This window comes from Pseudomonas sp. 8 R 14 (genome assembly GCF_900005955.1).
GTDB lineage: Bacteria > Pseudomonadota > Gammaproteobacteria > Pseudomonadales > Pseudomonadaceae > Aquipseudomonas > Aquipseudomonas marginalis.
In genome coordinates this window covers 1-48,229 of sequence record NZ_CVTH01000049.1, presented here as the reverse complement: position 1 = coordinate 48,229, position 48,229 = coordinate 1, and the positions used below count along the sequence as shown (strand labels likewise).

General features: G+C 62.4%; 45 protein-coding genes. 19 read left to right on the top strand and 26 right to left on the bottom strand.

Annotated features, from left to right (window positions below; all coding sequences use genetic code 11):
• Positions 1–490 precede the first annotated feature (490 nt).
• Entirely contained in the window at positions 491–1,399 is a 909-nt protein-coding gene (locus tag BFQ01_RS10240) for a LysR family transcriptional regulator (RefSeq protein WP_027608660.1), read from the bottom strand.
• A 204-nt stretch (positions 1,400–1,603) separates the two neighbouring features.
• On the opposite strand from BFQ01_RS10240, the gene BFQ01_RS10235 reads away from it, so the two are divergent.
• Together BFQ01_RS10235 and BFQ01_RS10230 are read left to right on the top strand one after the other, a co-directional pair.
• Complete coding sequence (locus tag BFQ01_RS10235) at positions 1,604–2,002, top strand: helix-turn-helix domain-containing protein (RefSeq protein ID WP_065925179.1); 399 nt, start codon at positions 1,604–1,606, stop codon at positions 2,000–2,002.
• Positions 2,003–2,060: 58 nt separating this feature from the next.
• A complete protein-coding gene (locus BFQ01_RS10230; RefSeq protein ID WP_065925178.1) occupies positions 2,061–4,823 on the top strand; it encodes an ATP-binding protein in 2,763 nt (920 codons plus the stop codon).
• Here BFQ01_RS10230 and BFQ01_RS10225 read toward each other — a convergent pair.
• Together BFQ01_RS10225 and BFQ01_RS10220 are read right to left on the bottom strand one after the other, a co-directional pair.
• Positions 4,770–6,293, bottom strand: a complete 1,524-nt coding sequence (locus BFQ01_RS10225) for a winged helix-turn-helix domain-containing protein (protein WP_065925177.1) — start codon at positions 6,291–6,293, stop codon at positions 4,770–4,772. The two genes, BFQ01_RS10230 and BFQ01_RS10225, sit on opposite strands and share 54 nt — an antisense overlap.
• A 95-nt stretch (positions 6,294–6,388) precedes the next feature.
• On the bottom strand, positions 6,389–7,339 hold the full coding sequence (locus BFQ01_RS10220) for a GlxA family transcriptional regulator (protein ID WP_065925176.1): 951 nt from the start codon (positions 7,337–7,339) through the stop codon (positions 6,389–6,391).
• 181 nt (positions 7,340–7,520) lie between these two features.
• Here BFQ01_RS10220 and BFQ01_RS10215 point away from each other — a divergent pair, with 181 nt between their 5' ends.
• Together BFQ01_RS10215 and BFQ01_RS31355 are read left to right on the top strand one after the other, a co-directional pair.
• On the top strand, positions 7,521–8,243 hold the full coding sequence (locus tag BFQ01_RS10215; protein ID WP_027608665.1) for a pirin family protein: 723 nt from the start codon (positions 7,521–7,523) through the stop codon (positions 8,241–8,243).
• 145 nt (positions 8,244–8,388) lie between these two features.
• Entirely contained in the window at positions 8,389–8,892 is a 504-nt protein-coding gene (locus BFQ01_RS31355; protein ID WP_083244865.1) for a phage infection protein, read from the top strand.
• Between the two features lie 62 nt (positions 8,893–8,954).
• Here BFQ01_RS31355 and BFQ01_RS10205 read toward each other — a convergent pair whose 3' ends face one another.
• Positions 8,955–9,959, bottom strand: coding sequence for a quinone oxidoreductase family protein (locus BFQ01_RS10205; RefSeq protein ID WP_065925175.1), 1,005 nt, complete (start codon positions 9,957–9,959; stop codon positions 8,955–8,957).
• Between the two features lie 101 nt (positions 9,960–10,060).
• Between BFQ01_RS10205 and BFQ01_RS10200 the strand changes: the two genes are divergently transcribed.
• From BFQ01_RS10200 to BFQ01_RS10180, 5 genes are all read left to right on the top strand, one after another.
• Positions 10,061–10,924, top strand: coding sequence for a LysR family transcriptional regulator (locus BFQ01_RS10200; RefSeq protein WP_065925174.1), 864 nt, complete (start codon positions 10,061–10,063; stop codon positions 10,922–10,924).
• A 320-nt stretch (positions 10,925–11,244) separates the two neighbouring features.
• Complete coding sequence (locus tag BFQ01_RS10195) at positions 11,245–11,973, top strand: winged helix-turn-helix domain-containing protein (protein ID WP_065925173.1); 729 nt, start codon at positions 11,245–11,247, stop codon at positions 11,971–11,973.
• The gene (locus BFQ01_RS10190; protein WP_065925172.1) at positions 11,966–12,670 is read left to right on the top strand and encodes a hypothetical protein; all 705 of its coding nucleotides are present in this window, start codon (positions 11,966–11,968) and stop codon (positions 12,668–12,670) included. The genes BFQ01_RS10195 and BFQ01_RS10190 overlap by 8 nt, the downstream gene beginning before the upstream one ends.
• 31 nt (positions 12,671–12,701) lie before the next feature.
• A complete protein-coding gene (locus BFQ01_RS10185; RefSeq protein ID WP_065925171.1) occupies positions 12,702–13,349 on the top strand; it encodes a winged helix-turn-helix domain-containing protein in 648 nt (215 codons plus the stop codon).
• Positions 13,350–13,591: 242 nt separating this feature from the next.
• Positions 13,592–14,983 carry an undecaprenyl-phosphate glucose phosphotransferase gene (locus BFQ01_RS10180; RefSeq protein WP_065925170.1) on the top strand — a complete coding sequence of 464 codons (1,392 nt, stop codon included), beginning with the start codon at positions 13,592–13,594 and terminating at the stop codon, positions 14,981–14,983.
• Between the two features lie 582 nt (positions 14,984–15,565).
• On the opposite strand, the gene BFQ01_RS10175 is transcribed toward BFQ01_RS10180, so the two are convergent.
• The 18 genes from BFQ01_RS10175 to BFQ01_RS10090 all read right to left on the bottom strand — a co-directional run bounded on the left by BFQ01_RS10175 (position 15,566) and on the right by BFQ01_RS10090 (position 34,773).
• Positions 15,566–17,641, bottom strand: a complete 2,076-nt coding sequence (locus tag BFQ01_RS10175) for a YjbH domain-containing protein (RefSeq protein ID WP_065925169.1) — start codon at positions 17,639–17,641, stop codon at positions 15,566–15,568.
• The gene (locus BFQ01_RS10170; RefSeq protein WP_065925168.1) at positions 17,638–18,405 is read right to left on the bottom strand and encodes a capsule biosynthesis GfcC family protein; all 768 of its coding nucleotides are present in this window, start codon (positions 18,403–18,405) and stop codon (positions 17,638–17,640) included. Before BFQ01_RS10170 ends, BFQ01_RS10175 begins: the two co-directional genes overlap by 4 nt.
• Positions 18,402–19,055 (bottom strand): YjbF family lipoprotein, encoded by a 654-nt coding sequence (locus BFQ01_RS10165; RefSeq protein ID WP_370671251.1) that lies wholly within the window; start codon positions 19,053–19,055, stop codon positions 18,402–18,404. Before BFQ01_RS10165 ends, BFQ01_RS10170 begins: the two co-directional genes overlap by 4 nt.
• A 12-nt stretch (positions 19,056–19,067) precedes the next feature.
• A complete protein-coding gene (locus BFQ01_RS10160; protein ID WP_065925167.1) occupies positions 19,068–20,180 on the bottom strand; it encodes a polysaccharide biosynthesis/export family protein in 1,113 nt (370 codons plus the stop codon).
• An 87-nt stretch (positions 20,181–20,267) separates the two neighbouring features.
• Positions 20,268–20,507, bottom strand: coding sequence for a hypothetical protein (locus tag BFQ01_RS10155; RefSeq protein WP_027608676.1), 240 nt, complete (start codon positions 20,505–20,507; stop codon positions 20,268–20,270).
• Between the two features lie 178 nt (positions 20,508–20,685).
• The gene (locus BFQ01_RS10150; RefSeq protein WP_065925166.1) at positions 20,686–22,095 is read right to left on the bottom strand and encodes a mannose-1-phosphate guanylyltransferase/mannose-6-phosphate isomerase; all 1,410 of its coding nucleotides are present in this window, start codon (positions 22,093–22,095) and stop codon (positions 20,686–20,688) included.
• A gap of 23 nt (positions 22,096–22,118) precedes the next feature.
• Positions 22,119–22,577, bottom strand: a complete 459-nt coding sequence (locus BFQ01_RS10145; protein WP_065925180.1) for a GDP-mannose mannosyl hydrolase — start codon at positions 22,575–22,577, stop codon at positions 22,119–22,121.
• A gap of 5 nt (positions 22,578–22,582) precedes the next feature.
• Complete coding sequence (locus BFQ01_RS10140; protein WP_065925165.1) at positions 22,583–23,791, bottom strand: glycosyltransferase WbuB; 1,209 nt, start codon at positions 23,789–23,791, stop codon at positions 22,583–22,585.
• Positions 23,791–24,768 carry a GDP-L-fucose synthase gene (locus BFQ01_RS10135; RefSeq protein WP_065925164.1) on the bottom strand — a complete coding sequence of 326 codons (978 nt, stop codon included), beginning with the start codon at positions 24,766–24,768 and terminating at the stop codon, positions 23,791–23,793. Before BFQ01_RS10135 ends, BFQ01_RS10140 begins: the two co-directional genes overlap by 1 nt.
• A 2-nt stretch (positions 24,769–24,770) precedes the next feature.
• Complete coding sequence (gene gmd, locus BFQ01_RS10130; RefSeq protein WP_065925163.1) at positions 24,771–25,892, bottom strand: GDP-mannose 4,6-dehydratase; 1,122 nt, start codon at positions 25,890–25,892, stop codon at positions 24,771–24,773.
• Between the two features lie 69 nt (positions 25,893–25,961).
• Positions 25,962–26,897: a glycosyltransferase family 2 protein gene (locus BFQ01_RS10125; RefSeq protein ID WP_065925162.1), complete on the bottom strand. Its 936-nt coding sequence runs from the start codon at positions 26,895–26,897 to the stop codon at positions 25,962–25,964.
• A gap of 1 nt (position 26,898) precedes the next feature.
• Positions 26,899–27,858, bottom strand: a complete 960-nt coding sequence (locus BFQ01_RS10120) for a nitroreductase family protein (protein ID WP_159440249.1) — start codon at positions 27,856–27,858, stop codon at positions 26,899–26,901.
• A gap of 14 nt (positions 27,859–27,872) precedes the next feature.
• Positions 27,873–28,424 carry an acetyltransferase gene (locus BFQ01_RS10115; protein ID WP_065925161.1) on the bottom strand — a complete coding sequence of 184 codons (552 nt, stop codon included), beginning with the start codon at positions 28,422–28,424 and terminating at the stop codon, positions 27,873–27,875.
• Positions 28,421–29,584, bottom strand: coding sequence for a polysaccharide pyruvyl transferase family protein (locus tag BFQ01_RS10110; RefSeq protein ID WP_065925160.1), 1,164 nt, complete (start codon positions 29,582–29,584; stop codon positions 28,421–28,423). Before BFQ01_RS10110 ends, BFQ01_RS10115 begins: the two co-directional genes overlap by 4 nt.
• On the bottom strand, positions 29,581–30,756 hold the full coding sequence (locus tag BFQ01_RS10105) for an O-antigen ligase family protein (RefSeq protein WP_065925159.1): 1,176 nt from the start codon (positions 30,754–30,756) through the stop codon (positions 29,581–29,583). The genes BFQ01_RS10110 and BFQ01_RS10105 overlap by 4 nt, the downstream gene beginning before the upstream one ends.
• On the bottom strand, positions 30,753–32,066 hold the full coding sequence (locus BFQ01_RS10100) for a lipopolysaccharide biosynthesis protein (RefSeq protein ID WP_065925158.1): 1,314 nt from the start codon (positions 32,064–32,066) through the stop codon (positions 30,753–30,755). The genes BFQ01_RS10105 and BFQ01_RS10100 overlap by 4 nt, the downstream gene beginning before the upstream one ends.
• Before the next feature lie 5 nt (positions 32,067–32,071).
• Entirely contained in the window at positions 32,072–34,291 is a 2,220-nt protein-coding gene (locus BFQ01_RS10095) for a polysaccharide biosynthesis tyrosine autokinase (RefSeq protein WP_065925157.1), read from the bottom strand.
• A gap of 41 nt (positions 34,292–34,332) precedes the next feature.
• Positions 34,333–34,773, bottom strand: a complete 441-nt coding sequence (locus BFQ01_RS10090) for a low molecular weight protein-tyrosine-phosphatase (RefSeq protein WP_065925156.1) — start codon at positions 34,771–34,773, stop codon at positions 34,333–34,335.
• A gap of 230 nt (positions 34,774–35,003) precedes the next feature.
• On the opposite strand from BFQ01_RS10090, the gene BFQ01_RS32860 reads away from it, so the two are divergent.
• Entirely contained in the window at positions 35,004–35,312 is a 309-nt protein-coding gene (locus BFQ01_RS32860; RefSeq protein ID WP_235865593.1) for a phosphomannomutase, read from the top strand.
• On the top strand, positions 35,309–35,641 hold the full coding sequence (locus BFQ01_RS10080; protein WP_065925155.1) for a hypothetical protein: 333 nt from the start codon (positions 35,309–35,311) through the stop codon (positions 35,639–35,641). The genes BFQ01_RS32860 and BFQ01_RS10080 overlap by 4 nt, the downstream gene beginning before the upstream one ends.
• Here BFQ01_RS10080 and BFQ01_RS10075 read toward each other — a convergent pair.
• Positions 35,593–36,216, bottom strand: a complete 624-nt coding sequence (locus tag BFQ01_RS10075; protein ID WP_065925154.1) for a hypothetical protein — start codon at positions 36,214–36,216, stop codon at positions 35,593–35,595. The two genes, BFQ01_RS10080 and BFQ01_RS10075, sit on opposite strands and share 49 nt — an antisense overlap.
• A 255-nt stretch (positions 36,217–36,471) precedes the next feature.
• On the opposite strand from BFQ01_RS10075, the gene BFQ01_RS10070 reads away from it, so the two are divergent.
• Positions 36,472–37,548 carry an LLM class flavin-dependent oxidoreductase gene (locus BFQ01_RS10070; protein WP_065925153.1) on the top strand — a complete coding sequence of 359 codons (1,077 nt, stop codon included), beginning with the start codon at positions 36,472–36,474 and terminating at the stop codon, positions 37,546–37,548.
• Between the two features lie 299 nt (positions 37,549–37,847).
• Here BFQ01_RS10070 and BFQ01_RS10065 read toward each other — a convergent pair whose 3' ends face one another.
• Entirely contained in the window at positions 37,848–38,642 is a 795-nt protein-coding gene (locus tag BFQ01_RS10065; protein ID WP_065925152.1) for a class II aldolase/adducin family protein, read from the bottom strand.
• A 164-nt stretch (positions 38,643–38,806) separates the two neighbouring features.
• Positions 38,807–39,712, bottom strand: a complete 906-nt coding sequence (locus tag BFQ01_RS10060; RefSeq protein ID WP_027608694.1) for a LysR family transcriptional regulator — start codon at positions 39,710–39,712, stop codon at positions 38,807–38,809.
• Positions 39,713–39,928: 216 nt separating this feature from the next.
• Between BFQ01_RS10060 and BFQ01_RS10055 the strand changes: the two genes are divergently transcribed.
• The gene (locus BFQ01_RS10055) at positions 39,929–40,540 is read left to right on the top strand and encodes a cysteine dioxygenase family protein (protein WP_065925151.1); all 612 of its coding nucleotides are present in this window, start codon (positions 39,929–39,931) and stop codon (positions 40,538–40,540) included.
• Complete coding sequence (locus BFQ01_RS10050; protein ID WP_065925150.1) at positions 40,537–42,120, top strand: rhodanese-related sulfurtransferase; 1,584 nt, start codon at positions 40,537–40,539, stop codon at positions 42,118–42,120. The genes BFQ01_RS10055 and BFQ01_RS10050 overlap by 4 nt, the downstream gene beginning before the upstream one ends.
• Before the next feature lie 66 nt (positions 42,121–42,186).
• Here the strand turns inward: BFQ01_RS10050 and BFQ01_RS32555 are convergent, their stop codons facing one another.
• Positions 42,187–42,348, bottom strand: a complete 162-nt coding sequence (locus tag BFQ01_RS32555; RefSeq protein WP_176718743.1) for a hypothetical protein — start codon at positions 42,346–42,348, stop codon at positions 42,187–42,189.
• Between the two features lie 398 nt (positions 42,349–42,746).
• On the opposite strand from BFQ01_RS32555, the gene BFQ01_RS10045 reads away from it, so the two are divergent.
• From BFQ01_RS10045 to BFQ01_RS10025, 5 genes are all read left to right on the top strand, one after another.
• Positions 42,747–43,721: an ABC transporter substrate-binding protein gene (locus BFQ01_RS10045; RefSeq protein WP_065925149.1), complete on the top strand. Its 975-nt coding sequence runs from the start codon at positions 42,747–42,749 to the stop codon at positions 43,719–43,721.
• A gap of 11 nt (positions 43,722–43,732) precedes the next feature.
• On the top strand, positions 43,733–45,097 hold the full coding sequence (locus BFQ01_RS10040; protein WP_065925148.1) for an LLM class flavin-dependent oxidoreductase: 1,365 nt from the start codon (positions 43,733–43,735) through the stop codon (positions 45,095–45,097).
• Positions 45,094–45,777 (top strand): peroxiredoxin-like family protein, encoded by a 684-nt coding sequence (locus tag BFQ01_RS10035; RefSeq protein WP_065925147.1) that lies wholly within the window; start codon positions 45,094–45,096, stop codon positions 45,775–45,777. Before BFQ01_RS10040 ends, BFQ01_RS10035 begins: the two co-directional genes overlap by 4 nt.
• A 61-nt stretch (positions 45,778–45,838) precedes the next feature.
• Positions 45,839–47,008 (top strand): acyl-CoA dehydrogenase family protein, encoded by a 1,170-nt coding sequence (locus tag BFQ01_RS10030; protein ID WP_065925146.1) that lies wholly within the window; start codon positions 45,839–45,841, stop codon positions 47,006–47,008.
• Complete coding sequence (locus BFQ01_RS10025) at positions 47,005–47,949, top strand: D-isomer specific 2-hydroxyacid dehydrogenase family protein (RefSeq protein ID WP_065925145.1); 945 nt, start codon at positions 47,005–47,007, stop codon at positions 47,947–47,949. The genes BFQ01_RS10030 and BFQ01_RS10025 overlap by 4 nt, the downstream gene beginning before the upstream one ends.
• The last annotated feature ends 280 nt before the right edge of the window (positions 47,950–48,229 follow it).

Here is a 48,229-nt window from a genome sequence, read left to right as displayed (position 1 = left end):
ACCCGGCAGGACGCCGGGTTAGCCGCGCTGGGCCATGGATGGCCCATCGCGGCGGCCCACGCTCCAAAGCCGGAGTGAGGGCACACCGAGCCTAAGCGAGGTGCCGAGTGTTGGGGCGAAGCGTTTTTGGTTACTTTTGGCGCTCTTCCAAAAGTGACCCGCTGTAAGAGCGGAACCCTAAGCAGCCGTTACCGCAGCAACGGATATGTACTCGCTAAAACTCCAAAAAAAGGTCGGCCCGAAGGCCGCCACGGGAGCAAGCTCTTATAGAACAAAATTTATCTCATTAATTTTAAAAATAAATTATTTGCCGATTTATCGGCATGTTCTCTGCGCGAAAGCGCAGCCTGTTTACAGGCTGGGCGGCCTCCCTCGCCACAGACCGCTGAAAGAAGTTGTGTAGATACTGATGCTCATCGGGGGCAAGCCCCTTCCACATTTCTACCGAGTACACCCGGAACAACTCCGGTCGGTCCAGAGGCCACCAAGCTCACCCCCCTCCCGCCATATGCTGCGCAATCCTGCCCCTCAACCACCGCTCCGCCGGGTCATTGTCATGCACCCCACTCCACACCATCGACAACTCCGCCGCATCGATCGCAAACGGCGGATCCTCTGCCCGCAGCGCCGTGCCCTCGGTCAACGCACACGCCGCATAGTCCGGCACCGTGGCAATAATCTGCGTACCGGCCAGCAGCGCCCGCAAGCCACTGAACTGCGGTACCGCCAGCACCACCCGCCGGGCACGGCCGATACGGGCCAGGTCCAGGTCGATATTGCCGCTCAAGTCCCCCGAGAACGACACCATCGCATGGGGCCGTGCGCAATAATCGTCGAGGGTCAGCGGTTCGACGCCGTCATCCCCGCGCAGCACCTTGCAGGGAATGTCCCGCAGTTTCCTGCGCTTGGCATTCGCCGGCAGTTCAGTGGTGTAGCTCACGCCCACCGAGATCTCGCCACTGGCCAGTAATGCGGACATCAGCAGGTAATTGGCGCGGCGTACCACCACGATAATGCCCGGCGCTTCTTCGCGCAGTTGGCTGAGCAACGGCGGGAACAGGCCGAACTCGGCGTCGTCGGACAGGCCGATGCGGAACACCGCACAGCTGGTGGAAGGGTCGAAATCCTTGGCGCGGCTGACTGCGCCTGAAATGGTGTCCATGGCCGGTTGCAGCTCCTTGAGTATCGCCACGGCGCGTGGCGTGGGCTCCATGCCCCGGCCGTTGCGCAGCAGCAACGGGTCGTCGAACAAATCTCGCAGCCGGCCCAATGCCGCACTCACCGCCGGTTGGCCCATGAAGAGCTTTTCGGCGACCCGAGTCAGGTTCTTCTCGAACATCAGCGCTTCGAAAATCACCAACAGGTTCATGTCGACGCGGCGCAGGTCGTTGCGGTTCATGGCGGTATCCAAACGGTTAGCAGGCTGCCAGCTAAGCAGGAAAAACACTGCCTGGATTGCATGCCTGTGCTGTCTTTTTCGTGACCGAACCTGGCGAAATTAACAACGATTAACTCGCCAGCCAGACGGTGGGGCGCCAAAAATGAGCCGGTCTACACTGCATCCATTCACCGGGAACGCTCCCATCGACTGCGGATATTCGTCATGGCCCGACCTGCGTACTGTACTCCTCGCTTATCCGCCACCGGCGGCCTGTGCCCCCGGCGCGAGCGGATCGCCAAGCAATTGATCCTCGCCAACCTCGGGGAAAGCCTGGCGATTGCCGACCTGGCCCAGGCCTGCGCCCTGTCGCGCAGCCATTTTTCCCGCGCATTCAAGTGCACCACCGGGCTGTCGCCCCAGGAATGGATACGCCAGCAACGCATCCAGCGGGCCAAGGAACTGATCACCGGCTCCTCCTTGAGCCTCACGCAAATCAGCCTGGAGTGCGGGTTTTGCGACCAGGCGCATTTCTGCCATATGTTCACGCGCAGCGAGGGCGTCAACCCGATGACCTGGCGAAATCACCAACTGCGTCACAAGCCTCAAGAGATCGCTGCCTAGTGGTCTGCATGCACCTGGAATATGCTGGCCGCTTACTTTTCCCAGAGCATGGCCACCCATGAGTGCCCCACGCGACCAGGCCGTGCATTTCGGCCCTTACCGTATCCACCCGCACCAGCGCCTGGTGCTGGAGGCCGGTCGCCCATTGCGCTTGGGACGGCGGGCCGTGGACATCCTGCTGATCCTGCTGGAGCAGGCCGGCACGGTGGTGAGCAAGCAGGAACTGATCGCCCGGGTCTGGCCCAAAAGCGTGGTGGAAGACGGCAACCTGCGGGTGCACATGGCGGCGCTGCGCAAGGCCCTGGGCGATGGCCAGGCCGGGCAGCGCTATATCGTTACGGTGGCCCAACGTGGCTACAGTTTTGTGGCGCCACTGAGCATCGAGCCGATGAGCCTACCGACCGAAGGCGCCCCCCAACGCCCGAGCCACAACCTGCCGCTGCGACGCACGCGCATGCTTGGCCGCCAGGCCCTGATCGACAGCCTGGTACAGCAGCTGCCCGAGCAGCGCTTTATCACCCTGACCGGCGCCGGCGGCATCGGCAAGACCACCGTCGCCTTGCGCGTGGCGGAATTGTTGATCGGCCATTACCGCGACGGTATTCGCCTGCTGGACCTGGCGCCTCTCAGCGCGCCGTCGATGATCCTGCCCAATCTCGCCGCGCTCCTCGACCTCACCCACACCGAGCACGAACCGTTGCCCGTGTTTGCACGCCGCCTGCAGGAGCACCAGTTGCTGCTGGTGATCGACAACTGCGAACACCTGCTGGACGACATCGCGCTGATCAGCGAGGCCCTGCTGCGCCACGCGCCCCAATTGCACATCCTCGCCACCAGCCGCGAGGCCTTGCGCGCCGAGGGCGAGTCGGTGCAGCGCCTGGAACCCCTGGCCTGCCCGCCCGCCACCGGTAACCGCGCTCAGGCCCTGGGTTATCCAGCCCTGCAACTGCTGATCGAGCGGGCCATGTCCCATCAGGACAGCTTTGAACTGAGCGAAGCCGAACTGCCCCTGGCCATTGATATCTGCCAACGCCTGGACGGCATTCCCCTGGCAATCGAGTTGGTGGCCGCGCAGATCGAGCGCTTCGGCCTGCCCGGCCTGCTGGTGCAGATGGAAGACAACTTTCGCCTGCTCACCCGTGGCCGACGCAGCGCCCTGCCCCGCCATCAAACCTTGCGTGCCACCCTGGACTGGAGCTTCGAATTGCTCACCGGCTGCGAGCAGATCTGTCTGCGTCGCCTCGCGGTGTTCCGCGGTGGTTTCAGCCTGGCCAGTGCGGCGGCGGTAATCGCCGGGCAACAGGTTGCACCGGCCGAGGTGCTGGGTTCGATCACCCAGCTGGTGGCGAAATCCTTGCTCAATGTGGAGGCCGGGGATGACGAGGTGATCTATCGCCTGCTGGACATCACCCGCACCTATGCCCTGGAAAAACTCAGCGTTGCCAATGAACTCGACGCCACCCGTGAACACCACGCCAGGCGCTGCCTGGTGCTGATGAACCAGGCGCAGGACGATTGGGAACAGACCGCCACCCAAACCTGGATCGACCGCTATGCGCCGCTGCGCGAAGACATTCGTGCCGCCCTCGACTGGGGCCTGGGCGACCAGGGCGTGCACCTGCTGGGCATTCGTCTCACCGTCAGCGCCATGCCGTTGTGGCAGGAGCTGTCGCTGCTGCGCGAACACGGCCTGTATGTGGGCAAGGCACTGGCGCGGCTGGGGCAATCGAGCACACCGAGCCCGCACTTGAACATGGCCCTGCAGTTGGCCTTCGGCAGTTTTTCCTACCACACCCAGGGCGGTACGCCGCAGACCATCGAAGCCTTTGCCCATGCACGGCGCCTGGCCGAAGCCGACAGCAACCTGGTCGGCCAACTGCGCGCGGTGTCGGGGCAAATGGCGGTCAGCCTGTGTGGCGGCAACTACCGCGAGGCCCTGGAACAAAGCCTGCATTTCGACCGGTTGGGACCTCAGGCCGAGCCGTTGCTGGCCCTCAGCGCCCAACGCCTGAGGGTGCTGGCGCAGCACTTCGCCGGCAATCAGATACTGGCGCAGCAGAATGCCGAACAGGTGATCCAGCGCATGGCCCAGAGCGGCCATCTCAACCGGTTTACCCACGGCTTTGGCGTGCAGTACGACCAGAGCGTGGCCTCGTTGACCATCCTCGCGCGCATCCTGTGGCTGCGCGGTTTTCCCGAACGTGCGTGGCGCACCGCCAGCCAGGCGCTGGAGCTGGCGTTGCAGATCAACCACGGCACGTCGATTTGCTACACCCTGGCCCTGGCCGGGGTGGTCATCGCCCATTGCAACGGCGACACCCTTGCAGCCCGCGACCGCTTGGACCTCCTCCTGCAACAGGCGCAAAAGCATTCAGTGCAGTTGTTCCACACCTGGGCGCAATGCTACGAAGGCACGGCGCAGATCGCCGATATGCAGGGATTGGGGCTGGTCGCAGACATCCTGGTGACCTTCAACACCCGTGCAGTGGATGAGGCCTTGTTCGAACGCGCCCGGAGCGGTGCCGCCGGCTGGTGCAGCCCGGAAATCCTGCGCGTGCGCGCCGAGGCCATGGCCGATCCCCACGGGGCCGAGGCGCTGCTGCTCGAAGCCCTGGGCCTGGCACACCAGCAAGGCGCGTTGGCCTGGGAACTGCGCTGTGCGGACTCCTTGGCGCGGCTGTGGCAACAGCAGGGTCGTGTGCAGGCTGCTCGCGACCTGCTGGGTTCGGTCTACGCGCGATTCAGCGAAGGCTTCGCCACCCAGGACCTAGTCCGCGTACGCCGCCTGCTCGACGAGTTGCAGGACAAACGGCCGGCCTGAAAACGCTCCCAGGTAATGCCCATAACCCTGCTGCAAACGCGCCACCTGCTGCGGGTTACGCAGGAGTGCCAGGCCATAGCTGCGCACGCTGTTGAGCAGACGATAGCGCGGATAACCCGGACCGGGTTCGAGGCTCAGCAGCGAGGTGCCGACCAGCCGCCCGAGCAGGTACGACAAATCGGCGTGTTCCAGCTCGGTGCCGGCCACCAGCTTACCCAGGGTGGGCAAGGTCACAGCCATCTTGAACAGGCTCAGTTGCAGGAACAGCCAGCGCTCCGGCAGGCTCAGGCGCTCGTAGGTCCAGTCCAGGGCGGCGGTCAGGGATTGGTGGCGCTCCACCGCTGTGCGGCGGCCCCGGGTCAGTACCTGCAATCCACTGTGCAACTGCGCCTGTAGACCGCGCACGCCCAGCGCATCCACTTGGGCGGCCGCCAGTTCAAGGGCCAGGGGAATACCGTCGAGGCGCCGGCAGATGTCCCGCAATGGCGCCAGGTCCTGTCGGCGCAACACAAAGCCCTGTTGGCCGGCACACGCCCGGGCGACGAACAGTTGCACGGCGGGGAACGCCATCGCCTGTTCAACACTGCCCAGCGCCGACGGCGCCGGCACGCCCAGCGGGGGCACGCGCAGCACCCATTCGCCTGGGGCCTGCAACGCTTCGCGACTGCTGACCAGCACGCTGACCTGGGGCGCATTTTCGCGCAGCGCCCGCAAAAGATGTCGACAGGCACCGAGCAGCAGGTCGGCGCCGTCGAGTACCAGCAGCAATTGCCGGGAGACCAACTGGCGGCACAACTGCGTGACACTGCCGCCGGGTTCCAGGTGCAGGATCGTGGCCAGGTGGCGCAGCATCATCAGCGGCGCCTCCACCGTGGCCAGGTCGACCCACCACACACCGTCGCGGTAGCGCGGCAACACGCGCTCGGCCAGGGCCAGGGCCAAGGTGCTCTTGCCCACGCCGGCGCACCCGGTCAGGGTCATCAGGCGCTGCCCGGACACCCGCCGCACCAGCACGCCCAGCAGTTCATCGCGACCGATCAGCGGGCTTAGCCGGGGGGCAAGGTTATGCCGGGGCAGCACCGCGGCAGCCGCGACCCGCACGGGGGCGGCGAAGCAGTAACCGCGCTGGGGGTCGTTGATAATCAAGCGTTGCCCGTCAAGGGCACGGCGCAGTGCGGCGATGTGCACCCGCAGGTTGTTCTCTTCCACCACGCTGCACGGCCAGACCCGCTCGATCAGGGTGGCCTTGCTGATAAATTGCCCTGGCGACTCCAGCAGCACCGCCAGAATATCCAAAGCCCGCCCGCCCAACGGCACCGGCCAACCCGCCTTGCTCACCAGCCGCTGCTGCCGATGAAAGGCATAGTCACCGAAGCGCACCGTGCTATCCGCGTCAATCGCCTGAGGCATATTCATGTCTGCAATCGCGCTGAAACGCCCGATCTTGGGCTTCCGCGCATCCTTTTCCATGGGCTCGACCTTATCTTGCCAGCTACCTGTAACAGGGCAATGCTGGCACAGGGAGCGATACGGACAATCGGGTGCGCGAGACGGACATCCTGTCGTTAACTGAACTGCTGGCGATATTGGGTCGGGTTGAGGCCGAGTTTTTCACTGAATAGAAAGCGCATGTGCCGCACGCTGCCGAAGCCTGCGTGGAACGCCACGGTCTTGAGCGGCAGGTCGGTGGTTTCCAGCAGTTGCCGGGCGCGGTCGATGCGCGCGCCCTGCAGGAAGGCCATGGGCGTCATCTGCACGTCCTTGGCGAACAACCGGGCAAAGTGGCGCGGGCTCATGCCGGCCAGCTCGGCCATGGACTCGATGGTAAAGGGCTGGTCCAGATGGGCGAGCACATGGTTCTGCACCCGGGTGATCGCGGTTTCCTGGGGTGCCACGGACGCGGTCATCGGGCTGAACTGGGCCTGGCCGCCCTGGCGCTTCATCACCACCAGCAGCACCTTGGCCACATCCACCGCCACTTGCTTGCCATGGTCCTGGGCGATGATCGACAGCGCCAGGTCGATACCGGCGGTGACCCCGCCCGAGGTAATCAACCGCCCGTCCTGCAGGTAGATGCGATCCGTCTCGACGATGGCCTTGGGGAAGGCCTTGATCAGGCGCTCGGTGTAGTGCCAGTGGGTGGTCACGCGGCGTTCGTCGAGCAGCCCGGCGTGGCCCAGCACAAAGGCGCCGGTGCAGATCGAGCCGAAGCGCCGCGCCCGTGGCGCCGCCGCCTTGAGCCAGGGCAGCAGCGCCGGATGGCATTCGTTATAGGCACCCGGGCCGCCGGGCACCAGCAGCAGGTCATAAGCCGCCTGGGCCTGGTCCAGCAGCAGGTCAGTCTGGACCAGCACCCCATTGGAGGCGCGCAACGGACCGGGCTCGGTACCCAGGGTGAGGATCTGGTAATGCTCCGCCGCCGGCAGGTAGCGGTTGGCAATGGAAAACACTTCGAGCGGCCCGGCCATGTCAAGCAGGAGGAAGTCAGGGAACAGCGCCATGGCCACGGTTTTCATACGGGAAGCATCCATCGAGGGGAAGAAAGCGAAAGGCATTATGGCATGGCTTTTACTGTCAATCTCAAGGAGACAGTTATTCAAATTTCAGCTTCTTAATGAATTTTCAGGTTGCCAGTAACCTTCTTCTCAACGCAAGCGCCCTGCATCTCGCAGCCCGCGCTCACTTGAGGACAAGACCATGCTGACCCTTCGCAAAGCTTCCGAACGCGGCGCCGCCAATCACGGTTGGTTGAAGTCGTTCCACACCTTCTCGTTCGCCAACTATTGGAACCCCGATGAACAGGGTTTTTCCGACCTGCTGGTGATCAACGACGACCGCGTCGCGGCCGGCAAAGGCTTCGGCCAACACCCGCACCGCGACATGGAGATTTTCTCCTATGTGCTTGAAGGCGCCCTGGAACACAAGGACACCCTGGGCACCGGCTCGGTGATTCGCCCCGGCGATGTGCAACTGATGAGCGCCGGCAGCGGCGTGGCCCACAGCGAGTTCAACCACAGCCAGACCCGTGGCGTGCACTTCCTGCAAATCTGGATCGTGCCCGCCGTGGCCGGTGCCGAGCCGCGCTATCAACAGGAGCACTTCAGCGCGGCGCAGAAACAAGGGCGCCTGCAACTGATCATCTCGCCGGACGGCAGCGACGGCTCCCTGACCGTGCGCCAGGACGCCAGGGTGTACGCCGGGCTGTTCAACGGCGACGAAGCCGCGACCCTCGACCTGCCGCCGGATCGCCACGTGTACATCCATGTGGCTCGGGGCAGCGTGGACATCAACGGCCAGCGCTTGCAGGAAGGCGACGGTGCCCGAGTGCGCGATGAGCGGCAAATCCGCCTGAGCCAGGGCCAGGATGCCGAGGTGCTGGTGTTCGACCTGCGCCCCCAGGAACGGCCACAGATGCCGTGACCGGCTCGGCGATGGCCCTTTGAAACGGGCCATCGCTGGCATCGATAGTCACCATCAGCCCAATGAAGTTCTCTTAAAAAATGCAACGCGTAACATCAAACCCATACCAGGCAACACCCAACTAAAACACTCGGAGCACACCATCATGAAACGCCAAATCTTGCTTAGCCTCGCTTTCTCGGTACTCGCTGCAAACGCATTTGCCCACCCTGTTGTTGCTGAAGGCGGCGCGGATCGCCTGATCGAAAGCCGTGTTGCTGAAGGTGGCTCGGATCGCCTGCTGGAACGTCGTGTTGCCGAAGGTGGCTCGGATCGCTTGCTGGAACGTCGTGTTGCCGAAGGTGGTGCTGATCGCTTGCAGCAACGCGGTATTGTTGAAGATGGCGCCGATCGCCTGCAAGGCAACCGCTTCGCCGAAGATGGCGCCGATCGCCTGCAAGGCAACCGCGTCGCCGAAGATGGCGCCGACCGCCTGCAAGGCAACCGCGTTGCCGAAGGTGGCGCTGATCGCTTGCAGGAACGTGGCCTGGCCGAAGGCGGTGCCGATCGTTTGCAGCAACGCGGTATTGTTGAAGGCGGTGCCGATCGTTTGCAGCAACGCGGTATTGTTGAAGGCGGTGCCGATCGCCTGCTGGACAACCACGCTTAATCCCGCACTGTTCGCGGGGCACCCCAAACCGGCCTGATCAGCCGGTTTTTTTTCGTCTTCGATTAATGCAGGTCGCGGTCCACCCACACCACAGCCTTGCCGATCTGTTGCCGCGCTTCGATGCGCTCATGTACCTGATGCAGCGTTTCCAGCGTGTAATGCCCTTCGATAGCCACCGTCAACGTACCTTCGAGCATCGCCGCAAATACCGCGTTGGCACGCCGTTGTACGGTCGCGCCGTCGGCCATATGGTCGGCCAGCCGGGGGCGCGTCAAAAACAGCGAGCCCGCCTCCCCCAGTTCCATCGGGTCGAGATCGGTCAACGAACCCGAGACATTGCCGTAGTTCACGATCAGGCCGCGCGTGCGGCAGGCGCGGAAGCTGTTACGCAGGGTGCTTTTGCCGAGCGAATCGAAGACCACATCCACCCCCTCCCCGCCTGTGGCCTCCAACACCCGCTCGGCAAATCGGCCGCCGTCATAGACCCAGGCCTGGTGGGCCCCGCGCTCGTGAGCAATGGCGCATCGTTCAGCGGTGCTGCCGGTGGCGAACACCGTGGCGCCTGAGCGCCGGGCCATCTGTACCAGCAACTGGCCGATGCTGCCGCACGCAGCGTGGACCAGGCAGGTGCTGCCGGCCTGCAACCTGGCGACATCCTCGATCAAGTAGTGGGCGGTACAGCCTTGAAACATCGCCGCAGCCGCCTGATCGAAGGCGATGGCACCGGGAATCTGCGCCACCCTGGCCGCGGGCACCAGGGCGTACTCGGCGAAGGCGCCCCAGGCAATGCACCACGCCACCCGGTCGCCGACGGCCAAATGGCTGATGCCTGCGCCGACTTCCACCACCACGCCGGCGCCCTCCATACCCAAGGTGCAGGGCAGGCGCACCGGATAGGTCGACGACTGCGCATATTTGCCCTGGCGGGTATGGATATCCATGAAGTTGATCCCGGCGCACGCCACCTTGACCAGCACATGCCCGGCCAACACCTGGGGTTTGGGGAAGTCATGGCGCAATTGGGCGACTTCAGGGCCGCCGTAGGTTTGCAAGGTAATGGCTTTCATCGGGGACAACTCCGTGTGCACTGGGAAGCGGCCATGGTAAAAGGACGCTCTCAGTAGGAAAATTCCCCAAAGCTTCCCAACCTCCGTGCGGAAATAACCCGATGTTCGATTGGCAGGACCTGTATTACTTCACGGTACTGGCACGTAGCCAGTCGTTGTCGGCGGCCGCCCGCGAGTTGCAGGTGGAGCACGCCACCGTCGGGCGCCGCGTCGATGCGCTGGAAAAAGCCCTCGGCGTCAAACTGGTGGACCGCCTGCCGCGCAGCCGCCCGCTGACCGCGCAAGGCCTGGCATTGGCGGAGTTGGCGGCGGGCATGGACGAAATGGCGACGCAGGTGATGCGCCTGTCGCGGGTCGCGTCGATCGAAATGGCCGGCACGGTGCGGGTCAGTTGCCCGCCGTCTATCGCCCACTATTGCATTGCGCCCCATATAGCGCGGCTGCGCGCCCAATACCCGCAGTTGAACCTGGTGCTGATGCCGTCGACCCAACTGGCCGCGCTGGACAAAGGTGAAGCGGATATTGCCCTGCGCACGGTGCGTCCCGATGAGGAAGCCCTGGTACGCAGGAAAGTCGGCGTGGTGCGCTTCGGGCTGTATGGCCCGCCGACGTTCCAGCAATTGCCGGCTGCGCAGTGGACGTTCATCGCCTACGACAGCAGCCGTGACCACCTGCCCCAGCAAGCCTGGATGCACCAACTGCGCGGCGGCCGTGAGATCGCGTTTGCCGCAAGCGACCTGGCCACCCAGCAAATGGCGGCCAGGGCCCAGGTCGGCGCGGTGGTGTTGCCGACCCTGGTGGGCGATCACGACCCGCTGCTGGTCAGGCTGCCCACTGCGGTCGAAGGCCCTTTACGTGATATCTGGCTCACGGTGTACCCCGACATGCGCCGCTCGCCGTCCGTGAAGGTGGTCATGGAGTTTCTGGTGGCGTGCATCGAGGCCGAAGTGCAGTTGCGCCGTTGAGCCCATCCGAGGGGCCGGCCGCCAACCTTCGGGGCGCTCTGCAGGCGTTTTTCCGGTCTGAGAAGGTCAACGCTTAAACCTGCACCCGTCAAAAAAATCGTTGGAACTAAAATACTTATCGAGCATTAAGAGTTTGCACTAGGATATGTGTAAGTCGGTACAACCTCCCATGAAATATCCCCCTATTACCCCCTGCGCTCGTAAAAACCAAGTGGTGAATGTTAAAATTTGTCACGTTTTAGCGGAATCAATTCGATTAGTATCTAAACGCTAGCAGCGATTGAACTGACGGCCTTGCATGCCGGAAAAGGGAGTAGGTGATGCATTTTTCCAACGTCCTCGCTATTGCACGGACTCAATCGAAATCAGAGGACTTTCGGGCGCTTTTAGTTCGCACTGTAGCGAATAATTTAAAAGTCGATACACGTTGCTACGGTCAACTAATTGACACCCAGGAAAGCCACGTACATTACCGTGCCATCATTATAGAAATTGATACACCCTCCGCCAGCAATCTGAGCCTGGACATAATAAAAAAAGCGCGAACTGAAAACCCCGACTGCACGATATTCGTCGTGATCACCTTTGCGTCGACCCTGAGCAAAACAAAATACTATCTGGCTGGCGCCGATTACTGCATCAAGGCGATCGAAACTTCACCCGAAAAAAAGTTGAATCTGTTTGATGCTTTTCTCAGTGAAAGCGCTCGACTCAATCAGTGCGACCTGATTCTCGACCAAGACCGCATGTGCCTGTATGGCGACGGGAAAAAGTTGGAAATATCCTTCGTCGAAATGAAAGTACTGGAAGCGCTTATTCAGAACCGACTGCTCAGTCATAATGAGATCGCCCGTGTCATGGGACTTAATACCAAGTACTACGACTCCCGCGCACTGGAAAAATCCATCAGCCGTTTGCGCAGTAAAATCAAGGCGCACTACGGTGAAAACATCATCCAAAATATTCGCGGTTATGGTTATAAACTCAGCCGGGGTCTTATTTGCGCCAGCCATTTCCAACCCACTAAGGAGGGGCCGAGCCGTGAATAGTGAAAAAACGCCCCCTGTACATACCCCGCACTTCAAGATCATCAGGCAAGCCATCGTTGATCGCGGTCATGCCTGGTGGGGCAGCGAAATCAGCGTAGCGGATGGCGTTGATCCCGAACAACTTGAAAGTGCCTGCACTGAGGCCTTGCGCCATATCCACCCACCGCGCAAAACGCCTAAGGCAGTCAGCCCGGCGACGAGTCATACGCTTCTGCGCATGGGTCAATCGGCCCTGATGAACGAGGACATCCTCAAGGCGATCATTCAGGCCGCGCGGGCATTGGAAGACCACAAACAACCCTTCACCCTCAGTCTCGACAACCCACTGGACGCCCTGCCCGGTCCGGTAGAACGCCGGGCGATGGTGCGTCAGTTGTATAAGTTGAAAGACCATAGCGGTATCACGTTGGCCTACAACAACTACAGACTCGATACAAAGCCGGCAGACCTGCTGGTCGACCTAGAGCTCTACGACTATATAAAAATGCCCTTTCCGGATTCTGCCCTCAGGCTCAGCCTCAATACGCGTTCGGACCTGTTCGACCGGCTTTACGATCACATGCTGGAACTGATCAGTGCCTGCAGGGTCTGCTTCATCGCCGATCAGGTCGAGTTTGCCGACAGCGCCATGCTGGCTAAAAACTTGCCGTTCGAATACTTTCAGGGCGGCTATTACTCCCCCGCTGACTGCCTTTAACAACTGCATCTTCCTGATATGGGTGGACCCTATGAGTTCTTTCAAGAAACACGCCTTCGCTCCAACACTTGCGTCTATCGCACTGCAGGACTTCACGCCCAACGCAGAGTTTTTCTATTACGATGTAAACGCCCCGGCGACCACGGACCCCGCCGATACAAATCCGGCGTTTTCCCAACCACAGATCACCCCGCATTTTAATACCTACATTATTACCCACACCCTCAACTTGCCCTCACAATCGTTTAACCCCAAGCGGCAAGAATCCAGAATGCCAACCGCCAAGGCCCCTGACAGCGCACCGAATAACCATACGCGTACTCAAGAGATCAGCGCCGAACGAACGCCACTGTATCCACAGGATTTCTGGCTGCTCACCCAACATGATCGAGCACTGGTCAAGGGCGGCCTGCGCATTTCATTGACCACTATTGAATCGGCGCTGATTAAAAAGATGCTGCACCATGAAGAACGCGTGGTCAGCAAAGAAGAGTTGATCCGTAATATAGGTCGTGAACCCGATTTATACCGCGGATTGGAAATGTGCCTGAGTCGTTTGCAGGAAAAGTTCAAGCGGGTCAACGACGGTGAACGCCTGTTTCGTGCGGTAAGAAACCGTGGTTATTGCCTGACGCAAAAAATCAAAAAGCCGCTCGAGCTTAGTCAGCCACGCCGTTAACAAAAATAAAAACAACCCAGGCCTTTTAATTCACCCTGCCTATTAAAAACTCTTCTACCTGCCCTTTTATAACATCCACTTCGCCAGACCCTCCTGACCTTGTTATAAGTCGTCAGCCACTGCCCCCTGCCGTTCATTACTATCAATGGGCACACGCCTGCGCGTGCCTGTCGTTTATAAAAGTTAACCGTTAACCCTTAACGCCTGCCACCACGTGCGCGGTCATCACCGGGAGCAGAACTATGCTTAATAACACTAGAATGCATCGCAACCTGACCCCCAGGGGTTTGACGTTCTGGGGACAATGGACACTCGCATCGAGCTTAGTTGTTGCACTGTTATTTACGCTGGTTATCTTGAAGACTGGCCAACTGGAGTATTACTACCGCGTCCTGGCCGCCTTTACGATATTGGCCTCTCTCCCGGCGTATACCTTATGCGATGTCTACAGCAAGAAAGATGATTATGCCGTGGGCCTTGGACGCTTGTTCATGGGCTGGCTGTTAACCATGGGTATATTGTTTGCCGTGGGCGTAGCCTGTCATGCCAGCGCACTGTTCCCTGTGGAAACCTTATTACTCTGGGCGGCGGTCAGTTACCCGTTATTGGCACTGTGTTACATACCGCTGCACAGCCTGTCCCGGTATTACCACCGCCAACTTCACGAACGCCAAAAATCATTGATCGTGGGCACTGGCAAGCTTGCGGTGGACCTGGCCAGGACCCTCTCACGGCAAAAACGCTCGCCCCTGGTGGGTCTGGTCGGCAGCCGTGCCGAGGCGACCGAGGATGCGCAAGCGCAGATCCTCGGCGAGCTGCCGCAACTGCCCCAATTGATCCGGCAACACGGCATCCGCCGGCTCTACATCACCCATTCATTGCAGGACGCCACCCACATTGAGGCGTTGTACCTCAACCTGCTGGAGATCAGCGTGGATGTGATCTGGGTGCCCGACCTCAATAACATGCTGCTGCTCAACCATTGCGTGGCCGAAGTGGATGGGCTGCCGGCGATCTACCTCAACGAAAGCCCGCTGACCAGCCGCCCCACCGCTGCACTGAGCAAGTCGCTGCTGGACAAGAGCCTGGCTGCTCTGGCGATCATCGTGCTGAGCCCGCTGCTGTTGCTGGTCGCCCTGCTGATCAAGCTCACCTCCCCCGGCCCGGTGATCTTCAAGCAGGACCGCCACGGCTGGAATGGCGAGGTGATCAAGGTGTGGAAATTCCGCTCCATGCGTGTGCATGACGACCATGAGGTACGCCAGGCCAGTCGCAACGATTCACGCATTACGCCGGTGGGCCGGTTTATCCGGCGTACCTCCATCGATGAATTGCCGCAGCTGTTCAACGTGCTGCAAGGGCACATGGCCCTGGTCGGCCCACGCCCCCATGCGATTGCACACAACGACTACTACTCGGGGAAAATCCGCGCCTACATGGCCCGCCATCGGATCAAACCCGGCATCACCGGCCTGGCGCAGGTCAATGGCTGCCGGGGCGAGACCGAGACCCTGGAGAAGATGCAACAGCGCGTCGATATCGACCTGCGCTACATCAATACCTGGTCGCTGTGGCTGGACATCAAGATCCTGTTGAAGACGCCGTTTACGCTGCTGTCCAAGGACATCTACTGACCCCCTGCGTAGCAAGGCTGCGTCAGCGGTGTGCCTGGCAGACCGTAAACGCAGCCTCGCCGCGGCTCGACAGCTGCTACGAGTGCCAATCCCCATCACCACCTCACCCACGTAGCGCAACCGAGGCTGCGTCAGCGGTGTGCCTGGCAGACCGTAAACGCAGCCTCGCCGCGGCTCGGCAGCTGCTACGAATGCCAATCCCCATCACCACCTCACCCCCGTAGCGCAAGCAAGGCTGCGTCAGCGGTGTGCCTGGCAGACCGTAAACGCAGCCTCGCCGGGGCTCGACAGCTGCTACGAGTGCCAATCCCCATCACCACCTCACCTGCGTAGCAGCTGCCGAGCGCAAGCGAGGCTGCGTCAGCGGTGTGCCTGGCAGGCCATAAACGCAGCCTCGCCGGGGCTCGACAGCTGCTACGAGTGCCAATCCCCATCATCACCTCACCTGCGTAGCAGCTGCCGAGCGCAAGCGAGGCTGCGTCAGCGGTGTGCCTGGCAGGCCGTAAACGCAGCCTCGCCGCGGCTCGGCAGCTGCTACGGATTTGAGCGGTGTTGGATGAGACAGTATCTGTGTGGGTGCATTTATTCGGTGATCTTGTCGATGTTCTTGTAGAACAGCTCACTGTCGCGCCCATCGGTCATCGAATGCAGTGAGTAGGCGCGGTTCAAGCGTGCGCCGCCATCGCGGGTCAGTGGCGCCCATACCAGGTTGGCGCGCCGCATCGTCGACAGGCTCATCAACTCATCGAACGGAATGGACAGGTACAGGCCTTTGTCGAAGCTGCCTTCGCCGTACTCTGCGCTGGATGCAGTGGTGCGGGTGATCCACGCGCCAATCCGCACGCCATTGTTGAATTCCCGCGACAGGTCCAGGGTCGCGCCCCAGTCCCTGGCCAGGTAGCGGCCGACACTCAAGGCGCCCTGAATGTTGAACGGCAGATCGGTGTAGCCGGTGATATGTCCGGTGAGGGTGCGGTAATCGCGCAAGCTGAAATCCTGCTCGAAACCACGCTGACGCACGTAGTTCAGGTCGGCCCCCAATGCCCAGCGTTGGCCCATCGGGCGGTACAGCACTTCACTGCCGACACCGGCGTACATCGACTCCAGCAAACCACCGTAGACCATACCGTAGAGGTCCTGGTCCAACTGCTGCGCATGGTTGAGCTGGAAGGTCGGCAGGGTCACATCGGAGGTGGTCATGTACCGGCGCAGGTCGGTCCGCACCCGGGGCAAGCCACTGGGCGCATCGTAGGTAAACCCGTCGTAGTTGTTCAGCAGGTTGACGCTGAGCAGGCCGCTCCACCAGGTATTGCGGGTGAAACGATACTCGCCGTCGAGGTCGGCGGACACCTGGTAGAGCAAGCCATCCGGCCCGCCGACGTTCTGCTTGTAGCCCAGCCCCACCCCATAGGTGAAGGGTTTGGGCGGCTGGGTGTACAGCACTGTCTGGCTGCGGTTGCTGGCACGATTGACCTCGACCTGGCGATGCAGGTTCTGCAGGTCCTCGCGGTGGTTGACCACCTCGCGAAAGGTCTCGCGCGGCACGCTGGTTTCTTCGATCGGCAGCGCATAACGCTCGCTCACCAGGGTGAACCAATCGATCTGGTCATTCACGCTGCCATCCAGAATCCGACTGGCGCGGCCCACCGCCTTGGCGCTGTAGAAATAGCGCTGCTGTTCGCCGTACACCAACAACTCCGGCCCGCGCTGGGTAATGCGCTGCACGTTGTAGCCGGCATTATCGTGCAGGCGCCGGGAGACGGCGGCCCAATCCACCTGGTCCATCGGCGTGGTCGGGGCCTTGGCAGGCAACTTGGGGGCCGGCGGGTCGTAGGTTTTTACCGGGGCCTTGCGGCTGACGAAATTGGTGTGCAGGGTGATGCCGAACATGGCGGTGTTGCCACGTTCCCAGGCGGCACTCACATCGATGGAGTCGGCCAGCTTGTAGACCAGGCCCAGGTTGATGGGCGAGTCCTGGCGCTGGTTGTTGTCGCGGGGTTCGTTCTGATAGTCGTTGCCCTCGTATTCCAGCTTGAGGCTCAGCGGTGCCCAGGGTGTCTGATAGGCAATCCCGCCGAACAACGCGGGCCGGCCGCGAAAGTAGCCGTTGGAAAAACTGCCGGAGCCTTCGGCGGTGGGCCGCTGGTTGAAACGATCATCCAAGGCGCCCAACGGGTTGCCGAAATCACCGCGACTGCCCAGGTACCCCCAGGCGATGCCGGCACTGAAATCCACATCACCGTAGCGCTTGTTGGCCACCAGGTACTCGCTGGAAAACAACCCGGTGCCACCCAGGTCCATGAACCCCAGCGCCACCTCGGGCAGCCAGTGGCTTTCCTGATACAGACGCACTTTGGCGTCGACGGCCTTGTCCTTATAGCTCTGGCCGCCGCTGAAGGACTCGGCGCCATAGGGGCGGTTGGTGATCGCGGTGTAGCGAAAGGTGCCCTCCAGCCAGTCCAGGGGTTGCGCCGAAAAACTGTAGCGGCTGTAGGGTTCGGTGCGGTTGGCATTCACGCTGAGTTCGCCGGCGGGCGCCATGCGGGCGGTGGGGGTTTGCAGCAGCCCGACGCCACCGAAATCGCTTTGGGTGTAACGGGGATCGCCATGGGCGACGCCACAGGGCACCAGCAGCACGGCTGCAATACATAATTTCAAGGCGTGACCTCGGCCAGGGGTTGGGTGGCAAGAAACTCGGCCAGTTGCTGATTGAGTTCGGGGGTGAGCGGGTCCAGGTCGTCGCTGCGGATCGGCACCAGCAACGTGCTGCCCGGCGCGGGAGGCGTGCCCTCCTCGCGATTCCATGCCGCGATACCCAGGCGGGTGACATGGCCGTCGGGCTGGATCAGCCACAGGTAATCGCGGTCCGCTTCCGCCAGGGCCGGACAGGCGTGGAGGTAATCGAGGGGCCGCTGCATCGGCCGGAATGCCAACGTGCAGGCCACGGCGACGGCACCCACGACACGCACGCTGTCCGGCCTCGGCGGATAAACCAGGCTGTCGCCCTCACTGACCAGCGGGTTCGGCGCAAAGCCGACTTCCACCGCCACCGGATCCAGCATCGCCTGTTGGCGGCCGGTCACCGGCAAGGCCTGCACCTGTTGATAGAGCCGAGCCGCCGCATGCGCGCGACCTTCGCGACCGGCCGCCAACGCCGCACGCTGCAGGGTTTGCAGGTCAAACAGCACACCGGCCTTGAGCCGTGCCTGCTGTGCCAGCAAGGGTTGGCGCAGCCAGGCCGCACCGAGCCAATAGCCCTGGGCATCCGGTTGCGACGCCGTGATCACATCCAGCAAGCGCGCCGCGGGCGCCAAGGGGATCGGCCCCGGATTGCGCACCTCGCCGCTGACGGTCATCGCCGCCTGGGACACACTGGCGCCACTGCACAACAGCACCAGCGCGGCCAATTTTCGCAGCATCATGGGGCATCCTTGCGAGTCGGTTGCAGTTGGGTAATGGTGAGCGTCAGGTCGGGCGTCAGGTGCTGCTCGCTCTGCACGATAAAACCGTCGCCGGGGTCGACCCAGTAACGGTTACGCGCGTGAAAGCCGGCGGCCTCGATGTCTTCATCCACCCGCAGCAAGGCATAGGATTTGTCGAGAATCTCGACGCTCTCCAGTCCCTGGCGCGTCATGCGGCTGTTGACCGTAATGCCCAGGCGATAGCCGTCCACCACGTCGATCTGGCGCGTGCTGCGATAGCCGTCCGGGACACGATGCAACCCTTGCTGGAACGGTGACCGGCCCTGCCAGCGCGTGCCATCCAGGTCAGTGCCCAGGCCCACCGTGCGCACCACCAGACCATCGCGCAGCAGCAGCACCTGTTTGCCGGACGCCACCCAGAACTGCAGGTCGTCACGCTGGCGAATCAACGCCATCACCCCAGCGCCGGACACCGTGGTGACCTTGATCTGGGGGAACGGCACCGCATCCACCTGGGCCTGGCTCAACACCAACGGCGGCGGGCCGCCGACGGCAGCCTTGAAGGTATCCAGCGAGGCCTGCATCAGCGGATTGCAGCCAGCCAACAGCCACGCCAACCCTGCGTACGTACCGATTTTCAGATTGTTCACGCAGGTACCACCCTATCGGCTGCTGGCTTCGCTCAGGTTGTTCTGGGTGGATGCACCAATGCCGATGATCGACGCGGACGGCACCAGTTGGCTGATAAAGCGGTTCCAGCGCGTGATATTCGCCGGGCCGACAAACACCACGTCCTGGGGCTGCACATCAAAACGCGTGGCCAGGGCCATGGCCGAGGGGGAGCCGGCTTCCAGCTGGAACACCTTGGCCGGTTCCACATCGATGTTCTGCGCGCCGCGAATCACGTAGATGGCATCGGCGTTGGAGGTGTTCTGGTTGACCCCGCCCACTGAACCCAGCACGTCGGAGAGGTTCATGCTGCGGGTCTTGAAACTCAGCGCGCGGGGTTGCATCACCTCGCCCATCACGTAGATGCGCTTGCGATCGTTGTAGGCCAGGTACAGCTGGTCGCCGTCCTTGAGATAGATGTCATTCAGGCGCGACTGCTCAAGGTTGAGCGTGTCGAGGTCCAGGGTGTAGCGCTTGCCGCCACGGGTGAGGGTGAGGTTCGACAGGTCGGCGTTGATCGGGTCGATCCCGGCGGCGCCGAGGGCCTCGCTGACGTTCATCGCAATCGTGGTGAGGGGCACCGGCCCGGCCTTGATCACCGCGCCGCTGATCACCACTTTCTGGCTGGCAAAACGCAACACGCTGACATCCACCTGAGGGCTGTCGATGTACTGGCGCAGCTTGTCGGTGATCTCGCTGCGCAGCGCTTCAATGCTGCGACCCTTGGCAACCACCTCGCCGACGTAGGGATAAAACAGGTTGCCCTCGGGGCTGACCAAGCGACCGTTGGCATCGATCTGCTGCTGCGGGCCGGACGGCGCGGTAAGTTCAGGGTGATCCCACACCGTGATATACAGCGCGTCATTGGCGCCGATCAAATACGGCCCGGGTTTATAACTCAAGAGTTCTGCTGGAATGGAATAAGGCACATGACTTGCCGCGTCCATGGCCAATAACTTTGGCGTAATCGGAATTAAATCCACGCGACTGTTTTCAGGCCCGCCCTCTTCGGTCAGGGCGGCCGTATCCATATATTGACCCGGGGAAAACATGCAGCCTTGCAATAATGCAGCGGCCACGGCTGCAATAGAAAAAATACGCATCATAGTGCTAGGACACTCGCGATAGACGACAAGAAAAAAAGACCACTTGGGCGGGGATTCCAAGCGGTCTTAAAAGCGGAAGGTGTACGACTAGTTGCTGGTACCCGTAGTGCCGGTGGTGCCGGTAGTACCCGTGGTGGTGCCGCCATTGGAGCTGCCGCCGCTGTTGGAAACAGCGGCAACACCGGCAACCAGGGCAGTGCCGACCAACAACGTTTGCCCCACCGTAACGGTTCCGGCCACTGTGGTATCAAGCCCCAACGGTAACTCGTCGGCCATCGCCGAAGTACTCAAGACACTGAGTACCAGAATAGCCAGTGATTTTCTCATTTCAGACTCCTTATCATCAGTGAGCAGGCAAACCGATAGTGCCATTCAACTAAACAGCACACCAGACAGATAATATTCAACCGACCTAGTTGAAAATAACGTTTTCCCGGCAAGCCCCGGCCTTCAATGCATTGCGCCCGGCGAAGTTATTAAAAACGTTATTAATTGTCGGAAAACCTCAGGCCCTGCCGTACTTGTCTTCGAAGCGCACAATATCGTCCTCGCCCAGATAAGAGCCCGACTGCACTTCGATCAACTCCAGCGGGATCACCCCCGGGTTTTCCAGGGCGTGCACCTGGCCGATGGGGATATAGGTCGACTGGTTTTCCGACACCAGGTAAGTCTGTTCGCCATTGGTCACCCGCGCCGTACCGCTGACCACGATCCAGTGCTCGGCGCGATGGTGGTGCATCTGCACCGACAACTTGGCCCCCGGCTTCACCGTGATGCGCTTGACCTGATAGCGCTGGCCGTTGTCCACCGAGTCGTACATGCCCCATGGCCGATACACCTCGCGGTGGTTGAGATGCTCATGGCGCCCGGCCTGCTTGAGCAGGTCGACGATGGCCTTGACCTGCTGCACCTGGTCCTTGTGGGCCACCAATACCGCGTCCTTGGTCTCGACAATGATCAGGTCCTGCACCCCCACCGTGGCCACCAGCCGACTGTCGGCGTGGACGTAGGTGTCACGGGTGTCCAGGCTCAGCCCGTCGCCGCGTATCACATTGCCGCTGGCATCTTTTTCGCTGGCCTCCCACAACGCCGACCACGAGCCGATATCACTCCAGCCGGCCTGCAACGGCACCATCACCGCGTCATGGGTGTTTTCCATCACCGCGTAGTCGATGGAGTCGTCCGGGCACGCGGCAAAGGTCGCGGCATGCACGCGGGTGAAGGGTTGATCCTGGCTGCCGCCTTCCAGCGCCACGCGACAGGCCTCGAGGATAGCCGGCTGGAAGCGTTCCAGCTCCTCCAGGTAACGACTGGCGCGGAACATGAACATGCCGCTGTTCCAGTAATACCCACCGTCGGCCACATACGCCGCAGCGGTGACGGCGTCGGGCTTCTCGACAAAGCGCTTGACCCGATAACCGCCCTCGCCCGCCGCCGCGCCTTGTTCGATATAGCCGTAGCCGGTATGGGCGCAAGTGGGCGTGATACCGAAGGTCACCAGCTTGCCGTCGCGGGCCAGCGGCAGCGCCACTTCCAGGCTGGCATGAAACGCCGGGACGTCTTCGATCAAATGGTCCGCCGCCAGCACCAGCAGGATCGGGTCCTGGTGCTCGGCCAGCGCCTTGCACGCCGCCAGCGCGATGGCCGGCGCCGTGTTGCGCCCCACCGGTTCCAACAGGATGCTGGCCTGTTCCAGGCCCAACTGGCGCAATTGCTCGGCCACCAGGAAGCGATGCTGCTCATTGCAGATCAACTGCGGCAGCGCGACGTTGGCGCCTTCCAGCCGCGTGATGGTCTGCTGCAGCATCGACAGGTGCGCGTCGGTCAGGCGCAGGAACTGCTTGGGGTTCAGTTGCCGCGAAAGCGGCCACAGGCGCGACCCCGAACCGCCTGCCATGATCACCGGTAACAACATGAGAGCGTCCTCGGGAGAGAGAGTCAGAAATAGGCGCGAGTGTGTTCATGCACCCGCGGGCTGATGCGCAGTTCGTCCTCGGGCCACCAGCGGTAATGCTGGTGTTGCTCCGTGGGCGGCTGAAGGGTCTGGCCTTCCGCCAGGTCCAGGCAATAGCCGAGCACCACATAATGGGTGTTCGGCCCGGCCCCGGCGTTGGCGAACACGCTGTCGTCGTAGAAGTGCTCGTACACCCCCAGCAGCCGCGCCTGGGCGCGCTCGAACGGGTGTCCCAGTTCGTCGCGGGTGATGCGCCGGAAGGCGTTGTCGAGGTGTTCGTTTTTCTGGATACGCCCGCCGGGCACGAACCAGAAACCATAAGCCGGCCGATTGACGCGCAGGCCCAGCAGGACCTCGCCACGGGTGTTTCTCACCACCAGGTCGATCGCCACCAGCGGCGTCGATGCCACGACCGTATTGAAGGTCGGTAAATCAAGCCACATACCCATCAGACCTGTGCCATAAAGCGTTGCAGAATACGTTCCTTGTCGAGGAACTCCTTGGCGTAGTTCAGCGCCACCTCATTGCGCGCGGGCAATGCCAGTGCCCGCTCGATCCCTATGTTCAGCGCGGCGACGGACTCCGGTTCAGCCAGCACCGCAATGCCCGGGTGTTCCTCGCACAGGCGGCCGAGGGTGGTGCCGGGGTCGGCGGTGATGATGGCGTGGCCGCCCACCGCCAGGATATTGGTCAACTTGGAAGGCAGCACCGCGTCCGCCACCCCGCGCTTCTGGATCACCAGGTGCACGTCGGCCGAGGCCAGCAGCACCGGCAAATCCTCGTAGGGCTGCAACGGCGCAAACAGCACGTTGCGCAGGCCATCGCGCTGCACACGCTCGAACAAGCGGGCCTTGCCGGTGCCCTGGCCGACGATCAGGAACACCAGCTCCGGGCGATCGGCATAGGCCTGGGCGGCGTCAAGGATCAGTTCCAGGCCCTGCTTCTCGCCGATATTGCCGGCGTACAACAACACCCTTTGGCCTGGCGCCACACCCAGGCGCTGCAGCAGCCCGGGGCTGCGGGGCACCTGGCGAAAGCGGGCGGTTTCCGACCAATTGGGAAAGAACAGCAGGCGCTTGCCGTTCACGCCTTTGCCCCGGGCCTTGTCGAGCATGCCGCTGGAAATCGTCGAGACCCGGTCAAAACGCCGCAACAGCCAGCGTTCAAGCCCAAACGCCAGGCGCCGCACAAGGGAGCCGCCACCGATGCCGAGGCCGAACATCGCGTCCACTTCGTAATCCTGGATATGCAGCACCGAGCGCGCGCCACTGAGCTTGGCCAACAACAGTGCCTGGGGCGCACAAAACAGCGTGGGCACCACCAGGATCACCAGGTCCGGTTTCCAGCGCCACTGCCCCATGACCGCCAAAAACGAACTGGCGGAAAAGCTCATCAGGTGCAGCAGGCGCGTCAACGCCGTGGGCTGGCGTGGCACATACAGCGGGCAGCGAATCACCGTCACGCCGTCGTCCTGCTCGGTGCGAAAGCGCCACGGCGAATAGCCCTCGCCCACCTGCCACTGCGGGTAATACGGCGGCGCCGTCACCACTCGCACCTCATGGCCCTGGCCTGCCAGCCAGCGCGCCTGTTCACCGCTGTACTTGCCGATGCCGGTGAGCTCCGGGCTGTAGTTGATGCCGTACAGGAGGATCTTCATCAGTGGCCCCGAGGCTGTTCGAGGGCCGCGAGATAGGCGTTGTAGGCGTCGCGCAGCCCCTCTTCCAGCGGCACATAGGCTTCCCAGCCGAGGGCGTTGATCCGGCTCACATCCAGCAGCTTGCGCGGTGCGCCGTCGGGCTTGCTGGCGTCGAAGCGCAACTGCCCCTTGAAGCCGGTGACCCGCACCAGCGCCTGGGCCAGTTCGGCGATGGTGCAATCCACCCCGGTACCGACGTTCAAATGCGAACGCATCGGCTGGGTCTGCTCGCGGTAGCGTTCCTGGCTGAGCTCCATCACATGCACGCTGGCCGCCGCCATGTCATCCACATGCAGGAACTCGCGCCGTGGTTTGCCACTGCCCCAGATCACCACTTCCTCATCGCCACGCTGGGTCGCCTCATGGAAGCGCCGCAGCAAGGCGGCGATCACATGGCTGTTCTGCGGGTGGTAGTTGTCGCCCGGCCCGTACAGGTTGGTGGGCATCACGCTGCGGTAATCGCGGCCATGCTGGCGGTTGTAGCTTTCGCACAGCTTGATCCCGGCGATCTTGGCCACCGCGTAGGGTTCGTTGGTGGGTTCCAGCGCGCCGTCGAGCAACACCGCTTCGATCATCGGTTGCGGGGCATGCACCGGGTAGATGCATGACGAGCCGAGGAACAACAGCTTCTCCACGCCATGGCTGTGGGCGGCGTGGATCACGTTGGCCTGGATCATCAGGTTCTGGTAGATGAAATCGGCCGGGTACGTCGCGTTGGCGTGAATCCCGCCGACCTTGGCGGCCGCCAGGTACACCTGGTCCACACGGTGCCTGGCGAAGTACGCCTGCACCGCCGCCGGGTCGAGTAGGTCGAGCTCGTCACGGCCGGCCGTGAGCAACTGTGTGTAGCCCAAGGCCCACAGGCGCCGCACGATGGCCGAGCCGACCATGCCGCGATGGCCGGCCACGAAGATTCGCGCATCAAAGTCACGTGCCATGCTCAGTTCTCCACGGCAATCGGTGCGTCATGCCCGTGCAGGCGCAACAAAGCGTGGCGCTGGGCGACCTTGAGGTCTTCGCGAACCATCTCCGCGCACATTTCCTGGGCGCTGATTTCCGGCACCCAGCCGAGCAGGCGCTTGGCCTTGGACGGGTCGCCCAACAGCGTCTCGACTTCGGCCGGGCGGAAGTAACGTGGGTCGACGCGCACAATCACATCGCCCACCAGGATGCCCGGCGCCAGGTCGCCGTCGATCCGCTCGACCACCGCCACCTCTTCCACGCCCTCGCCGACAAAGCGCAGATGCAGCCCCAGTTCCGCCGCCGACCAGCGAATAAAGTCGCGCACCGAATACTGCACACCGGTGGCGATGACAAAGTCCTCGGGGTGTTCCTGTTGCAGCATCATCCACTGCATGCGGACGTAGTCCTTGGCGTGGCCCCAGTCGCGCAGTGCATCCATGTTGCCCATGTACAGGCACTGTTCCAGGCCCAGGGCGATGTTGCTCAGGGCGCGGGTGATCTTGCGGGTCACGAAGGTTTCACCGCGACGCGGCGACTCGTGGTTGAACAGGATGCCGTTGCACGCATACAGCCCATAGGCTTCGCGGAAGTTCACGGTGATCCAGTAGGCGTACAGCTTGGCCACCGCATAGGGCGAGCGCGGGTAGAACGGCGTGGTTTCCTTCTGCGGGGTTTCCTGCACCAGCCCGTACAGCTCGGAGGTCGAGGCCTGGTAGAAGCGGGTCTTCTTTTCCAGGCCCAGCAGGCGGATCGCCTCGAGGATGCGCAAGGTACCGAGGGCATCCACATCGGCGGTGTATTCCGGCGAATCGAAGCTCACCGCCACATGGGATTGGGCGCCGAGGTTGTAGATTTCATCGGGTTGGATCTGCTGGATGATACGCGTCAGGTTCGATGAATCCGCCAGGTCGCCATAGTGCAGGACCAGGTTTTTACGCAGGGCCTGCGGGTCCTGGTAAATATGATCGATACGCTGGGTATTGAACGACGAAGAACGGCGCTTGAGGCCGTGCACGGTATAGCCTTTTTCCAGCAGCAGCTCGGCCAGGTACGAGCCATCCTGACCGGTGATCCCGGTAATAAGCGCGACTTTATTCATGTCTGTCTCCCAATTGATAGGCGAGCGAAGGCCGACACCCAAACTTGGGTGTTTGTTAAAAACGCTCAGTTACTTCGGTGTGGGCAGGTTCAAGTTATGGCCGGTCAACTTTGAGAGTTCCCGGACAATGGCTTCCTTATCGTTTAAGTGCGCAATCGCGGTTTCCAGTTCGAGCACTTTGGCGCCCACCAGAAAGCGGTACCAATAGCCCTGGAGCAGGTGATAGACCAGGCCGCTGCGGCCATCGAGAAACCCCAGCTGGATGATGTAGCGCCACAGGAAATACGCGGTGGAACTGAGGGTGAACGGCACGCGGTTGTACACGCGGTTCTTGACCAGGCGCTTGGCCTTGGCCTGGAACGAACTCTGCCCGGCATGCAGTTCATCGCGTATCGCAAACAGCCCCAGCCGCGCGTTAAGCACTTCAATCGCTTCGCGGGTGGCGTACTGGTTGTGCTTGTGGGTGAAGAAGGTCAAGTCATGCAGGTTATGGTCGGCAAAACCGCCGTCGAGGGTGATGGTGCGGCCCTCGGCGACCGAGATGTGCTCGTCCATCCAACGGTCCTCCATGCGCCCCTGGCCGGTGCGCCACAGCCGCAGCATCTTCAACGGGTAGCGGCCGCCATGGCGCACCCAGCGCCCCATGAAGATATGCTTGCGCTTGAAGTTGATGCCGGTGATGTCGCGGGCCAGGGCCGGCAGCCGGGTATTGATCGCGGCGGCAAGGTCGGCCTCGATGATTTCGTCGGCGTCCAGGCGCATCGTCCAGTTGCCGGTAATCGGCAGGTGATCCAGCGCCCACTGGAACTGCTTGGCCTGGTTGATGAAGGCGTGCTGCACCACCAGCGCGCCATGGCGCCGGGCGATGTCGCAGGTGTCGTCGGTGGAAAACGAATCGACCACCAGCACTTCGTCGCTGAAGGCCCGTACCGACTCGATGGCCCGGGCGATATGCAGGCTTTCGTTGTAGGTGAGGATGATCACACTGACGGTTTCGCGCTTCATATCAGCCACCGTGCATCTGCAGGACTTCGGTGGTGAGCCGGCGCGGTGAACGCGCGGCCCGGAAGTGGCTTTCCAGGGGCAGCCCCACGGCGATCATCATGATCAACCGCTCGCTGGCCGGGATGGCGCCGATGCCACGGATCTTCTTTTCCACCGAATTGAGGATCGCCAGGTTCAGCGGGCACGCGCCCAGGCCATTGGCGTGGCAGGCCAGCAGCAGGCCCATGGAAAACAACGCACCGTCGACGTAAAGCTGGTTGCGCTGCCCCGCGCCGCCCCAGGCGGTGACTTCGGACGTGACCACAAACAGGTTGTCCACCGACTGCGCAAACCCGCGCGAGCCGCCTTGCAGCTCCAGCAGCTGCGCGATCACCGCGCGGTCCTGATACACATGCACCCGCGACGACTGCCGGTTGCATTGCGAGGGTGACGACTGCGCCAGCTCCACCAGGGACGTCAGCAGGCCACTGTCGATCTTGCCGGCCTGGAACATGCGGCAACTGGAGCGCGATTGCAGGAACGCCTTGGCATCCAGCCCGCCATTGCCCAGCCACGGCGCTGCACGCTTGATACCACCGCTGCCGGCGGTGCCGTCGCGCTTGAGGTGCTCCACATAAGCATCCAGGTAAAACACGAAGTCGTCGCTGATGCCGAGGGTGCGGTGCAGCTCGAGGTAACCCTGGAACGCGCCGAGGGCCATCTCCACCGGCAGCGCCGAATACGTGCGGTCGTATTCGTTGAGCATATGGATGATGCCGTTGATCTTGTCCTTGCCGAACAGCGGCTTGGGTTCCTTGAGGGACAGGCCCTTTTCCACGGTGTGGGTTTCGATGAGGATTTTGTAGAACAGCTTCTTGTTGCGGCTTTCCAACGGCGAGTAACCGTTGTGGCGAATAAACGTGAGCATGTCGCGAAAGAACTCGCTGACGAAATACATCAACTTCCATGCCTTATCCATCATGGGTTTCACCTGTTTCATAGTGCGATGTCTCTCGTTTTGAGGGGGCGGCACGGCGCACCGACGCAAATCATCCAGGCCGGCTGGCTGGCCGTGACCACCGAGCGCGCGCCGACCACGCAGCCCTCCTCCAACACACAACCGGGGTGGATAAAGGCCTCGGCGGCGACCCACACGTGGTCCTTGATCACGATCTCGCGAGTCACCAAGGGCCGCAGCAGGCTGCGGGTGTCGTGGCTGCCGGTGCACAGGAAGCTGCGCTGGCTGATGGTGACTTTGGAGCCCAGCGTGATTTTGGCCATGGCGTACACATCGACCCCATCGCCGATGGCGGTGTAGTCGCCGATCTCCAGGTTCCACGGCGCCCAGATGCTGCACGTGGGCGCGATGCGGCAGCCCACGCCGACCTTGGCGCCAAAGCAGCGCAGCAACCAACGCCGCCAGTTGTGCAGCATCCAGCGCGGCGTAGGACGAAACAGCAACTGATAGACCATGCCCCACAACAGCCGGCGCGCCTTGTTGCTGCGCGGCAGGGTGTCGACGTACTTGAGTTGCGCGAAGTCGCTCATGGCCGGATCGCCGCGAGTTGTTCCAACAGGTAGCGCTCGCCCACCTGTTGCAGGGCCTGGCGCCGGGCCCGCACCGCCACCCAGTCGATGGGCGCCGCGATCAAGGCGTGCACCTGGTCGGCATCGTCTGCCGGCAGGAAGCGTTGCGACAGCTCCAGCTTCTCCAGCAGGTTGCGCACACGGGCGTTCAGCGAGGCCTTGTTGCCCGGTAACCCCACGGCGATAAACGGCTTCTCGAAAATGATCGCGAACACCGTGGCGTGGAAGGAGTTGGTCACCACGTAGGCGCTCTCCTTGAGCAACTTGAGCCAATCCTGCGGGCCCATCTGCACGGTCTCGCCGATCTGCCGCCAGCGCCGGTGCGCGTTATACGGCGAGACAATCGGCCCGGCCACCTGACGCGACAGCGCCTGGGCCACTTCGCGCACGCCCACGCCGGTGCGCAGCGCATAGCAGAACACGTGGCCGGTGCGGGTCTGGGTGGACGTGGCGAGCAGCGCCGAATAGTCGCGGTGCAACAGCGTCGGGTCCGGCACGCAGTGGGCAGCCAGCCCCGAGACCTGGTGCACGATGCTCACCCCGCTCTCCTCGCGCACGCTGATCGCCGACAGTTGCTTGAGCAAGCCCTCGGCTTCGGCGTGGTACTGCGGCTCCAGGTATTCCTTGCCGAAACTCGCGGCGTAGGAGATGCGCCGGATCGTCTGGTCGCAGTCGAAGGCCAGGAAGTACGCCGGGTCGAGGCCGGTCTGGCCCGAGGGGTTCCAGATCTGGTCACTGCCGGCCACCAGCAACTGCTGGCCCGCCACCGCCTGGTTGAGCTGGTGGGCGTGGGCGTAGCGCGGCGCCTGGATATTCAGGAAGCGCGTCTTGAACGCGTGGAACTGGCGCGACTGGGCATTCGGCCCCAGCACCCGGGTTTTCAACGCCAGGGCCTTGAGGTACAGGGCCTTGAGGTTGGCCTTGAGCTGGCGCGGGTTGAACAGCTGGCGGATCTCGCTGCCATCCTCCACGTAGGCCGGGTGGTAGTTGATCAGGCTTACCTGCAAGCCCTGTTGCTGCAACCAGCGCTGCAAGGCATAGGCTTGCAGCACCGCGCCGAAGTTTTCGCTGAAGTGGTACGTCAGTATCCCGGCCCTGATGGGGCTAGCAGGTGCGCTCATGATCCAGCCTGTTTCAGTAAGTAATTGGGGTAAACCGCCTGGCGTGCAGGCGCAGCCTTGTTGAGCAGGCCGATGAACATCGACCACACCAGCAGGTAGCTGCCATCGAAGGTGGTGAAGAACTGGTAGCTGGTCTTGAACGAGAAAATCAGCAGGATCGCCACCACGGCCAGGGATACCGGGCTGCGCGGCAAACCGCTGAACAGCAGGCAAAACAGCGCCACGCCGACCACTCCCAGCTTGGCGATGACGCCCCAGTAGCCGTTCTCGATATCGAACTTGGAGTTCTCGAACCAGCGCTCGTCATTGGTGGGCACGCCGGGGGTCAATTGCTTGGCCAGGCCATTACCCAGGAACACCGTGGCGGGGTTGTCGAGAAACGATTCCTTGGCATGGGCGATCTCGAACGCACGGGTTACGTCCTCGCCCTTCTCCTCGAACAGGTAAGTGGCAAAGCGCGACACCGCCAAGGGGCTGGCATAGAACGTCAGCGTGCCCAGCGCGCCGATGGCCACCACCAGCACCGCCAACGACTTGAGCTTGCGCTGGGTAATCGCCGACAACAGGATCATCACCGCCATCGCCGCGAGGATGGTCTTGGACCCGGCCGCCAGCAACGTGACCGCGAGGATCAGCATCAAGCCGACCCTGCGCTGGCAACAGGCATAGAAAAACAGCAGCACCGCCGAGCTGGTGGGAAACAACATGATCCGCCCGACTTCGTCGCTGGACTTGGACGCGGCGTTGGTCAGGTCGATGCCCACGCCATACAGGCTGACCTGCAGCAACTGGCCAAGGGCGAAGATGTAGATGATGCGTTCGAGGATGCGCCGGTAGTTGACGCTATGGGCCAGCGCGATTTTTTCCACATTGGCCAACACATAGCTGTACCCGGCCAGCAGCAGCACAAAATAGAAAAACGGAATGCCGGAACGCAGGAACTGGTACAGCGAGATCTTCGCCCCACTGCTAACCAATACCTGCAACACACTGGACGCGACCACCAGCGCCAGCAATGGCAGCGCGCGGGTAAAGCCACGCGCCGCGTACACCACGAACGGCAGCAACAGCAGCAGCGCCAAGGGTTGCGAGAGGTTGTTGCTCAGCGCCAGGGGCAAGGCGAAGAACGTCAGCGGCAGGTAGAGGGTCAGGCGCGCCTGGGACAGCATCATGGGCCGACCTCCCCCACGCGAATCACCCGCAGGTACACCAACACCACCAGTTCCGGCAGCGACAGCAACAGCGACGCGCCCAGCAGCGGATCGATGCGCTCCTTGCATGCCAGCCACAGCAGCAAGGCCATCACGCTGCTTACGGCATAGATCACTGAGGTGAGGGTGTGGCGATTGGTGGAAATCAGCATCGCCGCGAGGATGAACCAGGCCACATTCAAAATCGTATGGGAGCCGATCAGCGCCAATGACAGGCGATCGACCTGCACCAGGCCATGGCTCCACAGCAGGATGACCTGCGGCCCGGCCCAGATCCCGGCGACATACACCAGCAGGCACAGGCCCAGTACCAGGGAGCTGGCGCGCTGGGTAAAGCGTCGTGCCTGTTCGAACTCGCCGCGCCCGGCCAGCCGTGAGATCTCCGGGGTCAGGGCGTTGCTGCAGGTGATGCCCAACTGGATGATCAGGCGCATCAGGGTGCGCGCCATGGTGTAACCCACCACCACCGCCGGGCCGGCGATCTGGTTGAGCACTTGCAGGCCGCCTTGCAGGGTGATCGCCTGCGCCAGCGGGATCGCCGCGCTGCCCAGCGCCGGTTTCCAGATACCACGGAACTCGGCCCAGGACGCCGACGCCAGCCCCAGCAGCGGCCAGGGTGAAATCCGCCGCACAAACAGGGTCACCAGCACCAGGAACAGCACCTGGCTGAAAAACATGCCCTGGGCCAATTGCAGTTCGGAGCCACCCAGCAGCAGTACGACGATGGACAGCACAATGTCCAGGGTCCTGCGGTTGGCCATGATGAAGACGCCGCCGACGGTTCTGTCGATGGTGCGAAACCAGGCGTCGATCGGCCCACCCAGCAAGCGCGTGCACAGGTAGCCGGACATGAACAACACCACCAGGCCGGCTTGCTCGGCGGTCAAGGTCTTGAGCCCGAGCAGTGACACCCAGTCGAGCCACTGGCCCAATGTCAGGGCGAATACCAGCACCAGCGCCACCACCGCCAGGGTAAAGGCCAGCGCGGTCTGCACACTGCGTCGCGCCCCCGGCACATCGCCCTGGCTCGCACGCAGCGTGGCGCTGGTGGCCGACGCCTGGGCCACCCCCAGGTCCAGCAGGCTGAGCATCGACGGAATGCCGGTGAGCACCAGCCAATCGGCATAGCGCCCGGTGCCCCAGGCGTGCAGGAAGAACGGCACCAGCACCAGTTGCGCCGCCAGCGTCACCAGTTGGGTGTAGCCGTAGCTCAGCACGTTGAGGCGAAACCGTCGCGACAACGAGCGCGGCATTTCAAGCACTTTGCTCATGGTCATCAGGCCTTGTCGGACTGATAGGCGTAGCTGTAGTAGCCGTAGTCGCCATAGCCGTAGCTGGCGGACCGGCGTTTTTCCACACCATTGAAGATCGCACCCTTGAGCTCGATGCCGTTCTGATGGAAGCGGCGCAGGGTCAACTCGATCTCCTTCGCCGAGTTCACGCCAAAACGGGTGACCATCAGGCTGGTGCCGGCCTGGCGCCCGACAATCGCGGCGTCGGTCACCGCCAGCAATGGCGGCGTGTCGATGATCACCAGGTCATAGCGCTCGCTGACTTCGGCCAGCAACGCGGCGAAGTTGGGGTGCATCAGCAGTTCAGACGGGTTGGGCGGGATCTGCCCACGGCCGATGAAATCGAAGCGCTCCACGGCGGTCGGGTGAATCGCTTCCTGCAGATCACAGCGCTTGGCGAGCAGGTCGGACAACCCCGCCTCCACCGCCTTGCCGAGCATCTTGTGCAAGTAGCCCTTGCGCATGTCGGCATCGATCAGCAGCACGCGCTGGCCCGACTGCGCGACAATCGCCGCCAGGTTGGCCGAGACAAACGTCTTGCCCACCTCGGGGCTCGGGCCGGTGATCATCAGGCGGTTGTTCCTGGCCTCGAGCATGGCGAAGTGCAGGCTGGTGCGCAGGCTGCGCATGGCTTCCATCACCAGGTCATGGGGGTGATTGACCGCCAGCAGCGACGGCGCGCCGGAACGTCCCTTGGCCGCGTTGGTTTCCTCGGCCTTTTGCAACAGGCTGAAGGGGATCGAGGCGTACACCGGCAGGCCGAGTTTCTCGATCTCATCCGGGCTTTCCAAGCCACGGTTGAGCAGGCTGCGTACCAGCACGATGCCTACCGAGAGCATGCCGCCGAGCAGCATCGCCAGCAGCACCACGATGACCTTGCGCGGCGCCACAGGCTTGGCCAGGTTGACATCGGCGCTGTCGATCAGGCGCACGTTGCCCACGGTGCCGGCGCGCATCACATCAAGCTCTTGGGAGCGGTTGAGCAACTGGGTGTAGATCTCGGTGCCCACTTGCACGTCGCGAGTCAGGCTGAGTAATTCCTGCTGGGTCGTGGGCAAGCCTTCGACGCGCTTGGTCATCTGCGCCTGCTTGGCGTTGAGTTCCGCCAACTTGGCGATCAAGGCACGATAAGCCGGGTGCTGGGGGGTGAACTTACGGTCCATCTCAGCCTGTTGCAGCTTGAGTTCGGAGATGCCGGTATCCAGGGCCACCACCTGGTCGAGCACCGCCTTGGCTTCGAGGCTGATGTCGATGGATTTGCTGCGGGTCTGGAAGCGGTTCAAGGCGTTCTCAGCCTTCTCCAGGTCGCGCCGCACCTGGGGCAACTGGTCATTGAGGAACGACAGGCTCTGTGCCGCCTCGGCCGAGGTACGGTCGACGTTCTGCTTCACATACAGGTTGGAAATTTCATTCAGCGTACGCACCGCCAGGCCCGGACGCGTGCTCTCCAGGGACAGGCTGATAATGCCCGACTCCTTGCCGCGCTCAATGACCGTCAGCAGGTCCTGATAGTCGGCCACCGCGTCCAGGCGCGGCTTGCGCACGATCTTGAAATGCGCGCCCGGATTGGCCCGCAGCTCCTTGACCAGCACCTCGACGCCCTCGGCGGCAAACGGCACGCCGACGCTTCCTGCGGCGATCTCGACGCCGTCCTCATCAAATAACGTGTAGGCCTGGGCCTCGCCGGCCACCAGTACCAGGGTGGTCCCGAGCAACGCCGTCGGCAGGGTCAAGCGGCTCAGCACCAGGGCCTCGCCTCCCGCCGAGTAGCGATTGAAACCGAACAGCGGCGGCGCAACATCGCCCTTGTGTTCAGGCGCATAACGCCGCGCGAGGAAGCCACCGATCAACGGAAAATGCTGCGGCGTGACAGTGATGTCCAACGCCAGGGTATCGACGGTCTTGCCAATGATGGTGCGCGACTTGATCAGCTCGATCTCGGTCACCGCCGGCGATTCCTTGCCCAGCAGGCTGCTGACGTCGGAGAAACCGAGCATGTCGTTCTTCTTCGGCTCCACCTGGATCAACGCATTCGCCTGGAACACCGGCGCCGACAGAATGGCGTAGGCGGCACCGATCAGCATGCAGGTGCCGGTGATCCCGGCGATCAGCCATTTGTGATCGATCAGGTTGCCGAGCATGCCGAGCACATCGATCTCGTCACGGTGAGGGCTTTCAGGGGAAGCGTTCTGGGGTGAATACATAAATCGCGTCTTCGTCCTTGCAATCGTTTAAAGAGGGAGCGTCAGCGCGCCAGGCGCTGGGCCCAGGCCTGTGCGGCCTGTTCGATCAAGGCATAGGCCTGCACAAAGGCGGGCTTGCCCTGGCGATAGGGGTCGGTGATCTCGCGATCGTGCTGCCACTTGCCCAACAGGAACACCTTGCCCCGCGCCTCGGGGGCGAGGTCGAGCACGCCGTCGATGTGCCGTTGTTCCATCACCAGGATCAGGTCGGCCTCACTCACGGCGCCGGCGTCGAGTTGCCGGGCCCTGTGCACCTGGGGCACATGCCCGTGCTCCGCCAGCACCTGCCCGGCCAGGGGCTCCAGCGGATGGTCACGCAAGGCCGCCAGGCCCGCCGAACTCACCTGGATCCCGGAAGGTGCAAGCGCAGCACCCAGCAAGTGTTCCGCCGTGGGGCTGCGGCAGATGTTGCCGATGCACACAATCAATATCTTTTTGAACAAGGCAACCTCCCACGCACCGCACACTTATTCTTCGGCAAAAGGGACGACCTTATTTAATGAGCTGCAACTAACGACCGAGTAATTATGACCACAGCCTACAAACCGAGACCATCTATCGCGCAAGACAAAAAATAACAATCCCGGTATTGACCGACTAAAACTAACATTCCGGTATTTTTGCACCGCCCCATAATAAAGTGCGATTTGAATGCACCAGACAGGGGACGGCCATGAACACGTCAAAGTTATTGGTAGAGCGTATTGGCCTATTTCCTTCTTCGGGAAATATTCATGTGGAAGTGCATGATTCAACCCATGTCGTCGAACGCCTGCAGGTGCTGTATGCGGATAACTCACTGGACAGCGACGCGTCCGGCGCCGGGTTTTCCATGGTGTTCGCCGACTGGCGCTTCAAGTTGCAGGTCAGTGACCCGTTGTCGGTGTGCCTGTGCGTGGAAAGTCGCGGCGACAGCCAGTTCATGCAGGTCAAGACGGCCGAACTGCTGGCCAATATCTGCGGCACCGAGGAGCGGCCATGAGCCTGTGGGCGGGCTTGAGACGCGGCTATGCGTTGCGCAGGCTGACGGGGATGTTCGAGGGGTTTGCCGAACCGGTGCAGGGCGCGCAGTACCAGCGCAACACCCGGGCCATCGGCCATTGGCTGGACCTGTTGCGCGGCAGCTCCCCCCAGCAGATCACCCATGCGCTGTTCCAGCAGATGAAACGCGCGCGGCGCCGTGGCAATGCGCAACGGTTCAACGCGCAGACCACCCTGCTGGCGCTGATGGTGGAAAGCAACCTGGCGCTGGACCTGGCGACCTACTCGGCCTTCCTGTGCGCGGTTTCCAGGCGCCAGGCAGGCTCCTGATGGGCCTGGTCGGCACCTGAGAGGGTCACTGCGACGCGGTTGAGCAGCCACTCCGCGTTGTACTTGGGCACCAGCCCACAGACCAGCAAAAACACCAGCCCGCCGCCGATGAACACGGGGGATACCTTGATGGGCGCGGCATCAATACGCCACAGGAACACACTGGCCGCTGTCGCACCCAGTGCGGCACCGGCCAGGGCTTCATTCAGCGGATGTATATAAGGCGCGACACAATAAGCACTGAACCCGATACTTATCACTAACCCCACCAACGCCGCCGGCCAGCGCCAGGCCAGGTTGAACTGGCGGGCCAGCAAACTCGTTGCCACCGTGACCATCAAACAGGTGTTCATGGCATGGCCACTTATTACAGCAATATCCAAGTGCTGGAAGGATAAGCCCCAACCTTTAAACAGCAACTTGCTGGCCGCCACGATCGAATAAGTAATACCCAGCGTTATTATCCAGGCCCGCAATGCCCACGGCGTGGAATACCTTAACCAGACAGCAATCATCAGTGCGGCCGGAATCATGACGGTAATGCCGCCATATTGCGCAAGTTCTGCCCGCATCACTGCTTAACCTTCGAGGTGCCGTTTTCGGCGCTCATCAGACCTCAGGCCCAAAAAAAACACAACGTTATCTAGCGTCAGCAACACCTGCAAAATGCAATTTACTGATTACTACATACAGATATGATTCTGTATTTTAATAATTAGGTTAGAACCAAACGGCATTTTACACAGGCTGTCGCGGCCCCTACCGTGGACGAGCATGACCGACCCCCTGCCCGGCGGAGGTACTCACTCCCTACTCGACAAGGACAGACCATGAGCATTGAATTCATCGGCTATATCGGCGGTCACCACGCTTCCGAGATCCACCCACGCAGCGGCCCTGCCCTGCAACCGGACTACGTGGAAACCGTGGCCCGCGCCCACGAAGACGCCGGTTTCGACCGCGCGCTGGTGGCGTTCCATTCCAACAGCCCGGACAGCACGCTGATCGCCGCCCATGCCGCCAGCGTGACGAAAAAACTGCAGTTCCTGATCGCCCACCGTCCGGGCTTCGCCCAACCCACCCTGGCCGCCCGCCAGTTCGCCACCCTTGATGTGTTCAATGGCGGGCGCACCGCCGTGCATATCATCACCGGCGGCGACGACCGCGAACTGCGCGCCGATGGCAGCCATATCGGCAAGGACGAACGCTATGCGCGCACCGATGAATACCTGAGCGTGGTCCGCCAGGAATGGACCAGCGATCAGCCCTTCGACTTTGCCGGCACCTACTACCAGGTCGAAGGCGCGCACTCCGCGGTGAAGTCGCCGCAGCAGCCGCATATCCCGCTGTATTTTGGCGGCTCTTCCAAGGCCGCGATTGAAGTGGCGGGCAAGCATGCCGATGTGTACGCGCTGTGGGGCGAAACCTATGAGCAGGTACGCGAGATCGTGACCCAGGTGCGCGCCGAAGCGGCCAGGCATGGGCGTACGATTCGCTTCAGCCTGTCGCTGCGACCGATCCTCGCCGAGACCGAAGAACTGGCGTGGGCGCGTGCCGACAGCATCCTGCAACAGGCCACCGAGTTGGCAGAGAAGAATGGCTTTGTGCGGCGTGAACCGCCGAATGAAGGCTCGCGCCGGTTGCTGGCGGCGGCGGCGCAGGGCTCGCGGCTGGACAAGCGCCTGTGGACGGGGATTGCGGGGTTGCTGGGGGCGCAGGGCAACTCCACCTCGTTGGTGGGGACCGCCGAACAGGTGGCAGAGGCATTGGTCGATTATTACGACCTCGGTATCACCACCTTCCTGATCCGTGGGTTTGATCCGCTCAATGATGCGATCGACTATGGCAAGCGGTTGATCCCCCTCACCCGGCAGCTGATTGCTGAACGCGAGCAGAAAGTCGCCTGACCAAACAACACAGAACCCATGTGGGAGAGGCTTGCCCCCGATGGCAGAGTGTCAGTCAAAGATAAATTGACTGATCCACCGCCATCGGGGCATGGGTATCTACACATCTTGAGCCGAGCCCCGTGCGTAGCAGCTGTCGAGCCTTGGCGAGGCTGCGTCGGCGGTGTGTCAGACGCGCCGCAAACGCAGCCTCGCCAAGGCTCGACAGCTGCTACGCGTCATCCTACTGAAGTTGTGTAGATACTGATGGCTATCGGGGCAAGCCCCCTCCCACATTTTGATCTTCACTATGCTCAGGATCAGTTCTTGTAGTCGGTATCGTTGCGCTCCAACTGCCGAATCAGCGCATTCCAATGCCGCGCCACCCCCGGTCCTTCGCCACTGGCAAACACCTTGGCCTGTTGTTCGACTTTCTCCACCACTTCGGCCGGCGGGAAGATCAACTCCGCATTCCCCGCCGCCTGCGCCGCCACCTGGATATTGCACGCGCGCTCCAACTGTTGCAGCTGCACAAACGCATGTTCAACGCTGACACCGGCGGTCAACAAGCCATGGTTGCGCAGGATCATCACGCTCTTGTCGCCCAGGTCCGCCACCAGCCGCTCGCGTTCGCCCAGGTCGAGGGCCACGCCTTCATACCCGTGGTACGCCACACGCCCGGAAAAACCAATGGAGTGCTGGGAGATCGGCAGCAGGCCGTCCTTCTGCGCCGACACCGCGATGCCGTCGCGGGTGTGGGTGTGCAGCACCGCCTGCAGGTCATGGCGTGCGCCGTGGATCGCGCTGTGGATCACATAACCGGCGTAGTTGATGCCCAGGCCGGTAGGGTCATCGACGATAGTGCCGTCGAGGTCGACCTTGACCAGGTTGGACGCACTGATTTCATCGAACAACAACCCGAAGGCGTTGATCAGGAAATGCTCCTCCGGCCCCGGTACACGGGCGGAGAAATGGGTATAGATGTGGTCGGTCCACTTGTACAAGGCAGCCAGGCGATAAGCGGCGGCCAGTTTGACGCGCACCTCCCACTCTTGCGGGGTAACGCGCTGGCGAACATTGCTGGTGAGGTTAGTGATCGAGGTGACGCTGCTCATGGCAAAAATTCCTGGATGGCCTTAAGGACTTCCAGGCAAGCCTAGGGGATGGCCAAAAATAATAAAAAGCACATTTTAATCTAAGCTAATTATTATTTTTTTTCATATAACCCTCACCAACAGCACAAGGCAAATGGGAGCAGGCTTGCCCCCTCCCACATGGATCAGGCTGCGTCGCGGACTTTATGCAGCGACGCCGCCACCCGCTTGCCAAACGCATCCACCGGCCCCTGCAGGTTACCCAGGAAGTGCGGATAGATCAGCCACAAATCCATCACCGGCTTGAAATCCTTGAGCGGCATCACCGCCAGTTGCTCGCGGTGCGCACTGCGTTCCAGCAATGGCCGTGGCACCAGGCCCAAGCCCAGGCCGTCGGCCACCAGGCCCAGTTGCAGTTCGGTGCCGAAGGTCTCCAGGTTGACCCGCAGGGCCAGGCCCTGATCGGACAAGGTGCGCTGCAACCCGGCACGGAAGCCGCAGCCGTCCGGGTTGAGGACCCAGCCGTTCTGGTACACATCGGCCAGCTTGCAGGGTTTCTTCGGCAGTTGGGCCTTGGCGCAGACCACCACCAGTTCCATCTTGCCGATGGACTCGCCGACGATGTTGTCCGGGAAGATCTTGCCTGCCGGGAACAGCGCCGCCGCCGCGTCCAGTTCGCCGCGTTCGATCTTGCCCACCAACTGGCTGCCCCAGCCGGTGGCCACCTGGGCACGCAAGTCGGGGTATTCGCTGCGCAGGTGCTTGAGCGCGTCCAGCAGCACCACGTCGCCGATGGTCTGCGGCACACCCAGGCGCAACAGGCCGGTGGGCGGTGCGTCGGTGGCCACCAGCTCGCGCAGGGCATCCATCTCGCGCAGGATCAACCGGCACTGCTCATAGACGCGGGTGCCGATCAACGTCGGCTTGAGGGGTTTGGTGTTGCGGTCGAACAGCTCCACGCCCAGCGCCTGCTCGAAGTTCTGCACGCGGCGGGTAATGGCCGGCTGGGTCAATTGCAACGACTCGGCGGCATGGCTGATGGACTGGCAACGAATCACTTCGACAAAGGCATCGATATCGTCAATTTTCATTTGGGCCGCACATAGAGAACAGTCATTAAGATGTGTGTGAAGCATAGTTGCAGGAACGTGGCGTGAATAGCCCGTGCTGCAATCGATAACGTCTAACGCTATTCAGACCGGTTCTAAATTACCTTCAGCTATAAGCTAATCATTAAAAAATAGCATATTAACTATAAACATTATGCTTAGATAAACCCATCCCTGCGACCACACGATGGAAGTGCCATGACCCAGGCCCGACACCCCGAGAGACTCAGAGCCTTCATAGGCGCCCTGGCGGAATTGATCGACGGCAATCCACGCGAAGGCGACCTGTTGCACCGTGGCGGCAAGCTGCTGGCGCAACTGGTCAGCCATGACGACTGGCTCCCCGATGAATTTGCCCAACCCGATCCCGAGCGCTACCAGCAGTTCTTGCTGCATGCCGATTCGCGCCAGCGTTTCAGCATCGTCAGCTTTGTCTGGGGGCCGGGGCAAAGCACGCCGATCCACGACCATCGGGTGTGGGGGCTGATCGGCATGCTGCGCGGCGCAGAGTTCTCCCAAGGCTTCGAACGCGCGCCCGACGGCAGCCTGGTCGCCGAAGGCCAACCGATTCAACTGGTGCCGGGCCAGGTCGAGGCGGTGTCGCCCAAGGTCGGCGACATCCATCAGGTGAGCAATGCCCACAGCGATCAGGTGTCGATCAGCATTCATGTGTACGGCGCCAATATCGGCGCGGTGCGCCGTGCGGTGTACCAGCCCGACGGCAGCGAGAAACTGTTTATCTCCGGTTATTCCAACGCCTTCCTCCCGAATATCTGGGATTTGTCCAAAGAAAAGAGCCCTGCCCTATGACCACCGTACCGACCCGTAGCTTTGCCCGGATTCGCCAGGCCCTGTTGGACCGTGAAGAAGTCGCCCTGGTGGACGTGCGCGAAGAAGCGCCGTTTGCCGAATCCCACCCGCTGTTCGCGGCGAATATCCCGCTGTCCAAGCTGGAACTGGAGGTGTATTCGCGCATTCCACGCCGCGATACCCAGGTCACCGTCTACGACAACGGTGAAGGCCTGGCTGCCCGTGCCGCCGAACGCCTGGTTGCGCTGGGCTACACCCAGGTCAGCCTGTTGGAAGGTGGCCTCGACGGTTGGCGCCGGGCCGGTGGCGAGCTGTTTATCGATGTGAACGTGCCGAGCAAGGCCTTTGGCGAACTGGTGGAGAGCGAGCGCCACACGCCGTCCCTCGCCGCCGAAGAAGTGCAGGCGCTGCTCGACAGCCAGGCCGATGTGGTGGTGCTCGACGCCCGCCGTTTCGACGAATACCAGACCATGAGCATCCCCACCGGCATCAGCGTGCCCGGTGCCGAGCTGGTGTTGCGTGCGCGGGAACTGGCGCCCGACCCGGCCACCCGCATCATCGTCAACTGCGCCGGGCGTACCCGCAGCATTATCGGCACCCAGTCGCTGATCAACGCCGGCGTGGCCAACCCGGTGTCTGCGCTGCGCAATGGCACCATCGGCTGGACCCTGGCCGGGCAGAAGCTCGCCCACGGCCAGTCGCGGCGCTTTGCGCCAACCTCGGAAGAGCATCGCCAGATCGCCGCCGTCGATGCACGCCGCGTCGCCGACAAGGCCCGCGTCGGTCGCGCCACCCTGGCCGACCTGCAACGCTGGCAGCAAGACGCTGCACGCACCACCTACCTTTTCGATGTGCGCACCCCGGAAGAATTCGAAGCCGGCCACTTGCCCGGCGCGCGCTCCACCCCCGGCGGCCAACTGGTGCAGGAAACCGACCATGTCGCCAGCGTGCGCGGTGCGCGCCTGGTGCTGGCGGATGACGATGGCGTGCGGGCGAACATGTCTGCGTCGTGGCTGGCCCAACTGGGCTGGGACGTGCATGTGCTGGATGACCTGCAAGCGGCGCACTTCAGCGAAAAAGGCGCCTGGGTCGCTCCAGTCCCCGCGCCCCCCCAGGCGGAACTGATCAGCCCGCACACCCTCGCCGAATGGCTCGAGCATGGCGACACCGTGGTGCTGGATTTCACCGCCAGCGCCAACTACGTGAAGCGCCATATCCCCGGTGCCTGGTGGGTATTGCGCGCACAACTGCCCCAGGCCCTGGCCAAGGTGCCCGCCGCCCAGCGTTATGTGCTGACCTGCGGCAGCAGCCAACTGGCGCGCCTGGCGGTGGCTGAAGTCGAAGCGATCACCGGCAAGCAAGTGTTCCTGCTGCAAGACGGCACCGCCGCCTGGATCAACGCGCAACTGCCACTGGAAGAAGGCGAAACCCACCTGGCATCGCCGCGCATCGACCGCTACCGCCGGCCGTACGAAGGCACCGACAACCCCAGGGAAGCCATGCAGGCCTACCTGGACTGGGAATTCGGTCTGGTGGAGCAACTGGCCCGCGATGGGACCCATGGGTTTTACGTCATTTGACCCCAGGCACGCCTGCCCCCATTGCGGGAACAGGCGCTGCCCCATGCATGGGGCGGGGGTACTGCGTTACTTTTTTTCTTCTGTGTCGGTGCAAGAAACCGTCTCCGAGCTACCGCTCAACTGAGACTGCATGGCGTGGACACCCGCCTCCATTTGCGAGGCCGCGCTGAACTGGGCGCCAAGCAGCAGGCTGAACATGACGCATGTGGTTGCCAATAATTTGAACATGACGAATCCTCACTGGTTCGCTGAGAGAGTAAAAATACCCCCATCGTTTATTCGCAGCTGACTTGGCTGCGTACTGCCATTTTCTGCCCGGCGCAACGCCTGGACACCTGTGAAGAATGACAGTGGCCTAGACAACTTCGCACTATGCAAACCTGCGCTGAGAGCGATTGGCGCCGCCCCCCCTTGCACACCCAGGCACCCCAGCCGCAATTACACAGCTTAAAAATACATAAAATGCATATTAGATGACAAACTATCTTAATAGTTTTAATAATTAACATATAACCAAAAAGACTTTCACAGCAGGTTTTTATGGGCATAACGTGAACTCCTCACCGACCCCTTCTCCAGGCGGAGGTAGCCGAACCCTTTTTCGATCTGCCTGGAGCCTGCATCCCATGGTCTTTTCCACTCCGTTCAAACGCCTGCTCCTGGGCACCGCCCTGGCCCTTGGCCTCGCCACCAGCGCCCACGCCGCCGACCTGCAACCGCTGCGGGTGGCCAATCAGAAATCGACGATCAAGACGCTGCTGGAAGTCTCCGGCGAAACGAAAAACGTGCCCTATGAAATCCAGTGGTCGGAATTCCCGTCCGCCTCGCCCCTGGGCGAAGCCTTGAATGCCGGAGCCGTGGACATTGGTGCCCTGGGCGACGCGCCCTACGTGTTTGCCCTTGGCGCCGGCGCCTCGCTAAAGGTGGTCAGCATCATCCACGCCGAAGGGCGTAACACCACCGCCCTGCTGGTGCCCAAGGATTCGCCGATCAAGACGGTGGCCGACCTCAAGGGCAAGAAAATCGTCACCGGGCGTGGGTCCATCGGCCATTACCTGGCGATCAAGGCGCTGGCCACGGCCGGCCTGACCACAAAGGATGTGCAGTTCATTTTCCTGCTGCCCAGCGAGTCGCGCCTGGTGCTGGATAACGGCACTGTCGACGCCTGGTCGACCTGGGACCCCTACACCACCGTCGTCACGTCCCAAAGCCAGGCGCGGATCCTGGCCAGCGGCAACACGCTGTTGAGCAATCACCTGTACCTCGCCGCCACCCGCCAGGCCATCGCCGACAAGCGCACGCAGCTGGACGACTTTGTCGCCCGCGTCGACCGCGCCTACGCCTGGGCCAATACCCACCCCGACGAGTACGCCGCCGCCCAGGCCAAAATCACCGGGCTGCCGCTGGCCGTGCATGTGGCCGTGGCCAAGGAAACCCGCCTGAGCCCGGTGCTGATTGACGACAGCGTGATCAGTGGCCTGCAGGCCACCGCCGACACCTACCAGCAAGAAGGCCTGCTGCCCCGGCACATCGACGTGTCCCAGGGCTTTGACACGAGCTTTAACGCCAAGCGCGTCCCCAACAACCAAGCATCACGCTGAAGGAGCAGAACATGAGCACGCCACATCAATTGAAACCCCGCCATTTGAAATTGGGCGCCATGGTCCACGGTGTCGGACACGGCTGGGGCGAATGGCGCCATCCGCAGGCGCAACCGAATGCCAGTACGAATTTCGGCTTTTACAAACAGCAGACCGAACTCGCCGAAGCGGCCAAGTTCGACTTCGTGTTCATCGCCGACAGCCTGCACATCCATGCCAAGTCCAGCCCGCATTACCTCAACCGCTTCGAGCCGCTGACCATCCTCTCGGCCCTGGCCGCACTCACCAGCCATATCGGCCTGGTGGCCACCGTGACCGTCAGCTACACCGAGCCCTACCAGGTGGCGCGCCAGTTCGCGTCCCTGGACCATATCAGCGGCGGTCGCGCCGGCTGGAACGTGGTGACCTCGTGGCTCAGCGGCACCGCCGACAACTTCGGTAAAGCCGAACACCCACCCCACGCCGTGCGCTACCGCATCGCCAAGGAACACCTGAACACGGTCAAGGGCCTGTGGGACTCCTGGGAAGACGACGCCTTTGCCTACAACAAGCAAAGCGGCGAATTCTTCACCCCGGGCAAGCTGCATGCGCTGAACCACAAAGGCGAGTTTTTCTCGGTCAAAGGCCCGCTGAACATTGCGCGCTCGCGCCAGGGCCAACCGGTGATTTTCCAGGCGGGCACGTCCGAAGACGGGCGTAACTTTGCGGCGCAGAACTCGGACGCCATCTTTGTGCATGTGGAGAGCATCGAAGAAGGCCTGGCGTATACCCAGGACCTCAAACGGCGCGCCAAAGGCTTTGGCCGTGACGCCGACAGCCTGTCGATCCTGCCGGGCATCCGCCCGATTGTCGGCCGCGACGAGGCCGAAGTGGAAAGCCGCTACCAGCAGGCCGTGGAGCTGGTCACCGTGGAAGACGCCATCGTCGCCCTCGGCCGCCCGTTCAACGACCACGACTTCAGCCAGTACCCGCTGGACGCGCCGTTCCCGGAACTCGGCGACCTGGGCGCCAACAGCCAGAAAGGCGGCTCCGACCGCATCAAGCAACTGGCCAGGGACGAAGGCCTGACCCTGCGCGAAGTGGCGCTGCGCTTCTCGCGGCCCAAGCGTGATTTTGTCGGCACCCCGGAGCAAGTCGCCGACGCGATCCAGACCTGGTTCGAACGCGGTGCCAGCGATGGTTTCATCATCAACTCGGTGCTGCCGGACGGCTTGCAGTATTTCACCGAACTGGTGGTGCCGGTGCTGCAACAGCGTGGCCTGTTCCGTAGCGAATACACCGGCCACACCCTGCGCGACAACCTTGGCCTGGCCGTACCGGCCAACCGTTACAGCGTCACCGCCGAGGTCGAAACGCAACAGGAGGCGCTGGCATGAGCGAATCCCTCAACCGTCAGTTGGCGGCGCTGCACGCCGAGCGTGTAGCGACCTGGGCGCCGGCGGCGTTGCAGGTCAATATCGACCAGCGCCAGCGCCTGGTGAATGAAGCACGGGTAGACGACTACGTGCAGCTCGGCGATGAACTGGACCCCTTCACCCTGCTCAATGTGGAAGGCGGCGAACTGACCCGCGAACGACTGCTGGCCGACGGCCCGGCGGTGCTGATCTTCTTCCGTTTCGCCGGCTGCCCGGCGTGCAATATCGCCCTGCCCTATTACGAACGCCAACTCTACCCACGCCTGCGCGAACTGGGCGTGCCTCTGGTCGCGGTGAGCCCGCAAGTGCCAGAACGCCTGGTTGAGATCAAGAGCCGCCACGCCCTGCAATTGCTGGTGGCCAGCGACCCGGACAACCACCTCGGGCGCCGCCTGGGCATCCTCTACAGCTTCGACGAAGCCTCGCGCAATGCAGCCTTGGCCAAGGGCAATCACATCGGTGAAACCACCGGTACGGGGACCTGGGAGTTGCCACAACCGACCGTGGTGGTGATTGCCCAGGACGGCACGGTGGCGTTCGTGGACGTCAGCCCGGACTGGCTGGTGCGTACCGAAGCCGAGCCGGTGGTGCGGGTGGTGGAGCGCTTGTTGGGCCAACAGCCTGTACGCATCGCCATCTAAGCCCACCGTCCCCTGTGGGAGGGGCAAGCTCTCTCCCACATTTTTGACCGAGTACACTCTTATGACCCAACCGTCTCTACGCTCCGTGGAAGTCGCCAACTTCGACGCCCTGCTCGAACGCCTCAGCACCGAACTGGCCGGCACCGCGCACCTGTATGACGAGAGCGGCGCCTTCCCCCATGCCAACTTCCAGCGGCTGCATGACCACGGCCTGGTCGCCCTCACCGTGCCCAAAGCCCTCGGTGGCGGCGGTGCCAGCCTGCCGCAGGCGCGCAAGGCGATCAGTGCAATTGCCAAGGGCGAACCGTCCACCGCACTGATCCTGGTGATGCAATACCTGCAACATACCCGCCTGCAAGACAGCAAGACCTGGCCGCCCCATCTGCGTACACAAGTGGCCGAGGACGCGGTGCGCAACGGCGCATTGATCAACGCCCTGCGCGTCGAACCCGACCTCGGCACCCCGGCCCGTGGCGGGCTGCCGGCGACCACCGCCGTGCGCACCGCTGAGGGTTGGCGCATCAGCGGGCGCAAGATCTACTCCACCGGCAGCCATGGCCTGAGCTGGTTCAGCGTATGGGCGCGCAGCGATGACGCCGACCCGCTGGTGGGCGCCTGGCTGGTGCCCAAGGACAGCCCCGGCGTGAGCATCATCGACACCTGGGACCACCTCGGCATGCGCGCCACCTGCAGCCATGAAGTGCTGCTCGACAATGTGCTGGTGCCACTGGACCACGCCGTCAGCGTCAGCCCCTGGAGCGCGCCGCAACCGGAACTGGATGCCGAGGGTTTCCTGTGGATGTCGGTGCTGCTGTCCTCGGTGTATGACGCCGTGGCCCAGGCTGCGCGGGACTGGCTGGTGAACTGGCTGGAAGAGCGCCAGCCATCCAATCTCGGTGCGGCGTTGTCGACATTGCCGCGTTTCCAGGAAACCGTCGGCCATATCGACACCCTGCTGTTCGCCAACCGCAGCCTGCTCGACGCCGCCGCCGACGGCCACACCCCGGCCGCCAACGCCGCGCAGTTGAAGTACCTGGTCACCCACAACGCCATCCGCGCGGTGGAGCTGGCCATCGAGGCCTCCGGCAACCCCGGTCTGTCACGCCATAGCCCGCTGCAACGCCACTACCGCGATGTGCTGTGCAGTCGCGTGCATACCCCGCAGAACGATGCGGTGCTGCAAGGTGTCGGTAAAGCCGTGTTCGCCCAACGCCAGAAGGAACGCACATGACTCAGGTGATTATTGCCAGCCAGTTGGACGAAGACTACAACGAGGTGATCCGCGCACGCCTCACTGCGATCCACCCCGGAGCCCAGGTGATCGGCGTGCCGGCGGGCGTGCCGAGCGACCTGCCGCCCCAGGCGAATATCCTGCTGCTGCGCCCGATCAACGTGCGCGGCTACACCGCCCCGGACACCCCACCACCGGGCTGGCCCTACGGCGCGCAATGGGTGCATTTGGTCTCATCGGGCATCGACTTCTACCCGCAATGGCTGTTCAACGGCCCGCCGGTGACCACCTCCCGGGGCAGCGCCGCCGACAACCTCGCCGAGTTCGCCCTGGCGGCGATCTTTGCCGCGGCCAAGCATTTACCGGACATCTGGGTGAAGGACTCGCAATGGAATTTCACCGCCCTGCGCCCACTCAAGGGCACCACCCTGGGCATCCTCGGCTTTGGTGCGATTGGTAAAAGCCTGGCGCAAAAAGCCCTGGGCCTGGGCATCAAGGTGGTGGCGTTGCGCAAGAGCCAGACACCGTTCGGTATCGGCGTAGAGGCCGCCCAAGACATCCACGACCTGTTCGCCCGCGCCGACCACCTGGTGGTGGCCGCGCCACTGACCGACGCCACGCGGCATATCATCAACCGCGATGTGCTGGGCAGCGCCAAGCCGGGACTGCACCTGATCAACATCGCGCGCGGCGGCTTGCTCGATCAGGAGGCATTGCTGGAGGCGCTGGATAACGGCCAGATCGGCCTGGCATCGCTCGACGTGACCGAACCGGAGCCTTTGCCGGATGGGCACCCGTTGTACAGCCACCCACGGGTGCGGTTGTCGCCGCATACGTCGGCGATTTCGACCAATAGCCGCAACGAGATTGCCGATACGTTTTTGGCGAATCTGGAGCGCTACGTTTCAGGGATCGAACTGGCGAATCTGGCTAACGCCTGACGCCGTTCAAAAATGTGGGAGGGGCGGTGCGACGATTCGACTTGCTCCCGATTGCAGTGGGTCAGTACCAAATCCACCAACTGACACTCCCTCATCGGGGCATAGGTATCTGCACAACTCTTAAAGGCTGACACATAACTCTGTGGTGAGCGGGCTTGTCGAATCGTCGCACCGCCCGCGCTGGGTTGCGAAGCGGCCCCAATAAGGTCACCGCAGAGTGCCAGAATCAATCGAGGTGAAGGTTTTGGGGCTGCTTCGCAACCCAGCGCGGGGCAAGCCC

What these genes read in the sequence shown, in the direction of transcription:
- BFQ01_RS10240 (WP_027608660.1), bottom strand. Translation starts at nt 1,399, where the DNA reads ATGAACCGCAACGACCTGCGCCGCGTCGACATGAACCTGTTGGTGATT.
- BFQ01_RS10235 (WP_065925179.1), top strand. Translation starts at nt 1,604, where the DNA reads ATGGCCCGACCTGCGTACTGTACTCCTCGCTTATCCGCCACCGGCGGC.
- BFQ01_RS10230 (WP_065925178.1), top strand. Translation starts at nt 2,061, where the DNA reads ATGAGTGCCCCACGCGACCAGGCCGTGCATTTCGGCCCTTACCGTATC.
- BFQ01_RS10225 (WP_065925177.1), bottom strand. Translation starts at nt 6,293, where the DNA reads ATGGAAAAGGATGCGCGGAAGCCCAAGATCGGGCGTTTCAGCGCGATT.
- BFQ01_RS10220 (WP_065925176.1), bottom strand. Translation starts at nt 7,339, where the DNA reads ATGAAAACCGTGGCCATGGCGCTGTTCCCTGACTTCCTCCTGCTTGAC.
- BFQ01_RS10215 (WP_027608665.1), top strand. Translation starts at nt 7,521, where the DNA reads ATGCTGACCCTTCGCAAAGCTTCCGAACGCGGCGCCGCCAATCACGGT.
- BFQ01_RS31355 (WP_083244865.1), top strand. Translation starts at nt 8,389, where the DNA reads ATGAAACGCCAAATCTTGCTTAGCCTCGCTTTCTCGGTACTCGCTGCA.
- BFQ01_RS10205 (WP_065925175.1), bottom strand. Translation starts at nt 9,959, where the DNA reads ATGAAAGCCATTACCTTGCAAACCTACGGCGGCCCTGAAGTCGCCCAA.
- BFQ01_RS10200 (WP_065925174.1), top strand. Translation starts at nt 10,061, where the DNA reads ATGTTCGATTGGCAGGACCTGTATTACTTCACGGTACTGGCACGTAGC.
- BFQ01_RS10195 (WP_065925173.1), top strand. Translation starts at nt 11,245, where the DNA reads ATGCATTTTTCCAACGTCCTCGCTATTGCACGGACTCAATCGAAATCA.
- BFQ01_RS10185 (WP_065925171.1), top strand. Translation starts at nt 12,702, where the DNA reads ATGAGTTCTTTCAAGAAACACGCCTTCGCTCCAACACTTGCGTCTATC.
- BFQ01_RS10180 (WP_065925170.1), top strand. Translation starts at nt 13,592, where the DNA reads ATGCTTAATAACACTAGAATGCATCGCAACCTGACCCCCAGGGGTTTG.
- BFQ01_RS10170 (WP_065925168.1), bottom strand. Translation starts at nt 18,405, where the DNA reads ATGATGCTGCGAAAATTGGCCGCGCTGGTGCTGTTGTGCAGTGGCGCC.
- BFQ01_RS10160 (WP_065925167.1), bottom strand. Translation starts at nt 20,180, where the DNA reads ATGATGCGTATTTTTTCTATTGCAGCCGTGGCCGCTGCATTATTGCAA.
- BFQ01_RS10155 (WP_027608676.1), bottom strand. Translation starts at nt 20,507, where the DNA reads ATGAGAAAATCACTGGCTATTCTGGTACTCAGTGTCTTGAGTACTTCG.
- BFQ01_RS10150 (WP_065925166.1), bottom strand. Translation starts at nt 22,095, where the DNA reads ATGTTGTTACCGGTGATCATGGCAGGCGGTTCGGGGTCGCGCCTGTGG.
- BFQ01_RS10145 (WP_065925180.1), bottom strand. Translation starts at nt 22,577, where the DNA reads ATGTGGCTTGATTTACCGACCTTCAATACGGTCGTGGCATCGACGCCG.
- BFQ01_RS10140 (WP_065925165.1), bottom strand. Translation starts at nt 23,791, where the DNA reads ATGAAGATCCTCCTGTACGGCATCAACTACAGCCCGGAGCTCACCGGC.
- BFQ01_RS10135 (WP_065925164.1), bottom strand. Translation starts at nt 24,768, where the DNA reads ATGGCACGTGACTTTGATGCGCGAATCTTCGTGGCCGGCCATCGCGGC.
- gmd (WP_065925163.1), bottom strand. Translation starts at nt 25,892, where the DNA reads ATGAATAAAGTCGCGCTTATTACCGGGATCACCGGTCAGGATGGCTCG.
- BFQ01_RS10125 (WP_065925162.1), bottom strand. Translation starts at nt 26,897, where the DNA reads ATGAAGCGCGAAACCGTCAGTGTGATCATCCTCACCTACAACGAAAGC.
- BFQ01_RS10120 (WP_159440249.1), bottom strand. Translation starts at nt 27,858, where the DNA reads ATGATGGATAAGGCATGGAAGTTGATGTATTTCGTCAGCGAGTTCTTT.
- BFQ01_RS10115 (WP_065925161.1), bottom strand. Translation starts at nt 28,424, where the DNA reads ATGAGCGACTTCGCGCAACTCAAGTACGTCGACACCCTGCCGCGCAGC.
- BFQ01_RS10110 (WP_065925160.1), bottom strand. Translation starts at nt 29,584, where the DNA reads ATGAGCGCACCTGCTAGCCCCATCAGGGCCGGGATACTGACGTACCAC.
- BFQ01_RS10105 (WP_065925159.1), bottom strand. Translation starts at nt 30,756, where the DNA reads ATGATGCTGTCCCAGGCGCGCCTGACCCTCTACCTGCCGCTGACGTTC.
- BFQ01_RS10100 (WP_065925158.1), bottom strand. Translation starts at nt 32,066, where the DNA reads ATGAGCAAAGTGCTTGAAATGCCGCGCTCGTTGTCGCGACGGTTTCGC.
- BFQ01_RS10095 (WP_065925157.1), bottom strand. Translation starts at nt 34,291, where the DNA reads ATGTATTCACCCCAGAACGCTTCCCCTGAAAGCCCTCACCGTGACGAG.
- BFQ01_RS32860 (WP_235865593.1), top strand. Translation starts at nt 35,004, where the DNA reads ATGAACACGTCAAAGTTATTGGTAGAGCGTATTGGCCTATTTCCTTCT.
- BFQ01_RS10080 (WP_065925155.1), top strand. Translation starts at nt 35,309, where the DNA reads ATGAGCCTGTGGGCGGGCTTGAGACGCGGCTATGCGTTGCGCAGGCTG.
- BFQ01_RS10070 (WP_065925153.1), top strand. Translation starts at nt 36,472, where the DNA reads ATGAGCATTGAATTCATCGGCTATATCGGCGGTCACCACGCTTCCGAG.
- BFQ01_RS10065 (WP_065925152.1), bottom strand. Translation starts at nt 38,642, where the DNA reads ATGAGCAGCGTCACCTCGATCACTAACCTCACCAGCAATGTTCGCCAG.
- BFQ01_RS10060 (WP_027608694.1), bottom strand. Translation starts at nt 39,712, where the DNA reads ATGAAAATTGACGATATCGATGCCTTTGTCGAAGTGATTCGTTGCCAG.
- BFQ01_RS10055 (WP_065925151.1), top strand. Translation starts at nt 39,929, where the DNA reads ATGACCCAGGCCCGACACCCCGAGAGACTCAGAGCCTTCATAGGCGCC.
- BFQ01_RS10050 (WP_065925150.1), top strand. Translation starts at nt 40,537, where the DNA reads ATGACCACCGTACCGACCCGTAGCTTTGCCCGGATTCGCCAGGCCCTG.
- BFQ01_RS32555 (WP_176718743.1), bottom strand. Translation starts at nt 42,348, where the DNA reads ATGTTCAAATTATTGGCAACCACATGCGTCATGTTCAGCCTGCTGCTT.
- BFQ01_RS10045 (WP_065925149.1), top strand. Translation starts at nt 42,747, where the DNA reads ATGGTCTTTTCCACTCCGTTCAAACGCCTGCTCCTGGGCACCGCCCTG.
- BFQ01_RS10040 (WP_065925148.1), top strand. Translation starts at nt 43,733, where the DNA reads ATGAGCACGCCACATCAATTGAAACCCCGCCATTTGAAATTGGGCGCC.
- BFQ01_RS10035 (WP_065925147.1), top strand. Translation starts at nt 45,094, where the DNA reads ATGAGCGAATCCCTCAACCGTCAGTTGGCGGCGCTGCACGCCGAGCGT.
- BFQ01_RS10030 (WP_065925146.1), top strand. Translation starts at nt 45,839, where the DNA reads ATGACCCAACCGTCTCTACGCTCCGTGGAAGTCGCCAACTTCGACGCC.
- BFQ01_RS10025 (WP_065925145.1), top strand. Translation starts at nt 47,005, where the DNA reads ATGACTCAGGTGATTATTGCCAGCCAGTTGGACGAAGACTACAACGAG.